The sequence below is a fragment of the Acidimicrobiia bacterium genome (assembly GCA_012959995.1).
Taxonomy (GTDB): domain Bacteria; phylum Actinomycetota; class Acidimicrobiia; order Acidimicrobiales; family MedAcidi-G1; genus MedAcidi-G2B.
In genome coordinates this window covers 1-55049 of sequence record DUCC01000022.1, presented here as the reverse complement: position 1 = coordinate 55049, position 55049 = coordinate 1, and the positions used below count along the sequence as shown (strand labels likewise).

61 protein-coding genes and 1 tRNA gene (1 of these 62 running past the window's edge) are annotated in these 55049 nt (G+C 55.7%); 36 read left to right on the top strand and 26 right to left on the bottom strand.

Annotation, left to right across the window (positions count from 1 at the left end):
* Both EYQ49_06535 and EYQ49_06530 read left to right on the top strand, forming a co-directional pair.
* Positions 1-636: the 3' end of a citramalate synthase gene (locus EYQ49_06535; protein HIG25528.1), read on the top strand. 984 nt of this gene lie to the left of the window's left edge; only the last 636 of its 1620 coding nucleotides appear in the window; its start codon lies beyond the left edge, outside the window; its stop codon occupies positions 634-636.
* Positions 633-1301, top strand: a complete 669-nt coding sequence (locus EYQ49_06530; GenBank protein HIG25527.1) for an aquaporin family protein — start codon at positions 633-635, stop codon at positions 1299-1301. The genes EYQ49_06535 and EYQ49_06530 overlap by 4 nt, the downstream gene beginning before the upstream one ends.
* On the opposite strand, the gene EYQ49_06525 is transcribed toward EYQ49_06530, so the two are convergent.
* Positions 1298-2611, bottom strand: coding sequence for an alpha/beta fold hydrolase (locus EYQ49_06525; GenBank protein HIG25526.1), 1314 nt, complete (start codon positions 2609-2611; stop codon positions 1298-1300). The two genes, EYQ49_06530 and EYQ49_06525, sit on opposite strands and share 4 nt — an antisense overlap.
* A gap of 58 nt (positions 2612-2669) precedes the next feature.
* Here EYQ49_06525 and EYQ49_06520 point away from each other — a divergent pair, with 58 nt between their 5' ends.
* Positions 2670-3563 (top strand): DMT family transporter, encoded by an 894-nt coding sequence (locus tag EYQ49_06520; protein ID HIG25525.1) that lies wholly within the window; start codon positions 2670-2672, stop codon positions 3561-3563.
* Between the two features lie 24 nt (positions 3564-3587).
* A complete protein-coding gene (locus EYQ49_06515; GenBank protein HIG25524.1) occupies positions 3588-4292 on the top strand; it encodes a hypothetical protein in 705 nt (234 codons plus the stop codon).
* On the opposite strand, the gene EYQ49_06510 is transcribed toward EYQ49_06515, so the two are convergent.
* The gene (locus EYQ49_06510; protein HIG25523.1) at positions 4285-5187 is read right to left on the bottom strand and encodes a cation diffusion facilitator family transporter; all 903 of its coding nucleotides are present in this window, start codon (positions 5185-5187) and stop codon (positions 4285-4287) included. The two genes, EYQ49_06515 and EYQ49_06510, sit on opposite strands and share 8 nt — an antisense overlap.
* Before the next feature lie 85 nt (positions 5188-5272).
* On the opposite strand from EYQ49_06510, the gene map reads away from it, so the two are divergent.
* Positions 5273-6205 carry a type I methionyl aminopeptidase gene (gene map, locus EYQ49_06505; protein ID HIG25522.1) on the top strand — a complete coding sequence of 311 codons (933 nt, stop codon included), beginning with the start codon at positions 5273-5275 and terminating at the stop codon, positions 6203-6205.
* Here the strand turns inward: map and EYQ49_06500 are convergent.
* Complete coding sequence (locus tag EYQ49_06500) at positions 6202-7776, bottom strand: DUF3048 domain-containing protein (GenBank protein ID HIG25521.1); 1575 nt, start codon at positions 7774-7776, stop codon at positions 6202-6204. The genes map and EYQ49_06500 overlap by 4 nt on opposite strands.
* 117 nt (positions 7777-7893) lie before the next feature.
* Here EYQ49_06500 and EYQ49_06495 point away from each other — a divergent pair, with 117 nt between their 5' ends.
* Both EYQ49_06495 and EYQ49_06490 read left to right on the top strand, forming a co-directional pair.
* On the top strand, positions 7894-8685 hold the full coding sequence (locus EYQ49_06495; GenBank protein ID HIG25520.1) for a ParA family protein: 792 nt from the start codon (positions 7894-7896) through the stop codon (positions 8683-8685).
* Positions 8682-8972 (top strand): hypothetical protein, encoded by a 291-nt coding sequence (locus EYQ49_06490; protein HIG25519.1) that lies wholly within the window; start codon positions 8682-8684, stop codon positions 8970-8972. The genes EYQ49_06495 and EYQ49_06490 overlap by 4 nt, the downstream gene beginning before the upstream one ends.
* Before the next feature lies 1 nt (position 8973).
* On the opposite strand, the gene EYQ49_06485 is transcribed toward EYQ49_06490, so the two are convergent.
* From EYQ49_06485 to EYQ49_06465, 5 genes are all read right to left on the bottom strand, one after another.
* Positions 8974-9795, bottom strand: coding sequence for a PD-(D/E)XK nuclease family protein (locus tag EYQ49_06485; GenBank protein HIG25518.1), 822 nt, complete (start codon positions 9793-9795; stop codon positions 8974-8976).
* On the bottom strand, positions 9795-11855 hold the full coding sequence (locus EYQ49_06480; GenBank protein HIG25517.1) for a DNA topoisomerase IV subunit B: 2061 nt from the start codon (positions 11853-11855) through the stop codon (positions 9795-9797). Before EYQ49_06480 ends, EYQ49_06485 begins: the two co-directional genes overlap by 1 nt.
* Before the next feature lie 2 nt (positions 11856-11857).
* Positions 11858-14275, bottom strand: a complete 2418-nt coding sequence (locus EYQ49_06475) for a DNA topoisomerase 4 subunit A (GenBank protein ID HIG25516.1) — start codon at positions 14273-14275, stop codon at positions 11858-11860.
* 193 nt (positions 14276-14468) lie between these two features.
* Entirely contained in the window at positions 14469-15482 is a 1014-nt protein-coding gene (locus EYQ49_06470; protein ID HIG25515.1) for a ferrochelatase, read from the bottom strand.
* A 3-nt stretch (positions 15483-15485) separates the two neighbouring features.
* Entirely contained in the window at positions 15486-16190 is a 705-nt protein-coding gene (locus EYQ49_06465; protein ID HIG25514.1) for a crotonase/enoyl-CoA hydratase family protein, read from the bottom strand.
* Positions 16191-16246: 56 nt separating this feature from the next.
* On the opposite strand from EYQ49_06465, the gene EYQ49_06460 reads away from it, so the two are divergent.
* Positions 16247-16891 (top strand): hypothetical protein, encoded by a 645-nt coding sequence (locus tag EYQ49_06460; GenBank protein ID HIG25513.1) that lies wholly within the window; start codon positions 16247-16249, stop codon positions 16889-16891.
* 9 nt (positions 16892-16900) lie between these two features.
* Here the strand turns inward: EYQ49_06460 and dxs are convergent, their stop codons facing one another.
* Genes dxs through EYQ49_06445 form a run of 3 tightly spaced genes read right to left on the bottom strand, consistent with a single transcriptional unit; the run spans position 16901 to position 20004 of the window.
* Positions 16901-18733 (bottom strand): 1-deoxy-D-xylulose-5-phosphate synthase, encoded by a 1833-nt coding sequence (gene dxs, locus EYQ49_06455; protein HIG25512.1) that lies wholly within the window; start codon positions 18731-18733, stop codon positions 16901-16903.
* Positions 18734-18771: 38 nt separating this feature from the next.
* Entirely contained in the window at positions 18772-19590 is an 819-nt protein-coding gene (locus EYQ49_06450; protein ID HIG25511.1) for a phosphatase PAP2 family protein, read from the bottom strand.
* Between the two features lie 12 nt (positions 19591-19602).
* Positions 19603-20004 (bottom strand): thioesterase, encoded by a 402-nt coding sequence (locus tag EYQ49_06445; protein ID HIG25510.1) that lies wholly within the window; start codon positions 20002-20004, stop codon positions 19603-19605.
* Positions 20005-20118: 114 nt separating this feature from the next.
* Between EYQ49_06445 and EYQ49_06440 the strand changes: the two genes are divergently transcribed.
* Genes EYQ49_06440 through EYQ49_06430 form a run of 3 tightly spaced genes read left to right on the top strand, consistent with a single transcriptional unit; the run spans position 20119 to position 23678 of the window.
* The gene (locus tag EYQ49_06440; protein HIG25509.1) at positions 20119-21510 is read left to right on the top strand and encodes a TldD/PmbA family protein; all 1392 of its coding nucleotides are present in this window, start codon (positions 20119-20121) and stop codon (positions 21508-21510) included.
* Entirely contained in the window at positions 21507-22847 is a 1341-nt protein-coding gene (locus EYQ49_06435) for a TldD/PmbA family protein (GenBank protein HIG25508.1), read from the top strand. The genes EYQ49_06440 and EYQ49_06435 overlap by 4 nt, the downstream gene beginning before the upstream one ends.
* A 6-nt stretch (positions 22848-22853) precedes the next feature.
* The gene (locus EYQ49_06430; protein ID HIG25507.1) at positions 22854-23678 is read left to right on the top strand and encodes an undecaprenyl-diphosphate phosphatase; all 825 of its coding nucleotides are present in this window, start codon (positions 22854-22856) and stop codon (positions 23676-23678) included.
* Here the strand turns inward: EYQ49_06430 and EYQ49_06425 are convergent.
* Both EYQ49_06425 and EYQ49_06420 read right to left on the bottom strand, forming a co-directional pair.
* Positions 23675-24097 (bottom strand): hypothetical protein, encoded by a 423-nt coding sequence (locus EYQ49_06425; protein ID HIG25506.1) that lies wholly within the window; start codon positions 24095-24097, stop codon positions 23675-23677. The two genes, EYQ49_06430 and EYQ49_06425, sit on opposite strands and share 4 nt — an antisense overlap.
* A gap of 59 nt (positions 24098-24156) precedes the next feature.
* On the bottom strand, positions 24157-24471 hold the full coding sequence (locus tag EYQ49_06420) for an FmdB family transcriptional regulator (GenBank protein HIG25505.1): 315 nt from the start codon (positions 24469-24471) through the stop codon (positions 24157-24159).
* 114 nt (positions 24472-24585) lie between these two features.
* Here EYQ49_06420 and EYQ49_06415 point away from each other — a divergent pair, with 114 nt between their 5' ends.
* From EYQ49_06415 to EYQ49_06375, 9 genes are all read left to right on the top strand, one after another.
* Entirely contained in the window at positions 24586-25182 is a 597-nt protein-coding gene (locus tag EYQ49_06415) for a glycerol-3-phosphate acyltransferase (GenBank protein HIG25504.1), read from the top strand.
* Between the two features lie 34 nt (positions 25183-25216).
* On the top strand, positions 25217-26419 hold the full coding sequence (locus EYQ49_06410) for a molybdopterin molybdotransferase MoeA (GenBank protein ID HIG25503.1): 1203 nt from the start codon (positions 25217-25219) through the stop codon (positions 26417-26419).
* Between the two features lie 43 nt (positions 26420-26462).
* Positions 26463-27446: a GTP 3',8-cyclase MoaA gene (gene moaA, locus EYQ49_06405; GenBank protein ID HIG25502.1), complete on the top strand. Its 984-nt coding sequence runs from the start codon at positions 26463-26465 to the stop codon at positions 27444-27446.
* Position 27447: 1 nt separating this feature from the next.
* Positions 27448-27921: a cyclic pyranopterin monophosphate synthase MoaC gene (gene moaC, locus EYQ49_06400; GenBank protein ID HIG25501.1), complete on the top strand. Its 474-nt coding sequence runs from the start codon at positions 27448-27450 to the stop codon at positions 27919-27921.
* A gap of 127 nt (positions 27922-28048) precedes the next feature.
* Positions 28049-28507, top strand: coding sequence for a hypothetical protein (locus tag EYQ49_06395; protein ID HIG25500.1), 459 nt, complete (start codon positions 28049-28051; stop codon positions 28505-28507).
* Positions 28508-28540: 33 nt separating this feature from the next.
* Positions 28541-28616: transfer RNA gene (locus EYQ49_06390), tRNA-Ala, on the top strand.
* A gap of 125 nt (positions 28617-28741) precedes the next feature.
* A complete protein-coding gene (locus EYQ49_06385) occupies positions 28742-29506 on the top strand; it encodes a hypothetical protein (protein HIG25499.1) in 765 nt (254 codons plus the stop codon).
* Positions 29507-29518: 12 nt separating this feature from the next.
* On the top strand, positions 29519-30280 hold the full coding sequence (locus tag EYQ49_06380; GenBank protein ID HIG25498.1) for a hypothetical protein: 762 nt from the start codon (positions 29519-29521) through the stop codon (positions 30278-30280).
* Positions 30267-30959: a hypothetical protein gene (locus EYQ49_06375; GenBank protein ID HIG25497.1), complete on the top strand. Its 693-nt coding sequence runs from the start codon at positions 30267-30269 to the stop codon at positions 30957-30959. The genes EYQ49_06380 and EYQ49_06375 overlap by 14 nt, the downstream gene beginning before the upstream one ends.
* A gap of 258 nt (positions 30960-31217) precedes the next feature.
* Here EYQ49_06375 and EYQ49_06370 read toward each other — a convergent pair whose 3' ends face one another.
* Entirely contained in the window at positions 31218-32444 is a 1227-nt protein-coding gene (locus EYQ49_06370) for a glycosyl transferase (GenBank protein HIG25496.1), read from the bottom strand.
* Between the two features lie 50 nt (positions 32445-32494).
* Here EYQ49_06370 and rsgA point away from each other — a divergent pair, with 50 nt between their 5' ends.
* The gene (gene rsgA / locus EYQ49_06365; protein HIG25495.1) at positions 32495-33493 is read left to right on the top strand and encodes a ribosome small subunit-dependent GTPase A; all 999 of its coding nucleotides are present in this window, start codon (positions 32495-32497) and stop codon (positions 33491-33493) included.
* A 3-nt stretch (positions 33494-33496) separates the two neighbouring features.
* Here rsgA and EYQ49_06360 read toward each other — a convergent pair whose 3' ends face one another.
* Positions 33497-33775 carry an arsenate reductase gene (locus tag EYQ49_06360; GenBank protein ID HIG25494.1) on the bottom strand — a complete coding sequence of 93 codons (279 nt, stop codon included), beginning with the start codon at positions 33773-33775 and terminating at the stop codon, positions 33497-33499.
* A gap of 126 nt (positions 33776-33901) precedes the next feature.
* Between EYQ49_06360 and EYQ49_06355 the strand changes: the two genes are divergently transcribed.
* A complete protein-coding gene (locus EYQ49_06355) occupies positions 33902-34126 on the top strand; it encodes a hypothetical protein (GenBank protein ID HIG25493.1) in 225 nt (74 codons plus the stop codon).
* Positions 34123-35073 carry an asparaginase gene (locus tag EYQ49_06350; GenBank protein ID HIG25492.1) on the top strand — a complete coding sequence of 317 codons (951 nt, stop codon included), beginning with the start codon at positions 34123-34125 and terminating at the stop codon, positions 35071-35073. Before EYQ49_06355 ends, EYQ49_06350 begins: the two co-directional genes overlap by 4 nt.
* Here the strand turns inward: EYQ49_06350 and EYQ49_06345 are convergent.
* On the bottom strand, positions 35070-35516 hold the full coding sequence (locus EYQ49_06345) for a GntR family transcriptional regulator (GenBank protein HIG25491.1): 447 nt from the start codon (positions 35514-35516) through the stop codon (positions 35070-35072). The genes EYQ49_06350 and EYQ49_06345 overlap by 4 nt on opposite strands.
* A 117-nt stretch (positions 35517-35633) precedes the next feature.
* Between EYQ49_06345 and EYQ49_06340 the strand changes: the two genes are divergently transcribed.
* The 3 genes from EYQ49_06340 (at position 35634) to rraA (ending at position 36861) form a co-directional block, all read left to right on the top strand.
* Positions 35634-35972 carry a P-II family nitrogen regulator gene (locus EYQ49_06340; protein ID HIG25490.1) on the top strand — a complete coding sequence of 113 codons (339 nt, stop codon included), beginning with the start codon at positions 35634-35636 and terminating at the stop codon, positions 35970-35972.
* Positions 35973-36085: 113 nt separating this feature from the next.
* On the top strand, positions 36086-36367 hold the full coding sequence (locus tag EYQ49_06335) for an arsenate reductase (GenBank protein ID HIG25489.1): 282 nt from the start codon (positions 36086-36088) through the stop codon (positions 36365-36367).
* A 2-nt stretch (positions 36368-36369) separates the two neighbouring features.
* Entirely contained in the window at positions 36370-36861 is a 492-nt protein-coding gene (rraA, locus tag EYQ49_06330; protein ID HIG25488.1) for a ribonuclease E activity regulator RraA, read from the top strand.
* A gap of 3 nt (positions 36862-36864) precedes the next feature.
* Here rraA and EYQ49_06325 read toward each other — a convergent pair whose 3' ends face one another.
* Positions 36865-37686 carry an enoyl-CoA hydratase gene (locus EYQ49_06325; protein ID HIG25487.1) on the bottom strand — a complete coding sequence of 274 codons (822 nt, stop codon included), beginning with the start codon at positions 37684-37686 and terminating at the stop codon, positions 36865-36867.
* A gap of 106 nt (positions 37687-37792) precedes the next feature.
* On the opposite strand from EYQ49_06325, the gene EYQ49_06320 reads away from it, so the two are divergent.
* From EYQ49_06320 to EYQ49_06300, 5 genes are all read left to right on the top strand, one after another.
* Positions 37793-38878 (top strand): Zn-dependent alcohol dehydrogenase, encoded by a 1086-nt coding sequence (locus EYQ49_06320; GenBank protein HIG25486.1) that lies wholly within the window; start codon positions 37793-37795, stop codon positions 38876-38878.
* A 58-nt stretch (positions 38879-38936) separates the two neighbouring features.
* Positions 38937-39128 (top strand): ferredoxin, encoded by a 192-nt coding sequence (locus tag EYQ49_06315; protein ID HIG25485.1) that lies wholly within the window; start codon positions 38937-38939, stop codon positions 39126-39128.
* 14 nt (positions 39129-39142) lie between these two features.
* Positions 39143-40345, top strand: coding sequence for an FAD-dependent oxidoreductase (locus EYQ49_06310; protein HIG25484.1), 1203 nt, complete (start codon positions 39143-39145; stop codon positions 40343-40345).
* Positions 40336-40827 carry a hypothetical protein gene (locus tag EYQ49_06305; protein HIG25483.1) on the top strand — a complete coding sequence of 164 codons (492 nt, stop codon included), beginning with the start codon at positions 40336-40338 and terminating at the stop codon, positions 40825-40827. The genes EYQ49_06310 and EYQ49_06305 overlap by 10 nt, the downstream gene beginning before the upstream one ends.
* 70 nt (positions 40828-40897) lie before the next feature.
* Positions 40898-41302 carry a thioredoxin gene (locus EYQ49_06300; protein ID HIG25482.1) on the top strand — a complete coding sequence of 135 codons (405 nt, stop codon included), beginning with the start codon at positions 40898-40900 and terminating at the stop codon, positions 41300-41302.
* A gap of 7 nt (positions 41303-41309) precedes the next feature.
* Here the strand turns inward: EYQ49_06300 and EYQ49_06295 are convergent, their stop codons facing one another.
* Positions 41310-43733 carry a M1 family peptidase gene (locus EYQ49_06295; protein ID HIG25481.1) on the bottom strand — a complete coding sequence of 808 codons (2424 nt, stop codon included), beginning with the start codon at positions 43731-43733 and terminating at the stop codon, positions 41310-41312.
* Positions 43734-43808: 75 nt separating this feature from the next.
* On the opposite strand from EYQ49_06295, the gene EYQ49_06290 reads away from it, so the two are divergent.
* Genes EYQ49_06290 through EYQ49_06280 form a run of 3 tightly spaced genes read left to right on the top strand, consistent with a single transcriptional unit; the run spans position 43809 to position 46953 of the window.
* Positions 43809-44816, top strand: a complete 1008-nt coding sequence (locus EYQ49_06290; GenBank protein ID HIG25480.1) for an adenosine kinase — start codon at positions 43809-43811, stop codon at positions 44814-44816.
* Positions 44817-44859: 43 nt separating this feature from the next.
* Positions 44860-45720, top strand: coding sequence for a crotonase/enoyl-CoA hydratase family protein (locus EYQ49_06285; GenBank protein HIG25479.1), 861 nt, complete (start codon positions 44860-44862; stop codon positions 45718-45720).
* 36 nt (positions 45721-45756) lie between these two features.
* Positions 45757-46953: a winged helix-turn-helix domain-containing protein gene (locus tag EYQ49_06280; GenBank protein HIG25478.1), complete on the top strand. Its 1197-nt coding sequence runs from the start codon at positions 45757-45759 to the stop codon at positions 46951-46953.
* Here EYQ49_06280 and EYQ49_06275 read toward each other — a convergent pair whose 3' ends face one another.
* Both EYQ49_06275 and EYQ49_06270 read right to left on the bottom strand, forming a co-directional pair.
* Complete coding sequence (locus tag EYQ49_06275) at positions 46954-48414, bottom strand: hypothetical protein (GenBank protein HIG25477.1); 1461 nt, start codon at positions 48412-48414, stop codon at positions 46954-46956.
* A complete protein-coding gene (locus EYQ49_06270; GenBank protein ID HIG25476.1) occupies positions 48411-49109 on the bottom strand; it encodes a carboxylate--amine ligase in 699 nt (232 codons plus the stop codon). Before EYQ49_06270 ends, EYQ49_06275 begins: the two co-directional genes overlap by 4 nt.
* 17 nt (positions 49110-49126) lie before the next feature.
* On the opposite strand from EYQ49_06270, the gene EYQ49_06265 reads away from it, so the two are divergent.
* Complete coding sequence (locus EYQ49_06265) at positions 49127-49378, top strand: hypothetical protein (GenBank protein HIG25475.1); 252 nt, start codon at positions 49127-49129, stop codon at positions 49376-49378.
* Positions 49379-49681, top strand: coding sequence for a peroxidase (locus tag EYQ49_06260; GenBank protein ID HIG25474.1), 303 nt, complete (start codon positions 49379-49381; stop codon positions 49679-49681).
* On the opposite strand, the gene EYQ49_06255 is transcribed toward EYQ49_06260, so the two are convergent.
* From EYQ49_06255 to EYQ49_06230, 6 genes are read right to left on the bottom strand one after another with little or no spacing between them, the layout of a single operon-like run.
* Entirely contained in the window at positions 49678-50061 is a 384-nt protein-coding gene (locus EYQ49_06255) for a DUF126 domain-containing protein (GenBank protein ID HIG25473.1), read from the bottom strand. The genes EYQ49_06260 and EYQ49_06255 overlap by 4 nt on opposite strands.
* Entirely contained in the window at positions 50054-51322 is a 1269-nt protein-coding gene (locus EYQ49_06250; GenBank protein ID HIG25472.1) for a DUF521 domain-containing protein, read from the bottom strand. The genes EYQ49_06255 and EYQ49_06250 overlap by 8 nt, the downstream gene beginning before the upstream one ends.
* 2 nt (positions 51323-51324) lie before the next feature.
* Positions 51325-52398, bottom strand: a complete 1074-nt coding sequence (locus EYQ49_06245) for an adenosine deaminase (GenBank protein HIG25471.1) — start codon at positions 52396-52398, stop codon at positions 51325-51327.
* 32 nt (positions 52399-52430) lie between these two features.
* Positions 52431-53282 carry a phytanoyl-CoA dioxygenase family protein gene (locus EYQ49_06240; GenBank protein HIG25470.1) on the bottom strand — a complete coding sequence of 284 codons (852 nt, stop codon included), beginning with the start codon at positions 53280-53282 and terminating at the stop codon, positions 52431-52433.
* Entirely contained in the window at positions 53282-54010 is a 729-nt protein-coding gene (locus EYQ49_06235) for an amino acid ABC transporter ATP-binding protein (protein HIG25469.1), read from the bottom strand. Before EYQ49_06235 ends, EYQ49_06240 begins: the two co-directional genes overlap by 1 nt.
* 1 nt (position 54011) lies before the next feature.
* A complete protein-coding gene (locus EYQ49_06230) occupies positions 54012-54851 on the bottom strand; it encodes an amino acid ABC transporter permease (GenBank protein ID HIG25468.1) in 840 nt (279 codons plus the stop codon).
* Between the last annotated feature and the right edge of the window lie 198 nt (positions 54852-55049).

The window sequence follows — 55049 nt, the reverse complement described above, 5'->3', positions numbered from 1 at the left end:
GTTGGAAACGGCACCCGGTTCTTGGTTTCCGAAATGGCCGGACGAGCCACCATTGCCCTACGGGCCGAACAACTGGGCCTCAACTTAGAAACCGAAGTCCTGGGCGAAGTAGTAGAAACGCTTAAAGACCTCGAATATCGGGGCTACCACTTCGAAGCAGCCGACGCCTCGTTAGAACTTTTGATGCGGGCCGCTGGCGGTTGGGAACAAGAGTTCTTTCAACTGGAATCTTTCTCCGTGCAGGTTGGTCATCATTCAGGAAGCGGAAGCCGAGCATGGAACGACGTAGCGGTAGAAGTAGAAACCGAAGCCACCGTGACCATAACTTTAGATCAACAATCGGTGACCGCTACCGGAAGCGGCAACGGTCCAGTAAATGCTCTCGATGCGGCTTTACGCAGTGCCCTCGGTGACCGCTACTCGGCCATAGACACTTTGCGGCTCACCGACTTCAAAGTACGGGTGCTAGAAACCGGGCGAGGCACCGGCGCCGTCACCCGAGTGCTGCTCGATACCACCAACGGCGAAGACACCTGGACCACCATCGGCGTGTCAGAAAACATTATTGAAGCCTCCTGGCAAGCCTTGGCCGACTCCATGGTTTACGGACTCTTGAAGGAAGAAAACAAACTATGAACACTTCCGCCTTTCGGCGCACCCTGCTCGCCGAGGGCGTCGGCACTATGTTTTTGCTCATCGGCGTGGTCGGTTCGGGCATTATGGCCCAACGACTCTCACCCAACGACGTAGGGCTGCAACTCTTTCAAAACGCCGCCGCTACCGCCGGGGTACTGGTGGCCATCATCTCAATATTTGGCACCATCTCCGCTGACTTCAACCCAGCAGTCACCCTTGGCGCATGGGCGCTCGGCCATCGAGAAGGGCGCCAAGTGGCTCCCATGGTGGTCGCCCAAGTAGTGGGCGGAGCCATCGGCTCAATGCTGGCCAACCTTATGTTCGACCTGCCCGCCGTAGTGTGGTCAACCACCGAACGCACCGGCAGCAACCTTTGGCTTTCTGAAGTAGTAGCCACCGTAGGGCTCTTGCTGGTGGTGTTTAGTTTGGTGCGAACCGCTCGTTTGTCGGCCATTCCATATGTGGTCGGCGCCTACATCGGTGGGGCGTATTACTTCACCTCATCTACCAGTTTCGCCAACCCCGCCGTCACCGTGGCCCGTACCTTGTCTGACACCTTTGCCGGGATCGCCTGCAGTTCGGCCCCCATGTTTATTGCTATGCAACTGGTAGGGGTAGCGATAGCAATAGCGTTAATCCGCCAACTGTTTCCGCAACAAGACTAAGCCGGGCACTGGTCAGTAGCCGGCTGGCCAGCAATGCGCTGGTCAAGCCATTCAATCAGTTCTGACCAGTAAGCGCCCACCGCAGCGGAATGCCCAAACCCTGGGTAAACCCGTCGTTCTAAAGCTTGGTGACCATCAAGAGCGCAGAGCTGGTCAAGGAGCCACTCGCTGCTAATAACTGGGATCTGTTCGTCGGCATCGCCGTGCAAGATAAGGACCGGGGTTTGGTTGGGGAGTTGATTGGTGTCGTTCTCAATGAGGCGAGCGTTCCATTCGGGGAGAGCAAAAATGTCGTCTACAGCAACAAAATCGTCGTAAGCGATCGGGTTAAAGACTTCAAAAATATGGCCCGTGCAGCCCTTTTCGAGTTCGTCAAGGAGGCCAAAGTAGTCAGCGCTGATGACCGTGGAGAGGTCAAGATCTGGGTAAGCGGTGGCCAAACCAGCAGCCACCATGACTAAATATCCTTGAAAATCGCTACCAGTAAGGAAGTCTTTCAAGAGACCCATTTGGCTGGGGGGAGCACCAGCGCCCACCCCTACTAAGTCAAGTTCGGGGGCAATCTCTTGCCACCGTTCTGCCACGTGCATCGCCGCATGACCGCCTTGCGAGTGGCCCCATACCACCAACGGGCCGGTGGCGTTAAGTTCCGGAATGGTTTGTGCCGCACGCACAATGTCAAAAGCGCCTTGGGCTTCGCTTTCACCCACCATGTAAGGGTGGAGCCCCGGCCCGCCCATCCCTTCGTAGTCGGTGGCTACCAGTATCCACCCTTTGGCTAAAAGCGGGTTCAGCAGTTCAAGAAAGTACGAGTCAACCTCTGCGTCCGCAAACGATAAAGAAGGAGCGCACTGATCGGCCATGCCGGTGGTTCCGTGCGTAATGGAAAGCACCGGGCGAGGTCCATCGGCAGCTTCGGCAGAGGCTAAAATAGTCCCAGTAACCTCAATAGGTTCACCGGTCACTGACTGCGAACGGTAAGTGATGTTCCAACCGAGGGTGTCATCTGACCCAAAATTGATTTCTTCAGATGCCAAGATGGCGCCCAAAACTGCCTCATCGTCAGAAGCCTGAATTTGAACACTGCGAGGAGCGGCAGTGGTCGTAGGGGCGACGGTCGTAGTGGCTGGAGCGGCAGTGGTCGTAGGGGCGACGGTCGTAGTGGTTGGAGCGGCAGTGGTCGTAGGGGCGACGGTCGTAGTGGTTGGAGCGGCAGTGGTCGTAGGGGCGACGGAAACTTCTGTATTCCCACACGCACCCGCCACTAAGGCAAAGGCTAAAAAGATAGATGGGTAAGTAATTTTTTTCATCACCTAGTGTGCCAGATAAATAGCCTGAGTTAGTTATTGGGTAGATAGCGTTCGGACAATGGCGAGCGCTCCGGTAAAAGATTCTGCAGAAAATCAACCATTTGCTGGGTTCGACTGGCTGCTCCTTTTAGCCGCCGCGGGCATTTGGGGTTCCTCGTTTTATTTCACCGATATTGCTCTAAGGGCAGAACACCCCGGACTGATTACCTGGCTGCGGGTGCTCTTTGGCTTTTGCACCATCATGGTGTTCCCCGCCTCACGGCGCCCAGTAGAAGCCACAGACCACAAAAAACTGTTGCTCCTCGGCGTAACCTGGATGGCTTTCCCGCTCACTTTGTTTCCGATAGCACAACAATGGATTAACTCGTCGCTGACCGGCATGCTCAACAGCGCGATGCCGGTCATGGCGGTAATGGTCGGGGCCACCGTGTTCAACACCCCCACCCATCGAAAACAATTAACCGGCGTAGCGGTGGGGATTCTTGGCATTCTCATGATCGGCTTACCCGCCGCCTCAGGAGACACCACCACCGCTTTGGGAGTTATTTTAGTGGTGGTAGCTGTTTCGTCTTACGGGGTAGCGGTACACATCGCTGGGCCCCTGCAAAGAAAGTACGGGTCGCTGGCCGTGTTGTCTCGTGCCTTGGCGGTAGCGGTTGTGGCGGTCACTCCCTATGGAATCGTTGGCCTGCTGGATTCAACGTGGGCGGTAGATGCCGTGGTCAGCAACCTTATTTTGGGAGTAGGAGGCACGGGTTTTGCTTTTGTAGCGGCGGCCACCTTGACCGGTCGAGTAGGAGCGGTTCGCATGTCAATCGTCACCTACCTCGTTCCGGTGGTAGCCATAGTCTTGGGTCTTTTTCTGTTAGATGAGACCCTGCAAACCTGGCAACTGGTGGGGTCCGGCACGCTAATAGTTGGCGCTTGGATGACCACACGGCCCGCTGAGTAACGCTCGCTCCGCTAGATTTACCTTATGAGTTCATCAATGGTCCATCGTCACCGCAACGTACAAGGCGGCATTGAACGTGCTGCCGTGTTTGGGGTAAGTGACGGATTGGTCTCCAACGTGGCGCTTATCCTCGGCATCGCCGGAGCCAGCGCAGACCCCTCCATGGTGCGGGTCGCTGGAGTATCGGGGCTACTCGCCGGGGCTATTTCTATGGCCGCCGGAGAATACGTTTCGCTCAAAGCCCAAGCGGAATTAGTAGAACGCGAATTAGCCATCGAACGAGTTTCCTTGGCCGAAAACCCAGAATTTGAGATCGCTGAACTGGCCGCCATCTATCAAGAAAGAGGACTGAGCGCAGAGCACGCCGAAACAGTGGCTCGAGAGTTGATGACCGACCCCGAAGTGGCGTTAGAAATCCACGCTCGAGAAGAACTCGGCGTTGACCCTTCCCAAGTAGGTGACCCCATCGGAGCAGCCCTGACGAGCTTCGCCGCTTTTGTAATCGGAGCGTTTATCCCGCTTGCCCCCTGGATATTTGGCGCAGGGTCTTGGGCCGTTGAAGCCTCCGTGGGCTTGGGAATAGGGGCTTCGGCAGGGGTAGGAGGGCTCTTGGCGTGGCTTACCGAACGCTCCATGTGGCGTACCGTGTTACGCCAAGTTTTGGTAACCAGTGGGGCCTGTGGCGCTACTTACCTGGTCGGCAGTTTGTTAGGCATCGCGGTTAGCTAACTGGCTCAACGTAAATAGGGTGAGCGCTGGGCACCACAAGACGAATGTCTTGCTCAATGCGGTCAATGGTCTCGGCGATGCCTACTCCGTCAAGGGTGGCATCGAAAACAACTTTTGCGCCAACCAAAATATCGTCAGGTCCCAGGTGCTGGGTTCGCAAATGGATCAACTGCTCAACTCCAGTGGTTTCGGTGATGGCTTTCGTTATGGCTTGCTGGTCGGGGTCAGAAACCGCTTCGCCAATAAGCAGGCTTTGCATTTCACGAGCTAGCACAGTGGCAATAGCAAATAGCAACAAACCAATGATCAGGGTGCCGGCGCCGTCCCAACGAGGCTGGCCGGTTATTTCGCTTAAAACCACCGCACTTAAGGCAATAAGTAACCCCAGCAGCGCACCGACATCTTCAAGCAGCACCACCGGGAGTTCTGGTTTTTTGGCTTGGATCACGTACCTCCACCACGTTTGGTCTCCCCGTTCATGGTTGGCTTCCTTCACCGCAGTGCGTAAAGAAAAGCTCTCTAACAACAAACCCAGTAACAAAATACCGATAGCCCACTGCACGTTTTCCAGGGCATGAGGATTACGAAGTTTCGCTACCCCCTCGTAAATAGCGAAAGCAGCTCCGGCGGTAAACAACACCACGGCCACCACAAACGACCAAAAGTATCTTTCTCGACCATAACCAAAAGGGTGGGCTTGTGTAGCAGGGCGAGCGGCCCGGCGCGCCCCAAACAGCAACAATGCCTGATTGGTGGAGTCCGCTACCGAGTGCACACTTTCGGCCAAGAGCGAAGATGAACGAGTAATCAGAAAGCCCACAAACTTGGCTACAGAAATCCCCAAGTTGGCCAGAAGCGCTGCCATGATGGCTCGTTTGCTACCAGAGGTAGACATAATAAAAAATCCTGCGTTAGGGAGATGACTAAATGCAGCGTAGTGCCCGGGCTGTCTTGTGGGGTGCGTCGGGTAGCCTCTCCAAATGGTTAAACGTAAACGTCGGCGCACCCCGCTCGCTCCTGTTTCTGAACCACCAGTGCGACCAGGGCTTTTAAGCCCCATGCGTACCGTTCCGGCAGAGATAGGCAGACCCCCCTACGCCGCTACCGGCGACCCCGGCCCGTCAACTTCGTCAAACGTGCGCACCGAAGAAGAAATTGAACGCATGCGCCTCGCTGGCCAAGCGGCCGCTGAAGTGCTGCTTGAAGTCTGCCCGCAGATAGTGCCCGGCATGACCACCGACCGTATAGACGAATTAGTTCATCAAGCCACCGTAGCCCGAGGGGGCTACCCCAGCCCACTGAACTATCGTGGCTACCCCAAATCAGTGTGCACCTCAGTAAACGAAGTGGTTTGCCACGGAATCCCCGACAGTCGCCCGTTAGCCGATGGCGACATCATAAATGTTGACGTCACCATCTATCTCAACGGGGTACATGGCGACACCTCGGTCACTCTTTTAGTGGGCGAGGTTGATGACGCTTCGCGGGCACTTGTTTTGCAAACCCGGACCGCTCTCGCTGAGGGCATCGCCGCCGCCGGACCAGGTGTTCCGGTGAACGCCATCGGTCGAGCCATTGAGCGTTTTGCCTTACGGAACGGGCTTGGGGTAGTGCAAGAATTTATCGGCCACGGCATCGGCACCGAGTTTCACTCCGGGCTGCAGGTCAAACATTATTACGCCCCATACCCGGACACTATTTTGGTGCCCGGAATGACCTTCACCATCGAACCCATGCTTACTTTGGGCGACCCCGCTTGCGCCATGTGGGACGATGACTGGACAGCGGTCACCCGTGACGGTCGCCGTACAGCACAGTTTGAACACACGCTGCTGGTCACCGAAGAAGGTATCGAAATACTCACCGCAGCCGCCGACGGAACAGTGCCCGCTGACGCTTTAGTGGCCGGTTAATTCCACGAAGCGGTTCCTGCCTCGGCTAGCGAAACCCAGGTACGGCCGGGAGACATGCGAATAGTTTCGCCATCAAGATGGTAAATGGCCGGAAGTTCTGGGTCGGTGCGGTCCCATTCGCCGACGATCATGTGCCCGTCGGTAAACACCCAAGCCACTCCGGTACCGGTGGTTATGGCTTCGGGTGATGTCGCTGCAGCAGGGCTGGTGCCGTAGCGCACAAACTGCACGATGACGTTGGCGGGAGCCACCCTTACCCCAGCAGCATCAACATGAGCCGACCCGTTTTGACGACGAGCCCAGCCGGAACCGGTCCACGAATAGTCCACGCTGGTCCATCCGTAGTCAACGGCGATTTCTGAAGCCGGGACGGCCGAGGGAGGTAACGCTTCGGCTTCGCCCCGGAAATCGAAAGGGGGCGGCGGCATTTCGGTGCGCTCGGGGCGCAAGTTCCAGAGCCGTGATGTTGAGGCATAAAGATTATGCGGGGCTCGCCGGGTTTCTGAACGCCAGTAAGCGCTCGATGAATTGTAGTAGTTGACTGATTCGACGTCGGAGGCCATAACGATGTCTAAGGTGATGTTGTTGGCCCCTGAATAAGCGAACAAGGGCCGGTCGAACCCTTCAAGCAAAATGGGGTCCGAGGTGCGTGCTGAACGAATTGGCCCTACTGTGCCGGGGCTTTGGGTTTGAAAAATAGCAATAAGACGGGTCAATCCAGACTCTACGACTTCTTCGTACACCACGTCGGCTTGGTTGATGCCGCTTTGCGGCCAGGCCGCAAAAACGTTGTCAATTTTTATAGCCAAAGCCGGCCGATCCATGTCTTGACCCAAAACAGCGGTCCATCGCATGGTGACTAAAAGTTCTTCCAAGCGGATTATTTCTGATTGGGCAGCAGCAATCGACGCTTCAACGATGGCAATGTTGGCCTGAGCGGTAGCTATTTCTTGGTCAACTCCAGGGATAATTGACCATGCCTGATCCGCATCACTTTGGGCGAGGCCCCAACGCACTTGGCTGCGTTCGGTCCTTGAATAGAGTGAATCTACTTGTACCCCTAAAGCCAGAAGTTCGTCGTAGATAGCCAGAAGTTGGTCGTTGGCGTCGTTAATGATCGCTTCGTAAAGCAGGCGAGCACGAATGCCTTGGAGCGCTTCTTCGGTCAGTTCGGTGGACTGGGTTAACACCGCGTTCATGTGCTCGTCGTTACGTACATAAGCGTCGATGGCCATTTCGTGACGTACCAACGTGGGTTGGTCCAAAGCCACAAAACGATTAAGCAGATCGTCGGCTACCAGCTCTAAATAGATCGGGAGCAGGGCGAGTTTTTCATCTTCCAACGTGCGACGTGTTTCGGCTTCGGCTATTTGGTCGGCAATGTTCACCAGCTTGTCTTCAGCAACGGCGATGGCCCCTTGAAGTACCACGATCTCTGCCCGATAGTCAACAATGCTTGTTTCTTCTCGAGCCATGGCTTCAACGTAAGTTTCTGCAGAAGCGGTAGCGCTGGCCAAAACCCCGCCAACCAAAATAAGAGAAACTAAAGAAAATAGAGAAGGTCGACGCACAAGGTTGAGCGTAGATGCCCGGAGGGGGGCAAGCGGGGCACCCCCCCATAAAGAGCAGACAGAAAGCCTTTCTTAACAAGGCCCGGGTTTGGTGTTGCCATGGGTTAAGTTGGGGCTATGACGTCAGTGGCTGTAGTAAATCAAAAAGGTGGAGTGGGTAAAACGACGGTCACCTTGGGTTTGGCCTCGGCCGCCGCCGCTCGAGGCATCGAAACGTTGGTCATCGACCTAGACCCGCAAGGAAACGCCACCACCGGTTTAGGCGTCTTTGAGCCCACGCGAAGCATTGATGCAGTGCTGGCCGAAGAAACACCGGGAGGCATCCATTCATCGGTGGAAACCACGGGATGGCCAGTGACCTGCGGGGCACGACCATTGGTGGCTCCTTCGACTGCTTCGTTAGCGGCTCGAGAACCTCAGTTGGCTACCGACCCTTTAGGGGCTCAAAACCGTTTACAAATCGCACTTTCTGGGGGAAGCGGAGCGTCGTGGCCGTTGGTGCTCATCGACTGCCCGCCTTCGCTTGGCCTATTGACCATCAACGCACTGTTTGCCGCCGACCGGGTGCTTTTGGTAACAGAACCCGGCGCTTGGGCGGTTGATGGCGTTGGCCGCATGCTGCAAACCATCGAACGAATCCAAACCCGTCGACCCAACGCCCAACCGGAGATCGCCGGTATAGCTATAAACCGGCTGGCTCGCACCCGAGACGCCCGGTACTGGCACGAACAACTCGCCGAGGCCTACCCAGAACACTGCTTGCCGCCGGTACATCAGCGTGCCGCAGTGTCCGAAGCCGCCGCACAATCTTTGCCGATCCACGGTTTAGGCAAACGCCCAGGAGCCACCGAGGCCGCGGGCGAATTTGATGTTCTTCTCGACCATGTTCTTTCTGGAGGTTCCTTATGAGTAGTTACAACCCACAATCACGCCGCCCTCGTTCTGGGCCACCCGAGGACAGCCCGGTAGATGATTTGTTGCCTGAGCCAGCAGACCAACCCGAACCGTCTCAAGAAGAGACGACGGCGGTTACTGAAGCGCCACTTGAAACATCCAGCGAGGACGAGGTTTTACCTTTTGAGACCCCACCGGTTGAAATGACCGACGAACGGGCAGATTTGCTTCACCGCATCGGGGTGTTTGCCGCGGTGGTTGCGATTGTCTTGTTGCTCGCCCTTCGCCGCCGGCGCCGCTGAACTAAATTAATTTAAGCGCCGGAGCGTCTTGGCGCATACGGCCCGCAGCTAAACGTCGTTTGATTTCTTTTGCCCCGTCTTCGCATCGGCCGGCATAAGGGCACCACCCGCAAAGTGGCCCCGGCGAGGCAGCAAAAGTATCGGCGGCGCAATCTTTGTTGAGTGAAGACCAAATGGAAGCAAGTTGCCCGGTGCAGTCGGCAAGACGGTCTGCCGTGACCTCCGTTTCGAGCGTTTCTTTCCCTAAGTAAAGAAGTTGCCCCCGAACCGGTCGTTCGCCGGTTTCGGCTTCCACAGCCGCCGCGTAAAGAAGGATCTGTTCTAAAGCATGGTCTCGGTCAGCTACCCGCGGTGGTTTTCCCGACTTGTAATCGGTCACCACCGTGCCATCTTGAGCCTGGTCGAGGCGGTCAATGATGCCCATAAAAGGCACACCAGAGAGTTCGGTGCGCATCTTTTTTTCGGTAGAAAGTACTTCCACCTCGCTGGGGTTTTCTAAATCCCAGAGACCTTCAATGGCTTTCCAGGAACGCCACCGAAAGTCATGTTGTTCTTCATCGGTTAAGAACAGGGCTTGAAAGTCTTTATGACCAGATATTTCTGGCCATACCTGACGGGCCAATTCTTTTGCCCGGGCACTCGTCCTTTGCGGGGCAGGCTCTTCGCAAAGAAGTTCCAATACCCGGTGGGCAAAAGTACCAACCAACGCTGGAACCCCCGGTGGGTCGGGGAGTTTGTCTACGTAGCGAAACTTCCAACGTAGAGGGCACTGCTGGTAGGTGTTAGAAGCCGAAGGAGAAAAAAACTTTGGCAGAGCAGCCATTAAATGTCCAATGCGTCGGGGTCAAGGAGAGAACTGTTAGCGATAAGGAAATCTCGGCGTTGGCCCACATCTGAGCCCATAAGCACATCGAAAAGGTTTGCCGCCTCTTTGGCCTCTTGGCCATCGTCCATAGAAAGTTGACGCAAGATTCGAGTATCGGAGTCAAGAGCACACTCGGCGAGTTCGTCCACGTTCATTTCGCCGAGGCCTTTAAAGCGGTTCCACCTAAGGTTTTCTACTTTACGTTTCCCCTTGCTGAGTTCCAGCGTCAAAGCATCGCGTTCTTCGTCGCTAAAAGCCCGATGAATAGTGTCACCCACTCGGCAAGTAAACAGCGGTGGTTGAGCGGCGAAAACTCGGCCCTCTTCAAGCATGGGGCGCATGTATTTATAGATCAAGGTAAGTAACAAGCAGCGAATATGGCTGCCATCAACATCGGCATCGCACAAAATAATGATGCGACCATAACGAGCATCGTCGATGTTGAAGTCTTTACCAGAACCTGCGCCGACCGCCGTAAACAACGCTTTTGCTTCTGCGTTGTCGAGTACCTGTTTCAAGGTCGCTTTTCCGGCGTTCACTACCTTGCCTCGTAAAGGCAAAATAGCCATAAATGAGGAATCTCGTCCCGCTTTAGCAGGGCCAGCGGCAGAGTCACCTTCTACGATGATTAGTTCGGAGTCCCGCCCATGGTTACGGCAATCCGCAAGTTTGTCGGGCATACCCGCCGAGCCTAAGTTGGCGGCGCGACGCTTGTTTTCCAGCATCTGTTTTGAGCTCACCCGGTTGATGACGGCCATAGCCATTTTGTCTCGCACGGCGTTTATGTGGCTCTTGGGCCCGCCCCCTTCGAACCATTCGGTGAGGCCTTGTTTAACTACGTTGTAAACAATTTTTTCTACCGCTGGGGTGCCGAGTTCTTGTTTGGTTTGACCACGAAACTGCGGTTCAGGAAACAGCACTTTTACCGCAGCCACCAAACCCTCGCCCACGTCGTCTTTGATGGCTCGGTGCTTGTTTTGTTTCGCCAATTTGGCCAACTTGCGAGTGTCTTTTAATAGGACATCGTTCACTGCTCGGGTCAGGGCCCGCTCAAAACCGGCAACGTGGGTTCCCCCTTGGCTGGTGGGGATGGTGTTAACGAAAGTTTGGGTCACCGTGTCGTAAGAACGCACCCACCGCAAAGCCACTTCGATCGTGCATTCTCGGTCTACGTCGGTCATTTTTCCTTCAACCGGTACCCGTTCGGTAAAGGTTTCAATGCCCGAAAGAGTAATTATTTCGCAAACGTTGTCGCCGTTTGAGAGGTGATCAACGAGGTCGGTCAAGCCGCCGCGAGAAACAAACTCAAATGGCTCATTGCTTTGCCCGGTGCGTTTATCAACGACTTTTATCTTTACCCCTGGCACCAAGAAACATGCTTGAGTAACCCGGTTGCATATTTCTTCAAAATCAAGCACAGCATCTTTGTCGAAAATGTCAAAGTCGGGCCAGAATCGAATACGGGTACCGGTTTTGGTTTTGGCAATGCGTTTAATGCGCTCGAGTTGGTGGCCTTTGGTGAACTTTGCCCCAGAAAACTGCCCGGCTTTTCGTTCTTTGAAAGCCAGTTCGTGCGTGTGGCCGTCTCTGTCTACCTGAGCGATCAGTTTGGTAGACAGTGCGTTCACCACCGAAGCCCCTACACCATGCAGGCCACCGGATGCTCCGTAAGCGCCGCCCCCGAACTTTCCCCCAGCGTGGAGTTCGGTGAGCACCACTTCGAGCGCAGAAACCTTTCGCTTAGCGTGAAGGTCAACAGGGATGCCACGGCCGTTGTCGGCGACTTCTACCGAACGATCTCGATGCAAGGTGACCTCAATACGTTTGGCGTAACCGGCGGCGGCTTCGTCTACGGAGTTGTCGATCAACTCCCACACCAGGTGGGTTAACCCGGGGCTTCCGGTGCCGCCGATGTACATGCCGGGGCGTTTACGCACCGCCTCAAGGCCTTCGAGGGTTTCAATAGCATCGGCGTCGTAGCCGATAGTTTTCTTTTTTGCTTTAGGTTTAGTTGCCATGGTCACCACCTCGCCGGGCCAAGAGCCAATATTTGTCGTTCGCTGGTACTTGGGGTGAGCTCTCGGCGCGTCGGTTCAATCATCAAAGGAACCGGGTTGGGGTCGGGTTTGCTGGGGTCTTCATCTTGCGTCATCACACAAAGCAAGCCGAAGGGTTGCCCTAAATAAGCGGTGGTTATTTGGGCCGAGTCGATGAGTTTGCCAACCCGAACGCCCACCCCGTTGCGTCCCTTGGTATCGAACTCAGTTACCGAAGTTGCTTTAATAAGCCCGTCGTCGCTGATGGTAAAGAGCACGTCGTCGCCCAAAATGACTCCACCGTAAATTACTTGGGCATCACCCCGCACCTTCATGCCGGCGACACCAGATGCGCCCCGGCCTTGAATGCTGATTTCGTCGCCGGTAGTGCGCAATACCTGTCCATCAGAGGTCACAAACAAAATGTCTGCTTTTTCCGGAACACAAAAAGCGGCAGCAACCCGGTCGCCGTTTTTAAGGTTAATAAGCGTTTTCCCCGCTTTGGTGTCTCGTACCTCGTCGAGGGCGAGTTGTTTGACCACGCCCTTGGCGGTGACCAACATGAGGTGTTCGCTTCCTTCAGCCACCACGGTATGCAGCGTTTCTCCTCGGTTGGCGCCAAAGATTTGTGCGGCGCTCGCTCCCCGGGCCCGACCGGTTGCGTCGGAAAGTTCAGCGGCTTTTACTTGCAGGGCACGCCCTTCTGAGGTGACAGCAGTAACGGTTGAGGTAGTGCGAGCCAAAATGGCGGCCGTCAAAATATCGTGGCGGCCGGGACTGGCCTGGCGAGCACCATCCACTGAGGTGCGGCCGATCTGCCCTGAGGTAGACAAAGTTACCGCACAAGGCTCGTCAGCTACCTTTTCTACCTCTTCGGTTGCTTCAAAGACCGGCACATCATCAGGGTGGATAATCTCGGTGCGGCGTGGGCGGCCGAAGCGTTTCACTGCCTCTTGGAGTTCGGTAAGCACCAAGGTGCGTTGACGGGTTTCTGACTTAAGTAACTGTTCAAAACCAGAAATATCAGAAGTCAGCTCGTCACGTTCGTCTTCGAGCCGGAGTTTCTCTAAAGCGGTAAGGCGCTTGAGAGGCATATCCAAAATGTGGTCGGTTTGTATGCGGCTCAGGTTGAACCGCTCCATTAAAGAACTGCGGGCTTCAGCAGTATTTTGCGACCCTCGGATGATGGCCACCACCTCGTCGATGGCGTCCAAAGCAATGAGCAAACCCTCCACAATGTGCAGACGATCTAACGCTTTTTGCCGGCGATAAGTGGTGCGACGTACCACCACATCGAGACGGTGGTCAATGTAGTGCTGGCAAAGGGCCAACAAACCTAAGGTTTGCGGCTCGCCGTTAACCAACACCACGTTGTTTACGCCGAAAGATTCTTCCAACGGGGTGGTGCGGTAAAGATCGTTCAACACCGCTTGAGGGTTGTGGCCCGACCGGACGGTGAGTTGCAAACGAAGCCCGGTGCTGCGGTCGGAAAGATTTTTGAAGTCGCTAATGCCCGGAATGTTGCCTTTTTCGTTGAGGTCTTTGAGCTTGGCGACCACTCGTTCGGGGCCCACCATGTAAGGGAGTTCGGTAACCACGATGGCTTGGCGACCTCGACTCAGCGATTCGATATGGGCCTTGGCGCGGATACGCACCGACCCTCGACCGGTTTGGTAGGCGGTGCGAAGATCCTCGTCAATGATGATGCCGCCACTAGGAAAATCTGGCCCAGGAAGTACCGCTAAAAGTTCATCAACGGTGGGTTTGGGGCGACGCTTTTTCATGACGATTTCTATGGCCGCTGCTACTTCAGCCAAATTGTGGGTGGGCATGTTGGTGGCCATACCCACAGCAATGCCGGTGGTTCCGTTAACCAGCAACCCGGGGATAAGGCCCGGCAAACTAATGGGCTCTAAAGATTCGCCGTCATAAGTAGGGCGAAAATCAACGGTGTCTTCATCTATCTCGCCCACCATGGCCATAGCCGCTTCGGTTAGGCGGCATTCGGTATAACGAGGAGCAGCCGGTGGATCGTCAAGCGAACCGAAGTTGCCTTGCGGGTCAATAAACGTGATCCCTCGAGCGAAGTCTTGGCCCAAACGAACTAAAGCATCGTAAATGGCGGCATCACCGTGGGGGTGATAACGCCCCATGGTTTCGCCTACCACCCGGGCGCTTTTGCGGTGCGGGGTGTCGGCCCGTATACCCATGCGCAACATGGCGTAAAGAATGCGGCGCTGTACGGGTTTGAGCCCATCGCGTACATCGGGGATAGCTCGAGCAGTAATGACCGAAAGCGAGTAAGCCAGAAAAGATTCACGCATTTCTTCGCCCACCGTGATGCGCACGATGTCTTTAGCGAAGTTTTGTTCGTCAGGAATTAGTTTTTGTTGCTCGGTCACTTTTGTAATCTCAATGGTTCGTTTGGTGTGTTCTCCATAATGACAGCAACCTGTGACAGTTAGCGGTCATTACGCGGCTTTTGCCGACATTTGACCGTAGTCCACCCCCGACCAAGAAACGGGGACAGCAAAAATAAAAAAATCCGTTACCTGGGGACTGTCCCCATGTAACGGATTTTTAGGTTGGGGGGCGCTAGGGCGGGGGAGGGCAGCAGTGGCTGGGGCACGCTGCGGGGGCCACTCCTAAGTTTCCCAAAGCAGCGGGGGTGGCTCCCGAAGTACAATGTTCCACCAAAAGGTCCACAATCATGGCGGCAAACCGGGGGTCCTGGTCAATGGTGTCGGCTCGGGCAAAACTCATGCCATGGGCTGCTGCTCGCTGAGCCGCTTCTACGTCGAGGTCCCATTCCACCTCAAAGTTCCCCACCGGGAAACCCACCGGCGAAACGGCGACCGCCTGAACCCCGAGGCCAGCCAGCTCGTCAATGCGATCACCCACATCGGGGACCAGCCACGGCACGTGCGGCGAACCGCTACGCGATTGCCACACCACTTCCCAGCGGTGTTGGCCTTGGGGGCTGACCCGTTCGGCAATCAAGCGAGCCGCCTCGTTGATCTCGTCAACATAAGCGCAAGTGTCGGCCGAAGCCAAAGGAAGACTGTGGGCCGAAAACAAGAGGCAAGTCTCGTCTCGAAGATCGGCCGGCAAGGTAAGCAAAGCCTCCCGAAGCCGATCAGCAGCCGGCTCGATGCAACCCGGGTGATCAAAATAAGGGCGCAGGCGTTCCACCGACACCGAGCAACCCTCGGTAGCGGCAGAAATCTGTTCAAGGTATTGGCGACAAGTGGAATACGACCGGTAAGGCGAAGAAAACCAAGCCATCACCCGCTGGTGACCTTGCCGCTCCAGTTCCTCAACAGTTTCTTCAATAAAAGGATGCCAATTACGGTTTCCCCACACCACCGGCACCACCAAGTCACGGCTTCTCAACTCGGTTTGAACAGCAGCCAACAAAGCACGCATGCGGTCATTGCCCGGCGACTTGCCGCCCCGACTCAAATAACGCTGCGCAACCTCGGCCAGCCGATCGGCAGGAACATCACGCCCCGCCGTAACATTTTGTAAAAATGGTTCGACATCTACGGGGCCTTCGGGGCCACCAAAAGCCACTAAAAGCAGCGCATCAGGAAGGTTCGAAACGGTCAAGAGTTAGTTAGTGGTGTCAAAGTTGGCCAAGTCGGCAGCCAGCCCGGCCTTGATCTCACCAGCAATAACTGCCCGGGTGGTTTGACGAGTGGCCACCAAGCCGCCTCGACTAATGCCGGTCAGCCCATGCGCTTGCTCAACAGCGGTAGCCAAAACCTGGTCTGCTGCCACCACTTCATCGAGGTACCCCACGTCAACGGCCTGGTCGGGGGAATACAAGTAACCCAAAGCAGTAGCTCGGGTGTAATGCCGCTTAGACAAACGATCACGAGCCAACTCGGTAGCAAAAAACGGAAGGCTCATGCCGATAGTGACTTCTGGTAAACCGATCTTGAACTTCCCCTGCGCCCCAACCCGCAAGTCGGTGCACATCAACATGATGGCCCCGGCAGCAATGGCATGACCGGTGCAGGCCGAAACTACCGGGCGAGGGAACAAATAAAGACGCATGAATAAATCCACCCCACGAGCCAACATGCCGCGGGCCGCTTCGTTGCCTTCTTTCATTACCGCTAAATCAAAACCGGCGCAGTACTTGCCGGCTTGACCAGACAAGACCACGGCGTCCGCTCCGGCAGCTTCCACCTCGTCAAGCGCTTCGAGTAAAGCAGCAATACCGTCATAGCCCAAAACATTGGCCTTGCCGTCATCCCAATGCAATATGGCGATGTTGTCATCGTTTTCTATGGTTACTAAATTTTTACTCATGGTAAGAACCTAGCCTCTAAACACACTCAACAAATAAGTCAGCAGTAAGATGCCTCATGAGCGAAACGGCAACCGAACAAATTGTGCACCACCCCGACAGTGCAGTGATCGGAGTCAGCGCAGAAGCCCTGGCCATGGTTATTGAAGTGCGGGCCAACGAAGACCACGCCGACACCCTTGGTTTGCGTATCTCCATCACTGGCACCGCAGGCGTTGATTACGCCTACGACTTAGCATTTGTTGGCCCCGATGAGTTTGCCGACGACGACCGCCAGTGGGAAATCGAAGGGTTGACCATGCTGGTCCCCGAAGAAAGCGCCGACCGTTTAACCGGAGCGACCCTCGACATGCCAGCCAACGCTTCCCAAGGCGGACTGGTTATCCGCAACCCCAACCGACCCAACCCATTAGGGGACATCACCGACCTGGAACTCACCGGTGAAATACCAGAACGCATTGAACAACTACTCGAACAACGCATCAACCCGGCGTTGGCCTCTCACGGCGGGTTCGCCACCTTGGTTGGAATAAAAGAAAGCACCGCCTACGTGACCATGGGCGGCGGGTGCCAAGGCTGCTCCATGAGCCAAGCCACCCTCACCGAAGGTATTCAAAAAGCCATCGTTGAAGCAATCCCTGAAATCACCGAAGTAGTTGACAGCACCGACCACAGTTCAGGCGATAACCCTTTTTATAGTTGATTCTGCGCCCTATCGGCGAGCCAGGATCGTATCGGCCACGCCTTGCGGATCTAAACCAAACGAAGCCAACAAAGCGTCGGCGTCGTTATGGGGGTGATGGTCTACCGGTACACCGAGCACCACCACGGGGGGAGCGTCAAGATTTTCGGCCAACGCATCACGTACCAGCGTGCCGAAGCCGCCTTGGCGAAAACCGTCTTCAACGGTAACCACCAGTGGGTGACTGGCAGCATTTTCTAACATGGCCGGGTCTAACGGCGAAATTAAACGAGGGTCCCAGACGGTGGTAGTGACCCCAGATTGGGCCAACAACTCGGCGGCTTGGGTAGCGACGGCAAACATTTTGCCGGCCCCCAGCAAACACACATCAGCCGGGCCGTCAGCGGGGCCGCTGGCCAAACGAGCCGAAAGTCCTTGACCGATTTCTTCTTCACCGACATGCGGGGCAGCCGTTTTGGCCCAACGAATGGCCGACGGGCCACCGGTTATCTCTAAAGCATCGTGAAGCATTTGTTGAAGTTCCTGGTACGACGAGGGGGCAAAAACAGTCATCCCGGGCACTTTGGTAAGCAACACCATGTCTAAAACCCCGTGATGAGAGGGCCCATCGTCGCCGGTAATGCCGGCCCGATCAAGGCAAAAAACCACCGGGAGTTTGTGCAAAGCCACATCCAAGTTGATTTGGTCAATGGCTCGAGTCAAGAACGTGGCGTACAAAGCCACCACCGGGTGTAAACCGCCCAAGGCCATCCCCGCAGCGGCGGTAACGGCATGTTGTTCGGCAATGCCAACATCGAAACAGCGATCGGTGAAACGTTCTTTAAAAGAAAGTAACCCGGTGGAGTCCGGCATGGCCGCCGTAATAGCCACCAACTCGGGGCGAGATTCCGCTTCTTTAATAAGGGCTTCGGTGAAAGCTTCGGTATAACTGCCTGGTTTGATGCCCGAAGTGTCGTGCATGTGTTTGATGGAGTCTTCTTCAGCAGGCTGATAGCCACGGCCTTTTTGGGTCAACACGTGAACCACCACCGGCCCATCAAATTCGGCGGCGTTCGCTAAAGCATCTTCAATTTCGGCAATATCATGGCCGTCGAAAGGCCCGAGGTAGTGCACGCCGAGGGCTTCAAAAAAGGCGGTGGGTTCTAAAAACTCCCGTATAGCCGCCTTGGTGGCGTTAATACCTCGTTCAACTATTTCACCCACCCAGGGCAGTTGCTCAGCGAGTTCCTCTAAACGGCGCTGGCGCCGCATGTAGGTGGGGTTAGAGCGAATACGGATAAGGCTCTCCGACAACTTGCCCACCGTAGGGGCGTAAGAACGGCCGTTGTCGTTTAAAACAATGGTCACCCCAAGCTCGCTGTGGCCAAGGTTGTTCAACCCTTCGAAGGCCATGCCGCCCGTCATTGAACCATCACCAATCACCGCGACCACCCGACGGTCTTCGCCAGTGGCGGCAAAAGCCGTGGCTAAACCATGGGCGTAAGAAAGCACCGGCGAAGCGTGAGAGTTTTCTATCCAGTCGTGGGGAGATTCTTTTTGCGCCGGGTAGCCAGAAAGGCCGCCGGGTTGCCGCAAAGAGGCAAACTCGTTGGCTCGCCCAGTCAAGAGTTTGTGTACGTAAGTTTGATGCCCCACGTCCCACAAGATGACATCGTGCGGGCTTTCAAAGGTGCGATGTAAAGCCATGGTGAGCTCCACTACCCCCAAGTTGGAGCCCAAATGCCCGCCGGTACGGTCAACAACCGCCACGATTTCTTGACGAATCTCGGCAGCCAGCGCGGTCAACTGGTCAACGGTAAGGCCACGAAGATCTTGAGGCGAATGGATTTCTTTAAGTAACACCGGGGGTCCTGACGAGCGATTAAAGTCAACGTTACCGGTCAACGGTGAAGGTTCCAGTTATGCCAACTATCGGCCAGAAAACGGCCCAAAACAATACCGATGGCCAGAACAACCAGCCCACCCAAAGCATCTACCCAATAGTGGTTGCCGGTAACGATTACCGCAAACAAAGTACCGACCGGGTAAAAGGCAATGAGTCGGCGAGCCCAACGGTTTTCTAACACCGGCCACAGAGCCAAAGCAGACCACAGGGCCCAAGCAAAATGCAAACTGGGCATGGCGGCGTATTGGTTAGAAACTTGCTGCATGGTGCCCGAATCAAACGACCACAGGCCGCCGACCTCGCGCACCGTGTCCACAAAAGGCCAAGTGGTAAGACAAGCCCCGTATTGGCCGCAATCAGTAAGCAGACGAGGGGGCATGAGTGGAAACAAACTAAACCCGATGAGCGCTAACCCGGTGGTGCACAAAAATGAGGTGCGCCAACGAGGGTAAAGCATGGGGAAGCGGCGGTAAAGCCACATCAAAGCAAAAATGGTGACCGCAAAATGAAAGGTCCCGTAAAAAAGGTTCCAAAACTGAATAAACCAACGCCAATCAATAAAGAAGTCTTGAATGCGTAGTTCTTGAAAAAGGCCCAGAGAGCGTTCAAAATCAATGATGCTTTCGGCATTTTCCAGCGCCTGCTGAGGGCTCACCGAGACGGAACCAAATTGGTTTCGCGTGGTGGTGTAGGTGGCATAGAAAGCCAACACCAGCAGCACCTCAGCCCACCAACGCAGCCCGGTACCTACCCCCTCGGCCGAAAGGCGTCGAAGACGTTTACTCAGCGTGGGCTTTGAATCAGCAGACAACATTAAACCTTAAAACTACTGCAGTCGTTGAAGGAAGCGTTCGGCGTCTACCACCACTCGTACAATAACCGCTGAGCCAATCACCGTGCCGGCTTCGCCTTCAAGGCAACGAGAGCCACACACCGCTTGAGCGTTAAAGGTGATGCGACGCCCACTGATTTGCTCCACCTCGGCAGAAGCCACAATCTGGTCGCCTACCGCTGACGGAGCAAAATGATCAAGGTGGATGCGCATGCCGACGGTGGTTTTACCCGGCTCAAGATGGTCGGCAAGAGCCGCCACGGTGGCCTCTTCCAAAAGGGCCGCCAAACGTGGGGTACCGAGAACTGGTACATTGCCCGACCGCCACGCCAAGGCAGTGTCTTCGTCGGACACCGTGAGTTCAAGAGAAGCCTGAAGACCAATGCGTAAAGCCATAGGGTTACCATACGCATTCAGAGAGGTTCTTGCCAGACCAGCGGACCTTAAAGATCCAAAACCTTAAAGCGGAGAGAAGATAAATCGGTGAGTACTCAACATGATGCACGGCCTTTGCTTGACCCAGCATTGCTGCAAGAAACCATAGAAACAGCGCTTCAGTCGGGAGCGACCTTTGCGGAAGTGTTCGTAGAGGACAAACGCTCTACTTCGGCGGTGCTCGACGACAGCAAAATTGAAGAGCTAACCAGCGGCCGTCGCCGAGGGGCCGGCATACGAGTGATTTTAGGAGAAACCACCGGGTTTGCCCATACCGCTGACCTTTCGCCTGAAGGCCTACAAACGGCAGCCCGAGCGGCCGCCGCCGCCGCACAAAGCGCAGGCAACAGCAACAAGTCGGTGGCTTTTACCTCTGACGGATCCCTGCCCGCTCCGGCTGCTGCGGTTATGCCCGACCAGGTTTCCGGCAGTCAAAAAGTAGCGTTGTTGCAAAAAGCTGACCAGGCAGCACGAGGCTTTCAAGCAGCCATCACCCAAGTATCAGCGCACTACGCAGACAGCCGTCGCCGCATTCAAATAGCGAACAGCGAAGGCTTGTTGGCCGGTGATGATCAGGTACGCACCTTATTTGCTGTTTCTTGCGTGGCCCAAGGAGACCTCGGGCGACAAACGGGGCGGCAATTCATGGGCCACACCGTGGGTTTCGAAATCTTTGACTCCGTCGACGTCGAATCTATGGCCCTCCAAGCAGCGCAACGGGCTTACACCAAATTGTCTGCCGTGCCCGCCCCCAGTGGCGAAATGCCAGTAGTGGTGGGCCCCGGCGGCGGGGGCGTGCTTTTTCACGAGGCCTGCGGCCACGGGCTCGAAGCCGACATTATTGCCAAGTCGGCTTCGGTGTTTGCCGGCCGGCGAGGCGAAATGGTCGCCAACCCTATGGTGACTTTGGTCGACGACGGCACCATGGCCGGCGAATGGGGGCGTTACGGCGTAGACGACGAAGGCCACCTCGCTCAACGCAATGTGCTCATTGAAAACGGAGTGCTTACTGACTACATGTGGGATTATCTACGGGCCACCAAAGAAGGCCGGCCGTGTTCAGGCAACGGGCGCCGCGAGAGTTACCAGCATCTTCCTATGGTCCGCATGACCAACACGTTTCTTGAACCAGGGCCCAATGACCCGGCAGAAATTATTGCTTCGACCGACCATGGGGTTTATGTGGCGCAGTTGGGCGGCGGGCAAGTCAACACGGTGACCGGAGATTTTGTGTTCGGCATGACCGAGGCTTACCTCATAGAAAACGGTGAGTTGACGTCGCCTATCCGTGACGGCAACTTGATTGGCAACGGCCCGCAAACCCTGCAAGACATTGACGCCATTGCCGGCGACTTTGCTATGGGGTCCCCGGGTACCTGCGGCAAAGATGGCCAAGGAGTTCCAGTCGGCGACGGCACCCCCACCTTGCGGGTGGCCCGTTTAACCGTTGGGGGGACCGCAGCATGAGCGACCTTTTATCTCTTTGTGATCGTTTGGTAGCCCAGGCCCAACCCGGGGAACAAGTTGAAGTGGTGGCTGTCCATGAGCGTGAAACCGAAGTGCGGGCCTACGAGGGCCAAGTTGAGTCGCTAACTGCTGCCGAATCGCAAGGGGTCGGGGTGCGAGTCATACGTGATGGTCGTCAGGGTTTTGCTTCTGCAGGCACGCTCGATCTGGCCATTTTGGACGAGACGCTGGCCGAAGCACGAGAAAACCTTGCTTTTGCTACTCCCGACGAGTTTTGTGCCTTGGCTACTCCCGATGCTTTAGACCCTGCAGTGTTAGATATTTACCGCCAAGAACTGGTGGACTTTCCCGTCGAAAGCAAAGTGGCGTTAGCCCTCGAGTTGGAACGCCGAACCAGGCAAGGCGACCCTCGCATCATTGGGGTGGAATCAGCTGATTATTCAGATTCGGTGACCCAAACTGCGGTAGCCACCACAACCGGCATACGTACCACGGCCGCCGAAACCGGCTGCTTTCTTTCTGCGTATTCGTTGGCCGAAGAAAACGGCGACACCCAAGCCGGGTTCGGCTTTTCGGTAGGGCGCCAGCCCAGCGACCTTGAGGTAAGCCAGGCTGCTACCGATGCGGTAGAACGCTCCACCCGCATGTTGGGTGCGGTGAAACCTCCTTCGGGCCGCATGATGGTGGTACTTGATCCGTGGGTGAGCGCACAGTTTTTGGGCATCGTGGGGGGCACCTTGAGCGGCGAAGCGGTACAAAAGGGCCGCTCTTTGTTTGCCGAACGTTTAGGTGACCAAGTGGCCGCGGCGTCTTTGACGTTGATTGATGACCCCACCAACCCGGCGGCATTTACCGCTACCGCTACCGACGGCGAGGGCCTCGCTACCCGCCGCAACGTGTTGATGCAAGACGGCCGATTAGAGAAATTTGTGCATAACAGTTACACCGCTCGTCGGGTCGGTACCGCTTCTACCGGGTCAGCGGTACGGGGTTATTCCTCGACCCCTGGCGTAGGAGTGCAAGCAGTGTCGGTGCAACCGGGCCAACTCAGTCCGGATGCTTTGATTGCTGGTATTACCGACGGCTTGTTAGTGCAAGGAGTGAGTGGTCTGCACTCTGGGGTGAACCCGGTCAGCGGGGATTTCTCCACCGGGGCCGAAGGTTTGCGTATTCGTAACGGAGAGTTGGCTGAACCGGTGCGGGAGTTCACCATTGCTTCGACGTTGCAGAAAATGTTGTTGGAGGTCACTGCGGTAGGCGACGACTTGGTTTGGTTGCCGATGAAGGCAGCTGGGGTGACTTTGGTGATTGCCGAACTTACGGTTTCTGGGGCTTAGGGGTTTATTTTGCCGCTTCTTCATGCGTTTTTTTTAGGGTTGTTGCAGGGGGTTACCGAGTTTTTACCGGTGTCTTCTAGCGGACATTTGGCGTTGGCTCCTTGGCTGTTTGGGTGGGATGATTTTGCCGGAAAACCCGAGTTGGAAAATGCTTTCGATGTGGCTTTACATTTAGGGACCTTGGCCGGGGCGGTGGTGTATTTGCGGTCCGACATTGTTCGGTACGCCACGGCGGGCTTTGGTTGGTTGCGTAAACGGGACCGTTTAGCGGGTGATGCCGCTACGGCAATGTTTTTGCTGGTTACGGCGGTGCCCACCGGGCTTTTGGGTGTGGGGGTGTTGGCGGTGACCGAAGACTTGGGTGACCGTATTTGGTTGGTGGCGCTTTGTTTGATTCTTTTTGGTTTGTTGCTGGGTTGGGCTGATCGCCGGCCTGCGGAGCGTTCTTTAAGCGATTTGGGAATGGGCCACGCAGTGTTGTTGGGGGTAGCGCAAGGTTTGGCTTTTCAGCCGGGGGTTTCTCGTTCGGGGGTCACCTTGACGGTGGCTAGGTTTTTTGGTTTAGCTCGTGAAGAAGCCGCCCGCTTAGTATTTTTGATGAGCTTGCCAGTTATTGCCGGGGCGGGGCTGATTAAAGCCTCCGACCTGCAGGTGCCGTCGGGCTGGCGGGCCGCTTTTGTGGTGGGCACGTTGGCTGCAGCGCTCAGTGGATGGCTGGCTGTGTCGGGCATGATCCGTTTGGTCGCCCATCGAAACTTTGACAGTTTTGTTGTTTACCGGGTGTTGCTAGGTAGCGGGGTGTTGTTGCTGTTGGCCAGCGGGGTGCGTTAGCCCGGGGTTAAGGCCAAAGCGATTTCTCCCCAATGGCGAGCCGCTGCTAAATCGGCCACTTGAGTCATGGGCACGGCCACGGTTATGCCTTGTTCGGTTTGGTCGAGTACTCGTGCGTTTTCAACCAGCAACCGTCCGGTGGGGGCGTAGTCGTCTACGGCGTAGAGATCTACCCGGTCGCCGGCGGTTAACGAAAGCCGGTCGGTGTCTTGTGTGAGAGCGATGGCCCGTTCGCCGATTTGTGGTCGGTGCTCATCGGGGGGTGCCACGGTGACGATTTGTTCTGCTGGGCAGGTGCTTTGGGCAAGAGCAGCGTCGACGGCCCGGCCGGTAATTAAAGCCAGCGAGGCGGCGATGAGCCACCACATAAGGCGGCGATGAGCGGCCCAGAGCCGGATGCGAGCGAAGAAGAATCCCATTTATGTGTCTCCCACGTAGGGGGTTTAATGGGGGAAGTGGGTGGGGCATGGCCCGGCGATTAGTCCGACGAACTGGTGGTGCTGGTTTTGTTTTCGGCAGGCTTTTTGGTCGACTCAGTTTTGGTGGTTGAGGGCTCAGAGGTACTGGTCGAACCGCTGCTAGTTTTTTTAGGCGTCGTGGTTTTTTTGGAGGCCCCGTGGTCGTTGCGGTAAAAACCGTCGCCTTTAAAGGCGATGCCTACGCCGCTAAATACTTTGTTGACCGAACCGTGGCAATCGCTGGCGGGGCAGTCGGTGAGGGCATCGTCAGCAAAAGATTGACGGGCCTCAAATTCGTGGGCGCAGGTTTGGCAACGGTATTGGTAAGTGGGCATCGGTAAGCCTAAGAAAAAAGTGAGGGGGAAAGTTGATCTCTTTACGAGAGTCTGAGTGTACCGTCCTGAGAGGAAAGATCTTATGGATCCGCCCTTTTGGGCGCTGCAGAGGGGATGCTTACCTACATGTTGGTCAACGTGGTGCTGATAGCGGCGGCTTATTTATTGGGCACGTTCCCTTCGGCGCACTTGGTGGCGGGCCGGGTAGGTATGGACCCCACCAAAGAGGGTTCGGGTAACCCGGGGGCCACCAACGTTTACCGTATTGCTGGGCGTCGCCCTGGGGTGGTGGTGTTTTTTCTGGATTTTTTAAAGGGCTTGGTGGCGGCCACGGCGGGTTTAGCATTGGATGGTCGCCCTTTGGGGGTGGCGTGTTGGGTGGCGGCCACCGTGGGCCATGTGGTGCCGGTGACTCGTGGGTTAAAGGGCGGAAAAGGGGTAGCGACCAGTGCCGGAGGAGCGGTGGTTTTGTTTCCTTTGCCGGCCGCCGGGGGTTTTGCTTTGTTTTTCTTGTTGGCTCAGGTAACGAAAAAGGTTTCTTTGGGTTCGATTTCGGTGGCTCTGGCTATGCCGTTGCTGCTGGTGTTAACGGGCCGTCCGGCCAACGAGGTGTGGGGGACTGCTGCTTTGGGATTGCTGATTGTGGCTCGTCATCACCGCAATATTCGGCGGTTGCTTAATGGCACCGAGTCTTCTTGGTCTCCTCGGTAACCTTTAGGTCTTATGAGTTGTGGGGAGTAAAGCAATGATTCCGTTAGAAGAAGCCCAAAAATATGTGTTGGAGCGCTGCCCGGTGGTGGCCTCGGTGAAGCGACACCCCAATGATTCTTTGGGTTTGGTGTTGACGGCCGAGGTAATGACTACCGAAGCGGTGCCGCCTTTTGCTAATACCGCTATGGACGGGTTTGCGGTGCGGGCCTCCGATACGCAGGAGGCACCCAAACAACTTAAGGTTGTCGACACTTTGGCTGCGGGGGCGGTGCCTCAGGTGATGGTTCAGGCGGGTGAAGCGATTCGCATTATGACCGGCGCGCCGATGCCGCCGGGGGCCGATGCGGTGATCATGGTGGAGTTGACCTCGGTGGAGGGTGACCAAGTGATGGTGGAAGCTGAAGTGCCAGAGGGCAACCATGTGCGCAACGCTGGCGAAGATTTACAACCCGGTCAAATAGTTTTTGCGGCGGGCCAGGTCTTGACCCCGGGGCATCTTGGGGTGCTGGCCAGCATCGGCTGTGTTGAGGTTCTGGTGCGGGAGCCTTTGCGAGTGGGTGTGATGTCTACCGGCGACGAGTTGATCGATGGCCCTCAGGCGTTGGCTCCGGGGCAAATTCGTGACGCTAACCGGCATTCTCTGTTGGCTTTGTTAGCTGAAACGGGTTTTGTGGGCGTTGATTTGGGTTTGGTGCCCGACAACCAAGAGGCGCTTGAAGAAGCGTTTTCTGCGGCTTGTCTGGGTGAGCAGCGGTGCCATGCCGTGCTTTCGTCGGGTGGGGTAAGCATGGGGGATTTTGATTACGTCAAGGTGGTGCTTGATCGTTTGGGAGACATGCGCTGGATGCAGGTAGCGATTAAGCCAGCTAAGCCGTTGGCTTTTGGTGTGGTGGGCGAGGTGCCGGTGTTTGGTTTGCCCGGCAACCCGGTGTCGTCCATGGTGTCGTTTGAACTTTTTGCTCGCCCGGCTTTGCGGGCTATGGCCGGGCACGAAGAACTCAGCCGTCCTCGAGTTTTGGCTACTTTGGAGGGGGCGTTGCCGCGTCACCTTGATGGGAAAACGCATTTCAATCGGGTGGCGGCCACCTTGGTGGATGGCCGCTACCGGGTGCGTTCGGCGGGTGGTCAGGGCTCGCATCAGTTGTCGGCCATGGCGGCCGCCGATGCTTTGGCAGTGTTGCCTGACGGGCCGGGGGCCCAAGATGGTGACCAGGTTGAGGTTTTGTTGTTGCGCTAGAAACTAGTGGACGTAACGACTGAGGTGCCTCTAGCCTGAGGGGATGAGCCGGCAACTGATTGATTCTTTCGGGCGGGTGCATCGAGATCTGCGTATTTCGGTGACCGATCGTTGTAATTTTCGTTGTACTTATTGCATGCCAGCCGAGGGGTTGGATTGGGTGCCCCGAGACGAGCTTTTGACTTTTGAAGAGATAGAACGTGCGGCGCGTTTAATGGTGGAGCGTTACGGGGTGACCAGTATTCGCTTGACCGGCGGTGAGCCCACGGTGCGTGCCCATCTACCAGTTTTGGTTGACATGCTGGCGCAACTACCGGTGGATTTGTCTATGACTACCAATGCCACAAAATTGTCGACTTTGGCGGAAGATTTAAAGCGTGCAGGTTTGAGGCGGGTAAATGTTTCGTTGGATTCTTTGCGCCCGGAGCGTTTTGCCGAGTTGACCTTGCGCGAAGACCTCGGCAAGGTTCTCGATGGCATTGATGCTGCTTTGGCTGCTGGTTTTGACCCGGTGAAAATCAACATGGTGGTTATGACCGGAATAAACGATGACGAGATTGTGGACTTTGCTCGCTTTGGCCGAGACAAAGGGGCGACGGTGCGCTTTATTGAGTTCATGCCTTTGGATGCTTCTGAACAGTGGACTGAGGATTCGGTAGTTACCCAACAGCAAATTGTAGAACGCATTAATGAGGTCTTTCCCTTGGTGCCAAAGGAGCGCACTGCGGCACCGGCTACCCGTTTTGTTTACGAAGATGGCCGGGGTGAAATTGGGGTGGTGGCCAGCGTTACGCAAAAGTTCTGTGATTCTTGCGACCGGGTGCGGTTAACCGCTGATGGACAGTTTCGTAATTGTTTGTTTGCGGTTGACGAGTTCGATTTGCGGGCTTTGTTGCGTTCGGGCGCCGACGACGATGAGGTGGGGGAGTTTTTAGAAAAAGCGGTGGCCGGTAAATGGGCGGGCCACGGTATTGGCACGGTGAACTTTATTCGCCCGTCGCGGTCCATGTCGCAAATTGGGGGTTGAGATGACTGAGTTTACGCATTTAGACGCTGAAGGTAATGCTCGTATGGTCGATGTGGGCGACAAGCCGGCGACGCGTCGCCGGGCGGTGGCGCGAGGGCGGGTAACTATGAGCCCAGTCACGGCTACTGCGCTGTTGGAGGGCACGGTTCCTAAAGGTGATGTGTTGGCGGTGGCTCGGGTGGCGGGCATTCAGGCCGCGAAGCGCACTTGGGAGTTAATCCCGCTGTGTCACCCTTTGTCGTTGAGTGCTTTGTCGGTGGATTTAGTGGTGGGCGAAGATCACGTGGCTCTTGAGGCGGTGGCTGAAACGGTGGGCCCTACTGGGGTAGAGATGGAAGCTTTGACGGCTTGTTCGGTGGCTGCTTTGACTATTTATGACATGTGTAAGGCTTTGGATAAGCACATGGTGATCGAGGGCGTGGCCTTGTGGGAAAAAGACGGCGGTCGTTCTGGGTCGTGGCGCCGCAACGAATAACCCTCTTCGCGCGTTAGGCGCGAGGCTTCGCGCCCTGCGCGCGTAGAAGTCCACCAAATGACAGTGTTGTAGTACTAGCCTGCTCCAAAGTCGAACAAAAGGTTCGGACAGTCGAACGGAGAAGGCATTGTTAATCTTATTGGGACTCGGAGTGCTCTGGGCCACGGTGTTGCTTCCCCCGTTGGTTCGCCGTAGTGGTGCTGGGTCCAGCACCCGTCCGCTAATCGCTTTGCCATCAGTGGGAGCTCTTGACCCCTCGGGGTTTCATGCCTTAAAACGCACCGCTGCTGAAGCTCCAAACAGTGCTCGAGCGGCCCGCCGTCGCCGCCGTGACGTGTTGATCGCTTTGGGCGGGGTAGCCGTTATGACCTTCCTTTTTGGCTTGGCCGTGGGGAGCATCATGTGGATGGCGCATTTCCTCGCCGACGTGGCTTTGGTGGGCTACGCCACTTTGTTGACCATGCGCCACCAACGTTCCATGGAACGTCCTGACGTGGTTATCCCGTTTCGCCCCTCTTCGGCAATGGTGCCCGACTTGGGTATTGCTATGCGAGACGAAGCAGTGTTACGGCGACAAGCCAACTAAGGCTTCAAAACCGCTACGCTCCACTGCGCCCATGGGGGTGTAGCTCAGTTGGCAGAGCGCTACGTTCGCAACGTAGAGGCCGGCGGTTCAATTCCGCTCACCTCCACCATGGGAATCCTCGAATAGTTTGTAGTGTTTTCACGTCTAACTACTGGTGTTTTTCGCTAATAAAGGATTCAGTTCAGAGAAAATGGACTCGGTTGACATCTATATTTGCCTATGGTAAAACTAGTCATGAATAGGATAAGCGGCAAGCACTGGTCAAGCATCTTCCTGTTTTTTTCGATTGCCTTCCTTGCTGCTGCTTCAATAGTTCATTTTTCTTCTCCCGCAGAAGCAACTACCGGTTATTGGAACGGCAACTCGCCAAGGAATTACTACAGGGTTTATCTGTCGCCTGCTTGGCATTCTTCAACTGCCGGAGCCAGGGGAGAGTGCCTTAACAAGTCTGAAAGGTCGATGGCTAGGGTTACTGCATATCATGCTTCAGTTTATGATTGGGTGTCGGGGATGTTTACTTTACGCGAGCGTGGCTACGACGTAGCGGTTGGTATTGGCAGCCCGGTGGCCAATAAAAATGATTCGAATAGTTGGGGTGCGAATTACCATATCCCGATCCACTCAAATGCCGCCTGGGGTTGTTCTTCACCAATTTCTTCGTCAAATGCGGGCACGCGAGTAATTTATGTGTCTTCTGGGGGGAGCGGGCTAGCCAGTAAACTCGTTTACTATGTGGGGCAACGAAATTACACATCGTATGGGTCACCGTCTCCCGGGACGAATGATTATAGGGGGCATGTAAATACTGGTATTACCTCTTTTGATTGTATTAGTGGCAACGGGGTTCCTGCACTAACTGAGGTTTGTTATACAACGGCGGTAGCGGCTTATTTGGAAGCTGAATTCCATGACTGGAATACCGGTGCCTCGTGGTTAGACACTACAAATTGGCAATCGAGAATAGGTTGGTCGGTAGATGTTTATTTGGGTTATCCCTAAAGGAGGAAAGCTTTGAAAGTAAAAATTATTGTTTCCACACTTGCTGTTCTTTTGGGTACATTTTTATTGTTCTCCAACACTGCGGACGCCGACCGGGTTTCACCACTGGCCTCTTGGCGAGGGTTCGGCCATCATTATGAAGAAGATGAGCAGATATTTTCTCAAGAGTTCAAGCAACGAGAAGCACTCACCGCGGCTTGTATGCAACAACAAGGCCAGAACTACCAAACCCGCATTCTTGATAACACTTCAAGTCAACTAAATATTTCTGATCCAAACGGTGATCGTTCTGAGGCAAGAACCAGCAACGAAGCCTATTTTCTGGCTCTCTATGGAGAAGTTAACCCTGAAATTTCAACCGCGGATTTAGATACCAATGCGGATGGGGTGATTGATTATGCGGAAAGTTTCGGCGGGGGTTGTTCTGGTGATGCGCATCGAGAGGTTTTAGGAGTATTTGCCGCCAAGGCGATATTGACTGAGGAATATAATCAACTTCGCCTTGAGGCTCAGACTTCGCCCGTTGTTTTGGCGGCGGAGCAAGATTGGTTGGCCTGTGTTGCCAAAAACAAAGATTTTCAAGGCTCATCAAGAACACAGATATTGTCTCAACTAGATGCGCAGTTGGATCAATCAGAGACAAGGGCGTTGTTGGACGAGTGTGAGCCCGGCTACCACTTGGTGCGACAAGGAGAGGTGATACGTCAAGAAACTCTTTTTGTCTACCAGCACCAAAAAACTCTTGAAGAGTTTGGAGTGAGTGTTGAGGGTTAAATCGTTACTGGTCTTGGCGGGGTTTTCTTTGTTGCTCACGGCCTGCAGCAGCACAGAAACCTCTGTGCCCGGTGAATCCGGGACGACCACCACCGAGCCGATTCTTCAAACGACCACCACCGAGCCGATTCTTCAAACAACCACCCTTCCCGAAGTAAGCATTACTTTTGAGCAATACCAGCCAACAGAGGAAGACGAAAAAGAAAACCAAACCCTTGAAGATCGAGAGCGGGAAGCAAACGAAAACGAGCCTCCCCCGGTTTCAGCGACGCCTCTGACCCCTTGTGAACAGGTGGCTCCCCAGGTTGGCTCCGTGCTGGTTTATTTTCCCTGTGGCAATACCATGGCCGATGCGGCAAGTTTTCTTCGCCAGTTGCCCGAGGGCCAAGACCCCTTGTCGTACGCTTTTGAACAACTGGTGGCTGGCCCCACCGAAGTCGAGCGAGCCCAAGAGGCTTTTCGACTCGTTCTTTTTGATGCATGGCCTGACTTCGCAGTTTTTAAAGAAGGCCCCGTGGTGGTTATAGATTTTGTGGGCACCCCAGTTTTGATACAAAACTTGCTTGCTTTTCACTCAATAACCACCGCCATCATGCGCACCGGCCAGCAGTTCAGCGGCCAAGCCGAAATACGAGTAAACGGCACCCCGCTTTACGATTTTGCTGAACAGGGTCAATAACACAAACTGTTTGACTGCTTGGTGCGCCCAGAGAAGAGGGTGGGGTGGCCGTTACCTTTCAAAGCAGGGAGCTTTTAAGGTGCCTCAAAAACATCTCCATTGTTGGCTAGCACCTCGGTGGGCAAAGCATGGCTGGTTGAGTCGGCAAGCGTGAGTTCAATGCGCCCAGCACGGCCGTGGAGGGCGGTGGTTATAAAAAACTCACGCGACCATTAGGTGATGAGTTCATGAATCTTTGTTAAAGGATGACCAACGAACTCAACTAAAGTTTTGCTGGTCGTGCTCAACGGCCGCCACCAAAGCAGCGCCCACCCCCGGCAAATCAGCCTCCAACCGCCCCCAACTGGGGATAAACGGCGACTCCAAAGGGCTTTCTAAAAAGTCTTGACCGGCTTGGAGTGCAGCCTGACCAAAAAGGTCCACCGAGGCCTCTTCTTGACGGCGATCATAAACAAACCCATTAAAAGCGGCGTCGCTGTCGTAGTGCTCAATAAGTTCGTAGGCCTCCCGGGTGTAGGCCGCCTTTAAGGTACGAAAACTCTCCGTGGTTAAGACCACTCCAGAGATGGCCAGTTTTCGAAAAAACGCTTTAGCAATATCGCTGCTCATGCGATGCAACCCTGCAGTGGAGTCCTCAGAGGAGAGATCCTGATGCTTGTGGTCATAAAGGTCGGCGAGTTCCACCTGGCAAATACGGTTCACCGGGTAACTGCGGGCGATCTCCGAAAGCACCCCGATCTCTAAGCCCCAGTCAGCAGGTACCCGCAGTGAACGAGCCACACTGACCTCTAAAGCCCACTCACCAGCCAACGGGTAACGAAAACTCTCCAAATAATCCAAATAATCGCGTCGGCCAAAAGTAGCGGCCAAGGCCCGCACCAACGGGGTCACGTAAAGCCTGCTCACCCGACCATTTAATTGCTTAGGGTCCGATGAAGCCCGAGCGTAAAACCCTTTAGCAAAGGCGTAGTCGAAAGAAGGGTGAGCCACCGGGTAAAGCAAACGAGCCAGTAACGAACGATCATAAGTAGCAATGTCCGCATCGTGCAAAGCAATTATTTGTGCCTGGCCGTGGCCCAACACGTAGCCCAAACAACCCCACACATTGCGGCCCTTGCCCGGCTCGATAGGGGCCCCGAGATGCTCAAAAACTTGCTGGGTAACCGTTTGCAACCCCGGGCCATCGTTCCACAAAACACGGCAACGCTGCGGCAAAACAGAAAACACCTGTTGGGCCTGAACAAATTGTTGCCGATCGGCTTGATCAAGGCCCACCACCACCTCTTCGAGATAATGGGCGGTAGAGAGTTCTTCAACAATGTGGCTTAACGCCGGTGACCCCAACTCAGAAGCCAAGCAGGGAATAATCAACGTCATGGGACGCTCCTGGCCCCACATAGCGAGATCGGTTTCAAGCTCAGCCACCGGCCGATCGGCCAAATTATGCAAGGTAGCGATTACCCCGTTTTGAAAGAAGTCGGCCATAACAGCAGGCTAGGCGTCCTTGGAGCCCTTAGCCCATCTAACATCAGACCATGACAGTAGACCTCGCCGCTTACGGGTGGCACGGAAACCCCCCGTCTGGAGACGGAGTACTGGGACGCATCGTCCGGGTTGACCGCGGCGAATGCGATGCCATCACCGCCCACGGGTTGCTTCGCGTGCTTTCCGACTCGCAGCGGGCGCAAAGCGAAACCGCCCCGGCCACCGGCGACTGGGTACAAATAGACCAAGACGCCGAGTTGGGCCCGCTGATTGCTGAAGTGCTCCCCCGAGCCAACACGGTGTCGCGGCGCGACCCCTCCGAAGCGGTAATTGAACAAGTGCTGGTAGCCAACGTTGACCTCGTGCTCATTGTGCACGCCCTCGACCGGCCCTTGCCGCCGGGCCGTTTGGAGCGTTTTTTGATTGTGGCCGAAGACAGCGGCGCCGAAGTTGCGTTGGTGCTTACCAAAGCAGACCGCGTGGAACCATCTTCAGAAATGGAAGCCACCATTCGAGCGGTAGCTCCCGAGGTGGCAGTACTGGTGGTAGCTCTCGGCCGAGAAGAAACCCAAGGGCTAGACGCAGTAGAGGCCCTGCTGAGCCCCGGCCGCACCGTGGCTTTGCTGGGAGAATCAGGAGCCGGAAAGTCAACGTTAATCAACGCTTTTCTCGGCGAGGAACAACTCCCCACCGGCGATGTTCGCCAAGGCGATAACAAAGGGCGCCACACTACGGTCAGCCGAGAACTGGTACTGCGCCCCGCCGGCGGGCTACTAGTAGACACCCCGGGTATTCGAGCCGTAGGCATATGGGACGCCCAAGAAGCCCTAGACCGAGTGTTTGGCGACCTTGAAGAACTGGCGACCACTTGCCGCTTTAACGATTGCGCTCATGACGCCGAACCGGGTTGTGCAGTAACCGAAGCGGTAAAAGACGGTATTGCTGATGCTCGCCGGGTGGGGCGCTACCGAGCGCTTCACGCGGAACTAGCCGAGCAACGCCAACGCGAAGAAGAACGGCAACGCAAAAAACAAGGCCGCCGCCGTTAACGCTTAAGGCAACAAGTTAAGGATTAAATCTGAAGGCCGAGCAATGACCGCCTGGCCGCCAAGCACACCCACCGGGCGCTGCATCGCTTTGGGGTGCGCCAACAAAAGGTCGACGATTTGGTCGGCGTTTAAACCGGAGGGGTTAACACCGTTGGCCGGATCGGCACGCACCAAATCAGCCGGCGGGCCAGCGAGTAGGCGCAAAAACCTTTGCAAAGTGGGGCGATCTAACGGATCTTTGAGATAGTCAATGACGTCGAACTCGACGTTGCGCTCTTCCAAAAGGGTTAAGGCGCCACGAGACTTACCTCAACCAGGGTTGTGGTACAACAACAGTCGGTCGCTCATAGCCGAAGACTAGCGCAGTCATGTCGGGTTTCGGGACGCCGACTCTTTAAGGTAATGGCTATGTCAATTATTAAAGAATTTCGTGCCCATCCGGCCACCGTGGGAGAGAGTTATACCCAACATGGCGTTCGAGCGTTGGCTATAGCTTTTCGCCTCATAAAAATTGGTTTGGCGGCTTTCGTGCACGCTTTAGTGCCTGGATTATTCAAGACCACGGCCAGCGACGAGATTCTTGTACTGAACGAAGAAATCGTGGCCTTGCGACAAAAAGCGGCTCAGCAATGAGCAATCCGCCACTCCAGGTAGAACTCACCCGGGCAGGCATTGGAGAAAGCGTCCACCTGGTAGATGCCGTGGTGGTAGATGTCGAGGGCCGGGTGCAACAAACTTGGGGGGATTTTTCTCGCCTCACCTTGCCCCGGTCGGCTACCAAACCTTTACAAGCCTTACCGCTGGTAGAAACCGGGGCCGCCGACGCCTTCAACCTCAGCACCGTGGAACTCTCCATGGCCTGCGCCAGCCACAACGGAGAAGCAGCCCACGTGTCCACCGTAGAAGCCTGGCTAGCCAAAGTCGGGTCGGGTCAACAAGACCTGGCCTGCGCCAGCCACTCGCATAGCGAACCTCGGTTAAAAGCCGACGACTACTGCAGCGGTTTGCCCACTCCGGTGTCAAACAACTGCTCGGGCAAACACAGCGGCTTCATCACCCTGATGCGTCACGAAGGTGTTGAGATTGACGGCTACCTGGATCCCGAGCACCCTCTGCACCGGGACTACATCACCCCCATGCTGGCCGAAATGTGCCACTTCGACCCGGCAGCTCAAGCACCAGGCATCGATGGTTGCGGAGTCCCGGTGTGGGCTATACCGCTCACCGGGCTAGCCACCGGATGGGCCAACCTGCCCGGCCGGCCCGCCGGACGCCGGTTACTGGATGCCATGATTGCTGAGCCCTTTTATATGGCCGGCACCGGCCGATCCTGTACCCGCATCAACACCGAGGGGCAAGGACGAGCCGTAGTAAAAACAGGGGCCGAAGGGGTGTTCTGCGGAACCCTGCCTGATCAAGGCTTAGGGATGGCGCTCAAAGTGCACGATGGTGGTTCACGAGCTTCAGGGGCGGCCGCCGCCTGGCTGTTGCATCAACTCGGAGCACTCGATTTTGACGGCACCGACGAGGTAACCAACCACGCCGGCCGGGTGGTCGGGGAGATACGGGTACGGGCCTAACCCTCGGCAGTTTCCTCAGCGGAAAGTGCTTGTTCAAAAGCGGCAATGGCCTGGTGAAGTTCAATGCCAAGTTGGCGCACCTCAAAAGCGAAGCGCTGAGCAGATTGTTTGAGGCGCTGGCGGCGCTCTTCCATGGGTTCAGAGTGCGGCGGCTCGTCAGCAACGAAGGTTCCAGAACGGCCTTGCCCCCTAGTGATGCCATCGCTCTCCAGTTCACGATAAGTACGAGCCACCGTGCCCGGAGCGAGACGCAACTGTTCGGCCAATTGACGTACGGTGGGAAGACGGCAACCGGGCTCAAGCCGGCCGACTGCCACCATGACAGAGATTTGGGCTCGGAGTTGCTCAAAGAGCGGAACGCTGGTGTGGGAGTTCAAGCGTAAAACGAGACGGCGGGATTGGCCATGGTGATCGGTGAACTGTGCGACAAGAGGAGCGGCCATTTGTTCATTGTACTAATACAATAAACAAATAGAAGCTATTTTGTCCTTTACTCTTGCCATGTCCACTAGTACAAAGCATAGTTGTAGCAATTGTTCACCAAAAAATAGGAGATCTCAATGCAACTAGTAACCGCAGTAATCAAACCCTTTAAACTCGACGATGTAAAAGACGGCCTTGCCGCAATGGGCATTCAAGGCATGACGGTTAGTGAAGTTCAAGGCTTCGGTCGACAAGGCGGCCACAGCGAAACCTACCGAGGTACCGAATACAAGGTGCTCTTCACCCCCAAAACACGGGTCGAAGTAGTCGTAGATGACGATCAAGCCGACGCCGTAGTTGAAGCAATCGTAGACGCCGCCCGCACCGAAAAAATCGGCGACGGCAAAGTATGGGTCACCGAAGTAAGCAACCTGGTGCGCATCCGCACCGGTGAACGCGGCTCCAGCGCCGTTTAAGGGATCAACTCATGACCAACCTCACTGTTTTTCATAACCCTCATTGACACGCCTCAAAAAATGCCTTAGCGGTCGCTGAGGAACTCGGAGTAGAAATCAATGTGGTGCTCTACATGAAAGAGCCCCCCACCGCAGAACTGCTGACCCGCATCGCTGCGGGCTTAGACGGACCAGTAGAAGACCTAGTGCGCAAAGACTCACAGTTCAAAAAACGTGAACTCAACGCTGACCACTATGTAGGCAACCCCGAAGCCGTGGTGGCTTTGTTGGCCGACCGAAAAGCTTTGCTCCAACGCCCGGTATTAGTGCGCGGCGACCTTGAAGGCACCGGGCCGTTAGAAGCCTGCGTAGGCCGCCCCAAAGACAAGCTTTACCAGTTCATTGGCCAAAAATAGCCATGACCGAACAAGCCCCTTGGGCCACCGCCGACCTTTGCGACGCCCACGGCGAAGATGTGCAAGTGCTTGACGGCGGGTTCGCCAACTATGGCGGGGTAGCGAGTTTCTCTGGGCCACTTACCACCTTGGCTGTAGAAAACGACAACACCTTGGTACGCACTGCTTTAGAAGAACCCGGCCAAGGACGAGTATTGGTGGTGGCCGGCCACGGCTCAACAACCTGTGCCTTATTGGGCGGCAACCTCGGAGCATTAGCCGCCGCAAATAACTGGGCCGGCGTAGTGGTTGACGGCTGCGTGCGCGACCTCGACGAGTTGGCGACCCACGCCGTAGGAGTACGAGCCCGCGGTGCTTGCCCCCGACGCAGCGTAAAAGCCGGAAAAGGCCAGCGAGATGTTGCGGTAAAAATAGGCGAAATAACCCTAACCCCCGGCATGTTTCTCTACGCCGACGCCGACGGCCTGGTGGCAGCCCAAAAAGCTTTGCTCTGACCCCTAAGGAAAGTTCGGCGGCCGTTTTTCACCCAATGCCGCCACTCCTTCAGAAAAATCAGGCCCCGCCATGTGTTCGTTCAAGCGGTCTAATGAATCCTCAACCGAGGTAGCAACGTCGCGATGCAAATCTAAATAAATCTGATGCCGGGTGGCCGCCAAACTTGACCGCGCCACCGGGCCCAAAAACTCGTCAATCCACCGGTGGACCTGACCCATAAAATCTTCCGCCTCAAAAACCGCAGTCACCAAGCCCAGAGTGTGCGCCTCTTCGGCCAGCACCACCCGACTAGTCAACAACAAGTCATTGGCCCGCCCCAAACCAATCAGGCGAGGCAACAACCAAGACAATCCATATTCGGCCGGCAACCCCAACTTGCCGTGCGAAGTAGTGAGTTTGGCCCCCGGCACAGCAAAACGCAGATCAGCAAAACACGCCAGCACCAAACTAATGCCCGCCGTTGCCCCATTAAGCGCCGCAATAACCGGTTTAGTCAAACCAAAATGGTAAGCAAAATCGGCATCAAAAACCGAGTCAACCCCGTAGCCCGGAAGCGCAATATCATCAGCGACCCCCGAGGCGTAACCACCGCGGTCAACGTGGCCATCTAAAGCCCCAGCATCGGCCCCTACCCCAAAAGCTTTTCCCTCTGGGTCGCCGGTAACCACAATGACCTTGACCGTTGGGTCCTCTTCGACCTGTTGCAGCAACCACCGGTACTCGGTGTGCATACGGCCCGTCCACGCATTACGGCGCGGCGGACGCGACAACACGATGACCGCCGTGGAATGGTGGCGTTCTAAACGGGTGACCTTTAACTCCATAGGCAAAAGGTAGCCCGCAAAAGGCGAAAGAATGCTGTTGGCCACCTTCACCTCAAGGAACAAAACCCACTACGGTACAGAAACAACCATTTACAGGGAGAACCACATGCTGGCCGCAATAATGACCAAAGTCCCCACCGACGAACTCGTCATCGCCGACGACGTCACCCTCCGGGACATGGGCCCCGGCGACGTCAAGATAAAGATCGCCCACAGCGGGGTCTGCCACTCTGACCTCTCGGCCATGAACGGCACCATTCCTCAAGCCCCACCCGCCGTGTTGGGCCACGAAGGAGCCGGGGTAGTCACCGAAGTAGGAAGCGCCATAACCCACGTGGTGCCCGGCGATCACGTCATCATTGCCTTCTCCCCACCCTGCGGCACCTGCGCCTATTGCACCGGCCGCGGCCAGCCCAACCTGTGCCTCACCGGTTACTTCACCATGAACTCCAACCCCCAATTTCGCCAAGGAGACAACGTGGTGGGCTCCATGACCGGTTGCGGAACCTTCGCCGAAGAAACCATTGTGGCCGGCATTGCCGCTATCAAAATTGACAACGACGTACCCCTTGACGTGGCCGCCTTGGTGGGCTGTGGGGTAACCACTGGGGTAGGCGCAGCATTGAACACGGCCAAGGTAACCCCCGGATCATCGGTCATGGTTATCGGTGCCGGCGGCGTAGGGATTGCGGCCATTCAAGGAGCGGCTATCGCCGGAGCGGCGGTCATCGTGGCCGTGGACCTTCACGAAGGAAAACTTGACCGAGCCAAAGCCTTTGGCGCCACCCACGCTGTGGTGCCCGACGATGTACCGGCGGTAATGGCCGAGATCACCGGGGGCGAAGGGTTTGACTTCACCTTGGAATGCATTGGCTTGCCTACCACCATGCGTCAAGCCTTTGACCTGACCCGTCGGGGCGGCACCGCTTGCATCGTCGGCGTGGGTCGGGCCGAAGAAACTTTTGAACTTTCGGCTTTCGAAATGTTCTTTTCAGAAAAAATCTTGGTTGGCTCCATGTACGGCGGAGCCGACGTGCGCACCGATTTCAACCGTTTCTTACGGCTTTACAAAGCCGGGCGCCTAGACCTTGAGGGCATGATCTCTCGCCGTATCAAGCTCGACGAGGTCAACGATGCCTTGTCCTGCATGGGCGACGCTGATGTGATTCGTCAAGTTATTGACTTTGACTGATCCCCAAGAGCTTTATGATCTAGGGTGACCAAAGTACACAATAACCGAAAGGCTCATCATGCGAATTGTGGTTGATTACGACCTCTGCGAAAGCAACGCCACCTGCATGGACCTCGCCCCGGATGTATTTGAAGTACGAGACGACGACTTTCTCTATGTGCTGAACGAGACCCCGAGCGACGACCGTCGAGAAGTAATGGAAGATGCAGTGCGCCGTTGCCCCAAACAAGCAATAGCACTTAAAGACTGACGCCGGTTAAACCCGTGCGAAAATCTATAACCATCGTCGGGGCTTCGCTGGCCGGCTTACGCGGTGCCGAAGCGCTACGCCGAGACGGGTTTAACGGCCCCATTTCGTTAATAGGCGACGAACCCCACGCTCCCTACGACCGGCCACCGTTGTCAAAAAAAATATTGGCGGGCGACTGGGAAGCCGACCGAGCGGCCCTCACCCCGGCAGAACGTTTCGCAGACCTCAACCTTGACCTCCGCTTAGGTAGCCGAGCCACCAAACTCAATGTAGACAGCCAAACCCTGTGGGTAGACGGTGAACCGGAGGCTTACCAGGGGTTGCTAATAGCCACCGGCGCCCGCTGTCGAACCTTGCCCGGCACCGAAGGTATGAACGGGGTGCACACCCTGCGCAGCCTCAACGATTGCTTAGCGATTCGCACCGCACTGGAAGCCGGCCCCCGCCGACTGGTGGTGGTCGGTGCCGGTTTCATTGGCGCCGAAGTAGCAGCGACTGCGGTAGGGAGGGGCGTACCCACCACCCTGATCGAATCATTAGCAGCACCCTTAGAACGAGTAGTGGGGAACATGGTGGGGGAGGTGGTGGCCGAAGTGCACCGGTCAAACGGGGTGGATTTGCGGTGCGGGGTCGGGGTGACTGCAGTGCACGGCCGAGAGCAAATAGAAGCCGTAGAACTCACCGACGGCACAATCATTGAAACCGACTTGTTGGTGGTGGGCATTGGCGTGTTACCCAACACCGAATGGCTAGAGGGCTCGGGCCTGACCATTGAAAACGGTGTGGTCTGTGACGAAACCTGCTTAGCAGCACCAGGGGTGACGGCCGCCGGCGATGTGGCCCGCTGGCTAAACCAGCGTTACGGCGAACTCATGCGAGTAGAGCACTGGGACAACGCGGTGGAACAAGGCCCCTACGCTGCTCGGCGTTTACTCGTTGATCAACCGGCCGACCCATTCACCCCCGTGCCGTGGTTTTGGAGCGACCAGTTTGACCGCAAAATCCAGTTAGCGGGCCGCCCCAGCCCCGACGATGAGGTGCAGATCGTGAACGGCTCAATTGAGGAGCATCGCTTCGCGGCTTTTTACGGCAGCCACGGAAAACTCCGAGCAGTTTTTGGTATGAACCGGCCGCGCCAAGTCATGCAAGGTAAAAACTTGTTAGCCCAAGGAGCCAGTTGGCAAGAAGCTCTCGCGGTAGCCGCAGCATGGGAATAAAGCATGGGGTCTGGGCGGTGGGCTTATTGCTGGTTGTTTCCTGCGGATCAGAAACCGTAGAAAGTTTTGATGTACCAGCGTTAGAAGAAAGTATTCCTGAGGTGCTGGCCCCTGGTTTTCCGGGCGTGGTGGGCGAGGTGGAATGCCAAGAAGTAAACGATTCGTTGACCTGCACCGCAGAAATAGCTGGAGAAAAAGTTTCTCTCGACGTTGAGGGCCCCAACGGCGACGGCGAAGTTGCGGTGTCTTTCGCCGGAACCCTCATTTGGGGCGCCGAGGTAGCCCAACAGGTTAAGCAACAACTTGACGCTGACTTGGGGTTGGATCACACCGTTTCTTGTTCCCCAGAAGTCCAGATAGCCCGAGCGGACCAAGAGTTTGCTTGTCTGGTAGAGGAACCCGCAGGACGCCAGTACAAATTCATGGCGCAGTTACTTGACGCTGAAGGTTCTTTCCGACTTTCTTTGGTGGTGGACGGTTGATGAGGCTTGGGTGGTATTCGCCAGCCAAGATAATTTTGTATAGTTCTCTTTGTTAGAAGTAAGGAAAAATATGGGCAAAAGATTTTTCGCACGAAATGATAAAAACAAACCAGAGGCAAAGGTTGCGGCGCCACAAGAGCCAGCGCCCATTACCGACCTTGGTGAAAGTGACTTCTTTGACTCACTAGATGGCCACGCCACTGTGGTGGACTTTTGGGCCCCCTGGTGTAACCCATGTAAAACACTGCACCCAGTATTTGAAGAAATCGCTCGTAACCAGGCCACGGAAAACGTTCATTTTGTTCGAGTGAATATTGATGAGTCTCCGGGCCTGGCCTCTGCCTTGGGTATTATGAGTATCCCGACGCTGATGCTTTGTGATCTTGGCGGTAACGAAGTAGACCGCATCACGGGCATGCCCAACCGTCAGCGGTTAGATGCGTTCGTAGCCCAAGCCGGCTCTTTGACGACTTAACTGTTTTTTACTTACTAGCCAAACGTTGGGCCAAGCGCACGTTTACTCGGCGGCGCTCTCGGTGTTGAGCCACCACTAATGCTCCCTGGGGCACCGGATGCTGATCTAAAAACTGGTCCACATCGGGGTGAAGATTTGGGTCGATCAAAGCCCGGACACCTTCTAACAAACGGGCGATACTGTTGGAAGGCAGCTGGCTGGAGAGGGTGCCCCAATGCTCGGTCACCGTAGCCCACACCAAGTTGCGGTGTTCGGGGTGCATAAGCGCTTGGCGAAGAATAAACGGGGCGTCCTGGGAGCGGATGCCTCCGGCGACGATTTCTTCAAGCAAGACCAGGAGCTCTTGTTGTCCAGGAAAAAGCGCCAAAGCTCGCAAGAAACGCTGCTCTTCTTGAGCAGTGGTTGCTTGGTCGGCTCGTTGGCGAAAAAGACCGAAGGTAGCAGCATCACCAAAACGGGCGGTGACGCTCACGGCGGCCGCCGTTACCGCCGGGTCAACAGCCCCAGAAGACCAAAGTTCCCGGCACCGGTCAATAGTGGGCTGGTGATGGCCCAGTTGACCCAAAGCACCCAAAAGAAGGCCCCGGAGTTGTTGAGTGCGTTGATCCTCGTGGAGCGGGCCTGACCAACTCAAGGTTTCGGCCAAAGGAAGCAGCAAGTCAACTACCCCGGCAACCGGTCGGCCCGGCGAAAACAAGTCAAGGGTGGTGAGTCCACCCAAAATGGCTTGCCACACCGCTAAATCGCCGTCAAGGGCGTAAGGCTCCATAGCAGCCACAAACTGGTGAGGGTCTTGACGCCCCGCCAGCGTTTGAGCCCACCGGTCGCCAATCAGATTAGCTCGTTCGGCTGCAGTGGTGGCCTGAGCCTCCGGCAAAGAGGAGCGATAAAACCCAGAAGCATCAGCATTGAGGTTGCACAGCGGTGCATCAAGTTGCACCGTGACCGGTTGGTCGCCGGCCAGCAAAACTGCTTGCGTTCCCTCGGTGGTACGCAAACGCACCGGAATCGACCAGTGCTGGTCGGCCCCTCCGGGGTTGTAGCGAAAGGGCTGTTGACGCAACGTCAATGTCTCGCCGGTTACCTCGCCGGTTACTTCGGGGTGGCCGCCTTGAAAAATCCAATCCTGCATTAAATCACCCACCGGTTGCCCCGAAACCTCCTCAAGGGCTTGCCACAAATCTTCATTGTCGGTGTTGCCGTAAAGATGGTTAGCCAAATAACGGCGCACCCCGTTGCGGAAAACCTCTTGGCCTAAAAACTGTTCCAACATGCGCACCACGGCGGCGCCTTTTTCATAAGTCAACAAATCAAACATGCCTTCGGCGTCGGCCGGGGTTTCCACCGGATACTCAATGGGCCGGGTAGCGGCCAAAGAATCAACGTCCAAAGCGGCCGCTCGAGAGGTGCCAAAACCCGTCCAGATGTCCCACTGAGGGCGAAAAGTCTCCACCGCTTTCATCTCCATGAAAGTGGCGAACGCTTCGTTGAGCCAAATGCCGTTCCACCAACGCATGGTGACCAAATCGCCGAACCAAAGGTGGGCTAGTTCGTGGCTAAGCACCGCAGCGACCGCTTCAAGTTCTTGTTGGGTGGCTTGCTCAGGGTCTACCAACAACAACACTTCTCGAAAAGTGATACAACCCAAGTTTTCCATGGCCCCAAAAGCAAAATCGGGCAAAGCCACCAAGTCGACCTTGCCGCCCGGTACGGGCAGGTCATACCACTCGGCAAACCAGCGGAGTGAATGGGCTGCCACCTCTAAAGCAAATTGAGTGAGGTGCCCTTTGCCCGGAGGATGAATGACCCGTACCGGAATACCTCCCACATCAATGGGGTCGGTAGCGGCCAAAGGGCCCACTACAAAAGCCACCAAGTACGTAGAAAGCGCAATGGTGTCGGCAAAAACCACCCGATCTACCTGCGGAGTCAACGAAGTACGAGAAACCTCTGCGCCATTAGAAATAGCTAGCAAACCCGAGGGGGCATCCAAAGTAATACCAAAAGTGGCTTTGAAATCCGGCTCATCAAAACAAGGAAAACACCGTCGGGCATCGGTGGATTGAAACTGAGTGGTAGCCACCGTGTGGTCTTGGCCTTCGATGTTCAAGGTACTGCGGTAGAAGCCCCGCAACCGGTCATTGAGGATGCCGGAAAATTCAAGATCGATAGTCAACGGCCCGGCAGCCACTAACCCCGAAAGGGTAAGTTGCTCAAGGTCAGTATCAAGGGAGAAACCTACCGCTTGGCCATTTACCTGAGCCGAAGAAACATTGAGTTCAATGGCGTTGAGCGTCAACTCCTTTAAGGCTTGGTCGGCGGTGGCCTCAATGCGCACCGAACCGGTGAAGGTGTGATTTTCAAGATCCGGCACCAAATGCAAGGCGTAATGCTGGGGGAGTACGGTGCGGCTTAAACGATGTGACGGCATAAAGACAGATGCTAGTGGTGGCGAAGCAGAGACTTCGTGCCACAATGGGTTTCTAATAATTTTGACCGGAGGTCAATGGTGGGTACAACAGAAAACACGGCGACTTTTGACGTGGTCGGTGTCGGTAACGCCATTGTTGATGTGCTGGCCGAAGTAGACGACGCTTTCATTAACCAGCACTCGCTGGCTAAAGGCGGCATGACCCTCATCGACGCCGACCGAGCGCTACAACTCTACGAAGCCATGCCGCCCGGGTTGGAAATCAGCGGAGGTTCGGCGGCCAATACTATGGTTGGGGTGGCCGGTTTTGGCGGGCGAGCGGCTTATATCGGCAAAGTCAGTGCCGATAGCCTCGGTGATCATTTTGGCCGAGACCTCGCCGAAGCCGGGGTTAACTTTTCGGTTCCGGGATCCCCCGAAGGCTTACCCACGGCCCGCTGCTTGATTCAAGTGACCCCCGATGCGCAGCGCACCATGAATACTTTTCTGGGGGTTTCGTCGCACCTCACCCGAGACGATGTTGACCCCGAACTGGTGGCTTCGGGAGCCACGTTGTATTGCGAGGGTTACCTCTGGGATCGTGAAGTAGCCAAAGATGCTATTCGGTACGCCATGGATGCCGCTCGAGAAGCTAACCGTCGAGTGGCCCTCACCATGTCGGACCAAATGTGCGTTGATCGCCACCGCCAAGAATGGCAAACCCTGCTTGATGACCGGGTAGATGTGGTGTTTGCCAACCGATCAGAACTCTGCGCCTTTTATCAAGTTGACGATCTAGATCAGGCGGTAGATGCAGTAGCTAGTCACGTGGAGTTGGCTTTCATCACCTTGGGGCCACGAGGTTCGCTTGTCGTCAACGGATCGCAACGCATTGAGGTGCCAGCTGACGAACTCGACGGGGTAGTGGATACCACCGGAGCCGGCGACCTTTATGCTTCCGGAGTGCTTTACGGCCTTAGCCGTGGGGTAGCGCTTGAACAAGCGGGCCGCTTGGGGAGCATCGCCGCCGCCGAAGTAATCAGCCACCTCGGAGCCCGTCCGGGTGATAATCTGACCGAGGTAGCGCAACGTATTATCGGGTGACCCAATCAGGCACAAGAGGTCCCGGGGTATTAGCGTTACCGCTATGACTGACCAAATGATTTGTTTTGATGTAGAAGTTACTGACGGCGTGGCCACGGTAACCATGAAACGCCCCGAGCGTTTAAACACCATGATCCCCGAGTTCTGGGATGAACTGCCGGCCTTGGTGCGCGACCTTGATGCCCGGGGCGATGTACGAGCGGTGGTCATTGTCTCCACTGGTAAGCATTTCAGCGCCGGCATGGACCTGGCGGTCTTTGGTGGTGGAGCAGGCGGCAGCACCAAAGAGCGAGGCCGTACCGCAGCCAACACCCGACTCAACGTGCTGCACCTGCAAGAAACTTTTTCTGCTCTAGAAAAAGCTCGTATGCCAGTGCTGGTGGCCATTCAAGGCGGCTGCATCGGCGGAGCAGTAGACATGGTGACGGCCGCGGATATGCGCTACGCCACCGAAGACGCCTTCTTTTGCATTCAAGAAATAAACATTGGTATGACGGCCGATGTCGGTACCTTGCAGCGCTTACCGAAACTGATTCCCGAAGGAGTATGCCGAGAGTTGGCCTACACCGGTCGCCGTATGCCGGCCGCCGAAGCCAAAGCGGTGGGCTTAGTAAACGAAGTGTTCCCCGACCACGAAACCATGTTGGAAGCAGTACAACTGGTGGCCGCCGAAATAGCCAGCAAGTCACCGCTGGCTATTTGGGGCACCAAACAAATGATTAACTACACCCGTGATCACAGCACCGCCGACTCGCTGGATCACATCGCTACCTGGCAAGCCGGCATGTTTGTAGCCGTCGACATGAAAGAAGCTTTTGAGTCGCAAGCCGAAGGACGAGACAGCGATTTTGAAGACCTGTTTCCGTTTCAAGGCGGCGTGGGAGCACTCACCAAAGACGATTAGGCAACATCAAGAGTAAAAATAGGCCAGACTAGGGCCATGAGATCTTTGTCTGGCACCGAAGCACGCCGCGTCGCTTTGCGGGCTCAAGGGTTTGCCGACCCTGCCCCAAAGGGCCCGGTAACGGCGCAGCACTTCAAACGCGTGATAAAACGCCTCGGACTGTTACAACTCGATTCGGTACAAGCGGTATGCCGGTCGCACTATTTGCCGGTCTACAGTCGCCTCGGGGTATACGACCAAACCACTTTAGATAAATGGCTATGGCATTCAGGAAAAATGTTCGAAACTTGGTCGCACGAAGCCTCGGTAGTGCCGGTCGAAATTGAGCCCTTGCTGCGATGGACAAAACGTGAAGCCCGCCACGGCGCTACCTGGGACGGCTTGCACAAAATGGCTACCCAACGATCGGGCTACGTCGCGGGAGTGCTGGCCGAAGTTCAGCAAAACGGGCCACTCAGCGCCGCCGACCTCAACGACCCTCGGCCCCGCAAAGGGGACTGGTGGAACGGTCGTTCAGAAGGCACCCGCTCATTGGACTGGTTGTACCGAGTGGGTGAGGTAGGTATTCGCCGCACCGATAATTTCAAAAGGCGATACGAATCTTTTGCCGAGGTCATCCCGGAACACATTCGTCACCAAACCACCCCCACTGACGAAGAAGCTCAACGACAACTTTTACTCATAGCGGCTCGCTGCCTCGGGGTAGCTACGGCCAGCGATCTGGCTGACTATTTTCGGATGAAACTCCGGGTGGCGCGCCCTCGCCTGGCCGAGTTGTTAGAAGAACGGTTGCTGCTTCCCGCAGAAGTAGAGGGCTGGGATGAGCTAGCGATGGTGGTTCCTCGGGGGCCAAAGGCCGACCCGGTAAAGGCTCGGGCTTTGTTGTCGCCGTTTGACCCTGTGGTGTGGTGTCGGCCTCGCGCCGAGCGACTGTTTGGCTTTCATTACCGCATAGAAATCTATGTGCCGGAAGCCAAACGAAAATACGGTTACTACGTGTTGCCCTTTCTTCTTGGTGATCAGTTAGTGGCTCGGGTAGACCTTAAAGCCGAGCGAACCACCGGCCGGTTGTTAGTAAAAGGCGTTTATGCAGAAACCGGCGTAGCGAAAGAAAAAGTTGCTCGGGAACTTTCGAAAGAACTCAAGCGGCTGCAAAAGTTTCTTGGGTTGCAAGAAACCGTGGTGAAGCGCCGCGGCAACTTGGCCAGTGCCCTCCGGTCTTTTAGTAAATAGCTAGCGGCGAGCGTTGCGCCACTGAGCGTAAGAAACCAAGTGACCGAGGGCTTCTACCGCACGATCGGCGGAGGCGTAACACAACCGGCCTGAGTCTTTGACGGCCTGCACCATCGGGTTTCGCGGATCTGTTGCGGCGATTTCTGAAGCCACCAACACTGGGGTGTGGTGTTTGCTTGATGCCTCGGCCGCTGCTTCGGCGTAGCGGCGTTCTTGACGCTCATGAAAATCCACAATGCGCTCAAGGCCGTGATCGGGGTAAAAAGGGCCCAACCGGGTAAGCGCTGCGGTGTTGCCTTGAATGCCTAGACCCAGTTGCACAATGGCATCAATGTCGGGGTGGGTGGCCGCCAGGTTAAGTATTTCCGGAATGGTGTCCCGAGTTTCTCCGCCGGCAAAATCCACCGGGTTGTTACGGCTCCAACGTGGGGGAAGGAGTTGGTCAATGCTGGCCTGGAGATCTTTAGGTAGAGGCGCCAAGTTGAGTCGGCGGTGGCGGGTAATGGCATCAGCGGTAATGACCCCCCAGCCCCCTGCCGTGGTCAGCACCAAGGTTTGACCACCCGAAGGGAGGGGTTGGGTAGCCAAGGTAGCGGCCGCTTCGAAAGCGCTTTCAATGGTGGCGGCCCGAACCAAGCCGGCTTGGCGGGCCACCCCGTCAAAAACCCGATCGTTGGTGGCTAGCGAGCCGGTGTGTGAAGCGGCCGCTTTTTGCCCGCCACTGGTGGCACCGCCTTTAACCACCACCACCGGCAGGTGGGGGGTGATTTGTCGAACCCGTTCGGCAAACGCTCGGCCATCTTTGAGGCCTTCGATATAGCAAAGAGCGACATCGGTTTCGGGGTCGTCGGCAAACCATTCGAGATAATCGGCCAACGAAGTGGCTGCTGCGTTACCAGCCGAAACGGCGCGACTAATACCGATACCGGTTTGGGTGGCGTAGTTTTCGAACGCCGAAACAAAGTTGCCGGATTGCGAGGCCACACCGATGCGACCACGGGGCGGGTAAGGAGCAACGATTTGTGCACAAAGGCCTATCGGGGGAGAAACCAGGCCTTGCCCATTGGGGCCCGCCAGCACAAGGCCCAAATCGTTAGCTAAAGCCACCAAACGAGCTTCGGCCTTGGCGCCTTCGGGGCCGGCCTCGGAATACCCGCCGGTTACCATGAACACCGCTTTGATGCCGCGAGCGGCGGCGGCCCTTAGGAGTTCTTCGTTGGCGTCGGGTGGCGTGCAGACCACCAAAAGTTCGGCGGCGTCTTGCGGTACTTCATCCAAAGAAGCAATGACCGGTTGGTCGAGCAAAGTGCCAGACGAACGGCCCAAAGCAAAAATCTGACCCTGGTAGCCGCAAGACAAAAGGTTGTGGAGAACCACAAAACCGAACTTGCCGGGATGGCTCGAAACACCGGCCACCACCACACCCGAGGGTTCAAAAAGAGGGGAGAGGTTACGGGTCATGATTGAGCCTCGGCCACCTCAACGAGAGCATCAACGGCTACCGGTTGGCCGTCGGTCACGATGAGCGGGTTCAAGTCAACAGAAACAATGTTGGGGTCCTGAGCGAGGGTGCTTAAGGCGCAAAGAATGCTGACCAGCGTGGAACGGTCCACCGCAGGTTCGCCGCGAAAAGCACCCAACAACGTTTGTGACGCCAGGTCATCAATGAGTTCCTGGGCATCAAGGGGGCTTAACGGGGCCAAGCGAAAGGCCACGTCGCCGATGGCTTCGGCTAATACCCCACCCACGCCCAGCATGACGCAGGCCCCGAACTGCTCATCGCGTACCAAGCCGGCAATCAACTCTCGATTGCCGGTCACCATAGGAGAGATAAGTAAATTCACTGGTCCATCTTCGGGAAGGGCAGCGGCCAACAACTCGGCGGCGGCCGCCTCAACCGATGCAGCATCGGTCAATTTTAAGCGCACCAAGCCACGTTCGGTTTTGTGCGCAATAGCATCACCGCACAATTTTACGGCAACGGGAAAGCCCAAAGTTTGAGCGGCCTGGGCTGCTTGTTGGGCGGTCTCAGCACTGGCCCACGAAGAAACCAATACTCCGGCGTCCGCTACCAAAGTGCGGGAGTGGGCTTCAGAAAGAGTAGGCACGAATAGTTTTTCTAGCAGGCCAGAGCGGTTGGGTTCTACATGGGCCAATGTGCGAGACTACAGGCATGCCCTGGATTGAGACCGTACCCGATGACGAATGGACCGAAGGCGCCTTGGCGGAAATGTTCCCTCAGGTCGTTGACCAGCAGTCTGGCCGGGTGGATCACATCATGGCCGTGCATTCATTGAACCCGCAAGGCATGCAAGCCCATCAGTATCTTTATGCCTCGGCCATGTCCGGCACCAAAACTTTACGCAAGGTAGAACGCGAGTTGGTGGCCTTGATAGTGAGTTTGGAAAACCACTGCCACTATTGAATTGTTCACCATCGACGCGGTCTGCGTCGCTTGCTTAAAGATGATGAGTTGCTGGTGGCCGTTGAAAGCGATTGGGCAACGGCTGGCCTTTCGCCGCAACGCCAAGCCATGCTGGCTTTTGCCCTCAAGTTGACGGTGACCCCCGGTCAAATGACCAAAACTGATGCCGAAATGCTCACGGCGGTTGGTTTTACTGATCGAGACATTCTTGACATTGTTGAAGTAACGGCTTACTTCGCTTACGTCAACCGCCTCGCCGATGGTCTCGGTGTCGAACCCAACGAATCCTGGTACGAGAGCTAGAGCGACAAAGAATCACCGGTGATGTAGGTGGCCAAGGTTTGGGGAGACACCACCACCACAGGGAGGGCCACGTCATAGAGTTCGGCGGCCACGATGGCCCCTAAAGCCACAATGGCATCGGGGTGTTCCATAATGATGGCTGCCGGAGCAGTGCCGCAACGAATGGCCTCTAAAAGCACCGCACTGGCAGAACTAGAACCTCGGCCCGAGGGCATAACCAACATGGTGCCGCTTATCGACATCCCAACTTGAGGGTGATGTTGATCAATGATGCGTCCGGTAGTCGCATCTAAGCCACCCCACAGACTCAACGGCTCATCAAGACGCAGCACCAAACCCTCGGCTTGGCCCGGGCAAAGAAAATGCGGGAAGTCAGCCATTAGCCCACAGGCTTTCATCCACGGTCACCACGCCGTTTATTGCAGAGTTAACGCATTCTGCGGTACTGGCCAAGGTCACCTCCACCCCAAGGTTGCTAGGGGCGTAATAAGCCCACTTGGCCGAGTCGGTCATGGCCGGGCCAGTACCGCCGGTCAACGCCGGAGACAAATAAGTGCAGGTATCGACCACCACGGTCACCCCTGCTGCTTCCAGCGTGCCCAACCAACCTCGCAGTTGCAGTTCGTGATAAATGCCTCGCCCAGTAGAAACTAAAAAATTCACCGAAGGATGTACCTGGCGGCCGGACAACAACGGAACCAAAACAGCAAACTCGTCAAGCGAATAGTGCGGCGTCCCCAAACACACCGAGCTCAAAGAAAGACCCGTAGCAGTAGAAAGCGAAGCCCGGGCCTGGTTTAAGTCAGTCAGCGAAACCTGCATGGTACTTAGCGGATCAACACCACCCAAGGCCTCAGAGAGCGTAGGGGCCTCTGGGGTGCTACCTACCATATGGAACATCCCGATGCCCCCTGAGGAAGCCGCCGCCGCCCCCAAAGACTTCAAACGATGCTCCGGCTGGCCACCGGGCACCCCAGTAACCACCGGAACCTGCACGCCAGTAGTCGCCCCCACCAGCGCCCCCAACACCGGAAACAACCAATCGGAATCCAACAAAGCAGAAGGAAGACCAGACACATCAAAGACTCGTCTGGCCCGACGGTTTTCTTGCAAATGCAAACCAGCAGCAGGAGCGCGCCCCGTGATAGACGCACAAATATCAATGAAATCGCCGTAACGGTCGGTTCGCGCCCCCAACACCGAGTTAGCGAAAATAATGGCGTTGGACTCCGCCCAAGCCACATGCTGCCCAAAACCCGGCCGCTCATCAAGTTGGTAAGGGGCGCAAGTCCAAGTGGGCTGACCACCCAAACCTTTGTAGCACTCAGTCAAAAGCCGACTCTGCTCAGCCTCTTTGGGGTCACCGGTAAAAAGATCCGGATGTAATAAATCCAGCGAAGAAACATTAAGTGTGGTGGGCACCTTTACCGAAGCACCCAAAGCCAGCAAACGTTCGGCGAACGCCAAAGTGGAAGGCCCGTGGTAGAGGCAAGAATCCACGTGCGCACCCGAAATAGTTAGGAGTTGTTCGGCTTCTAAGGCCTCGGCCAAACGCACCACAATGCGCATAGCCATTTGCGCACCCGGCCCAGAGCCACCGTCAAGTAACTGCTGGTCTTCGGCAGTGAGGCGCAACGGCATGACTACCCTTGGTCAATAAGCGCGTCGTAGCCCGGTTTGATGACCTCATTGATGAGATCAAGCCGCTGATCAAAGGGCAAAAAAGCGCTCTTCATGGCGTTGATGGCGAGCCAACGAAAATCTGGTAAACCCCAATTAAAAGATTCGTGAAGAGCCATCATCTCGGAAGTCATAGAAACGTCGCTCATCAAGCGATTGTCGGTATTTAAGGTGACACGAAAACCCAACGACCGCAACAAACCAATGGGATGGTGAGCGATACTTTCAACCGCACCAGTGTGCACATTAGAAGTAGGACAGAGCTCTAAAGGAATACGGCGGTTGCGCACAAAGTTCGCTAAACGCCCCAATTGGGGTTGACCATCACGATCAAAGGTGATGTCATCAACAATGCGCACCCCGTGGCCCAAACGTTCCGCTCCACAAAACTGCACCGCCTCCCAAATGGAGGCCGGGCCAAAAGCTTCCCCGGCATGAATGGTGAAATGAAAGTTCTCTCGCTGCAAATATTGAAAAGCCTCCAGATGCAAAGTTGGGGGGTAGCCCGCTTCTCGACCAGCAATATCAAAACCCACCACACCTTGGTCACGGTGACGAACCGCCGCCTCGGCCACCGCTAAAGAATCTTGCGAAGTTCGCATGGCCGTAACGAGCGTGCCAATAATGATCCCCGACTCTGCGCTGGCTTGATTAAAACCTTCGGTGGTGGCTTCAATGACCTCATCAAGCGATAAGCCTTCCGCGGTCATCAACGACGGTGCGTAACGGATTTCGGCATAAACCACTCCATCGGCTGCTAAATCTTGTCCGCATTCGTAAGCCACCCGTCGACAAGCGTCGGCCGTTTGCATCACCCCCACGGTGTGTTCAAAAGTTTCCAAGTACAGGCCAAGGTCTCGACGGTCTGCGCCTAAATGAAACCATTGGGCAAGTTCTGCAACGTCAGTAGAAGGAAGCCCTTGGTAGCCGTATTGGTCGGCTAACTCAATAACGGTGGCGGGGCGAAGACCGCCATCGAGGTGATCATGAAGCACCACTTTGGGTGTTTGGCGCAGAATTTCTAAATCAAGGTCCATGGTTCAGCCTAGCCACAACCAGCGAAGAGGAATCACGAAAAACCGCGAAGCGGGAGGTCGCGAGGCCTTTGTAGCCAATTGTCAGCGGCGTATTGAGTAGTTCCGTCAATAATGTGCAAGGTATAAGCCCGCCGGGCCGTCGTTGACGTATTGGGTGCGCTCCAGTGGGGGAGAAGCCCCGAAAAGGCCACCAAAGTACCAGCTTTTACCTCCACCGGAACCAGTTGCTTCATGTCGTAAGGAGTGGGGTCAAGCACCTCAGTGACCGTGCCCGAAGCGGTTAAACGAGAACGACTCCGTACCGGTTTGGTATGGCCACTAGGAAGCACCCACAAACACCCGTTGTCTACCGTGGCATCATCTAAAGCAAACCAAAGGCCAATCACCGACGGTGGATCGGTCCATAAAAAAGTGTGATCAGTATGGCAAGCCACCTCGCCGCCAATACGCGGGGGCTTAAAAATGACCATGGACTGTAGAAGCAAAGGGTCAGCCACCCCCAGTTGACTCACCAAATTGGCGAGGTCTGGGGTTCGAGAAAAATGGTCAAAGGTTGGGTCAAGATCGTGCATTGCGTGACCAATTTTGTTCAGCGCTTCTGCAAAAGGAACACAGAGTTTTCCGCCCGCATCAAAAGCGCCATCTTCAAAAAAAGGCCGGATGGTGGCCCCCGAAGAAAGAAACCACTCATCTTGTGCATGGCTTTGTTCGGTGGTAGAAAAAATTGTGGTGGCCTGCGGCGAGAGATGGTTGGCGAAGCCGGCAACCAAGGCATCGATTTGAGTGTTCAGGCACGCCAACGATTGCTGATCCACGAACTCAGGAAAAACTAAAAAGCCATTGTTGTTCCATGAAGATCGGTGTTCTTCGGTCAACCCGCCCATTAGTAAAGAATCTTGGCGAAGAAGTCCTTAGTGCGTTGCTGCACAGGGTTGGTGAAAACCTCTTCCGGGGGGCCCACCTCAACGATTACCCCTTCGTCAATAAACACCAAGCGGTCAGCGGCAGCACGAGCGAAACCCATCTCATGGGTAACTACCACCATGGTCATGCCCTCAGCGGCCAAACCCAGCATGACATCAAGCACCTCTTTAACCATCTCGGGGTCCAAAGCAGAGGTTGGTTCATCAAAAAGCATTACTTTGGGTTCCATGGCTAACGAGCGAGCAATAGCTACCCGTTGTTGCTGGCCACCAGAAAGTTGGCGAGGGTAAGCATCAGCTTTTTCTGGGATATCTACTCGGGTGAGTTGCCGTAAAGCGATTTCGTTTGCCTCATCTTTGCTGTACTTGCGTACTTTTCGCAAAGCCAAGGCCACATTTTCGAGCACCGTGAGATGAGGAAAAAGGTTGAACTGTTGAAAAACCATGCCCACTTCGGCGCGCACCGCATCAATATCGGTTGCTGGGTCAGTTAACTCGTGGCCATCAACGACTACCGAACCCTCGGTGGGGATTTCCAATAAGTTGATGCAGCGCAACACCGTGGATTTTCCAGACCCACTAGGCCCCACAATGACCACTACTTCGCCTTCGTTGATCTGAAGGTCAACGTTACGCACGGCATGAATTGTCTTGTCGAAAGTTTTAGAAAGCCCAGTCAAAGTGATCATCTCAGCGCTGCCCCTTCCGGTCGCGGCTCATTCGCCGCTCAAGGACACCCAACAACAAAGAGAGGCTGAGGGTCAAAATTAGATAGATGAAGGCCACCACAAAGTAACCCTCGCGAAACTTAAAGGTGCTGGCCGAAAATTGGCGGGCTCGTTGAGTGATCTCAAGTACCCCCAACACAGAAAGAAGCGAGGTGTCTTTCAAAATAGCAATGAAATCATTGCCCAACGGAGGGATGATGGCTCGCATGGCTTGAGGAAGCACTACCGAGTTCATGGACTGCCGGCGAGTCAGCCCCAGCGAGCGGCCGGCTTCGGTTTGGCCAGGAGGAACCGACTGAATGCCTCCACGAAAGATTTCAGCCATGTAAGCCCCATAAATAAGGGCCAAGGTTACGGTGGCCCGCATTTGGAAAGAAAGGTCAAAAGTCCATCCAAACCAAGCATCTAAACGGCTATTAATGGCTTCGCTGGTTTCAGGAACCACAATTAAAGCCACGGTAAAAATAAGCGGCAAAATAGGTATACCGCGAATGAACTCAACGTAAGTGCGGGCCACGTTGCGGAGCACCACGTTGCGTGAAAGTTGCCCCATGCCGGCCAACAGTCCGATTATCAGGGCAATGGCGAAGGCCTGCAAAGTCGAAATAATGGTGATGCGCAAACCGGGGATAATGCGGTCCCAAGCCAAGTCGTAGTTTTCATTGGTGGCGATTTGCCACCCCATCCAAAGTAAAATGGCAAAGATCAAGGCACCCCACCAAGGGAAGGTATCCCACCAAGGGCGCTCGTCGCTCAGCTGTTTTTTGCGTGCCGGAGCTTTTGCCGGTGCTTCGGATGTCACGAAATTTTCTCCCGATATTCAGAATCAGAGTGTTAGAGAAGCACCCTACTTGCTGGGTTAAACACAAAGGGCCGGGGAGCGACTGTTGTCTGCTCCCCGGCCCTGTTGTTTACTTAATGTTTATTCGTCGCCGAATGAGTATCCGGTGGATTGTGAACCGTCCATAAGGGCGGCATCAAGCGCAATAATCATGTCTTG

What these genes read in the sequence shown, in the direction of transcription:
- EYQ49_06465 (HIG25514.1), bottom strand. Translation starts at nt 16,190, where the DNA reads ATGAGTAAAAATTTAGTAACCATAGAAAACGATGACAACATCGCCATA.
- EYQ49_06480 (HIG25517.1), bottom strand. Translation starts at nt 11,855, where the DNA reads ATGGCAACTAAACCTAAAGCAAAAAAGAAAACTATCGGCTACGACGCC.
- EYQ49_06335 (HIG25489.1), top strand. Translation starts at nt 36,086, where the DNA reads ATGAAAGAGCCCCCCACCGCAGAACTGCTGACCCGCATCGCTGCGGGC.
- EYQ49_06415 (HIG25504.1), top strand. Translation starts at nt 24,586, where the DNA reads ATGCTTACCTACATGTTGGTCAACGTGGTGCTGATAGCGGCGGCTTAT.
- EYQ49_06355 (HIG25493.1), top strand. Translation starts at nt 33,902, where the DNA reads ATGTCAATTATTAAAGAATTTCGTGCCCATCCGGCCACCGTGGGAGAG.
- EYQ49_06235 (HIG25469.1), bottom strand. Translation starts at nt 54,010, where the DNA reads ATGATCACTTTGACTGGGCTTTCTAAAACTTTCGACAAGACAATTCAT.
- EYQ49_06315 (HIG25485.1), top strand. Translation starts at nt 38,937, where the DNA reads ATGCGAATTGTGGTTGATTACGACCTCTGCGAAAGCAACGCCACCTGC.
- EYQ49_06385 (HIG25499.1), top strand. Translation starts at nt 28,742, where the DNA reads ATGAATAGGATAAGCGGCAAGCACTGGTCAAGCATCTTCCTGTTTTTT.
- EYQ49_06345 (HIG25491.1), bottom strand. Translation starts at nt 35,516, where the DNA reads ATGGCCGCTCCTCTTGTCGCACAGTTCACCGATCACCATGGCCAATCC.
- EYQ49_06255 (HIG25473.1), bottom strand. Translation starts at nt 50,061, where the DNA reads ATGGCTGACTTCCCGCATTTTCTTTGCCCGGGCCAAGCCGAGGGTTTG.
- EYQ49_06250 (HIG25472.1), bottom strand. Translation starts at nt 51,322, where the DNA reads ATGCCGTTGCGCCTCACTGCCGAAGACCAGCAGTTACTTGACGGTGGC.
- EYQ49_06275 (HIG25477.1), bottom strand. Translation starts at nt 48,414, where the DNA reads ATGACCCGTAACCTCTCCCCTCTTTTTGAACCCTCGGGTGTGGTGGTG.
- EYQ49_06295 (HIG25481.1), bottom strand. Translation starts at nt 43,733, where the DNA reads ATGCCGTCACATCGTTTAAGCCGCACCGTACTCCCCCAGCATTACGCC.
- EYQ49_06425 (HIG25506.1), bottom strand. Translation starts at nt 24,097, where the DNA reads ATGGGATTCTTCTTCGCTCGCATCCGGCTCTGGGCCGCTCATCGCCGC.
- EYQ49_06495 (HIG25520.1), top strand. Translation starts at nt 7,894, where the DNA reads ATGACGTCAGTGGCTGTAGTAAATCAAAAAGGTGGAGTGGGTAAAACG.
- EYQ49_06420 (HIG25505.1), bottom strand. Translation starts at nt 24,471, where the DNA reads ATGCCCACTTACCAATACCGTTGCCAAACCTGCGCCCACGAATTTGAG.
- EYQ49_06520 (HIG25525.1), top strand. Translation starts at nt 2,670, where the DNA reads ATGGCGAGCGCTCCGGTAAAAGATTCTGCAGAAAATCAACCATTTGCT.
- EYQ49_06240 (HIG25470.1), bottom strand. Translation starts at nt 53,282, where the DNA reads ATGGGCGGGTTGACCGAAGAACACCGATCTTCATGGAACAACAATGGC.
- EYQ49_06490 (HIG25519.1), top strand. Translation starts at nt 8,682, where the DNA reads ATGAGTAGTTACAACCCACAATCACGCCGCCCTCGTTCTGGGCCACCC.
- EYQ49_06530 (HIG25527.1), top strand. Translation starts at nt 633, where the DNA reads ATGAACACTTCCGCCTTTCGGCGCACCCTGCTCGCCGAGGGCGTCGGC.
- EYQ49_06325 (HIG25487.1), bottom strand. Translation starts at nt 37,686, where the DNA reads ATGGAGTTAAAGGTCACCCGTTTAGAACGCCACCATTCCACGGCGGTC.
- EYQ49_06410 (HIG25503.1), top strand. Translation starts at nt 25,217, where the DNA reads ATGATTCCGTTAGAAGAAGCCCAAAAATATGTGTTGGAGCGCTGCCCG.
- EYQ49_06370 (HIG25496.1), bottom strand. Translation starts at nt 32,444, where the DNA reads ATGGCCGACTTCTTTCAAAACGGGGTAATCGCTACCTTGCATAATTTG.
- rsgA (HIG25495.1), top strand. Translation starts at nt 32,495, where the DNA reads ATGACAGTAGACCTCGCCGCTTACGGGTGGCACGGAAACCCCCCGTCT.
- EYQ49_06485 (HIG25518.1), bottom strand. Translation starts at nt 9,795, where the DNA reads ATGGCTGCTCTGCCAAAGTTTTTTTCTCCTTCGGCTTCTAACACCTAC.
- moaC (HIG25501.1), top strand. Translation starts at nt 27,448, where the DNA reads ATGACTGAGTTTACGCATTTAGACGCTGAAGGTAATGCTCGTATGGTC.
- EYQ49_06350 (HIG25492.1), top strand. Translation starts at nt 34,123, where the DNA reads ATGAGCAATCCGCCACTCCAGGTAGAACTCACCCGGGCAGGCATTGGA.
- EYQ49_06435 (HIG25508.1), top strand. Translation starts at nt 21,507, where the DNA reads ATGAGCGACCTTTTATCTCTTTGTGATCGTTTGGTAGCCCAGGCCCAA.
- moaA (HIG25502.1), top strand. Translation starts at nt 26,463, where the DNA reads ATGAGCCGGCAACTGATTGATTCTTTCGGGCGGGTGCATCGAGATCTG.
- EYQ49_06340 (HIG25490.1), top strand. Translation starts at nt 35,634, where the DNA reads ATGCAACTAGTAACCGCAGTAATCAAACCCTTTAAACTCGACGATGTA.
- EYQ49_06265 (HIG25475.1), top strand. Translation starts at nt 49,127, where the DNA reads ATGCCCTGGATTGAGACCGTACCCGATGACGAATGGACCGAAGGCGCC.
- map (HIG25522.1), top strand. Translation starts at nt 5,273, where the DNA reads ATGGTTAAACGTAAACGTCGGCGCACCCCGCTCGCTCCTGTTTCTGAA.
- EYQ49_06285 (HIG25479.1), top strand. Translation starts at nt 44,860, where the DNA reads ATGACTGACCAAATGATTTGTTTTGATGTAGAAGTTACTGACGGCGTG.
- EYQ49_06280 (HIG25478.1), top strand. Translation starts at nt 45,757, where the DNA reads ATGAGATCTTTGTCTGGCACCGAAGCACGCCGCGTCGCTTTGCGGGCT.
- EYQ49_06460 (HIG25513.1), top strand. Translation starts at nt 16,247, where the DNA reads ATGAGCGAAACGGCAACCGAACAAATTGTGCACCACCCCGACAGTGCA.
- EYQ49_06290 (HIG25480.1), top strand. Translation starts at nt 43,809, where the DNA reads ATGGTGGGTACAACAGAAAACACGGCGACTTTTGACGTGGTCGGTGTC.
- EYQ49_06300 (HIG25482.1), top strand. Translation starts at nt 40,898, where the DNA reads ATGGGCAAAAGATTTTTCGCACGAAATGATAAAAACAAACCAGAGGCA.
- EYQ49_06510 (HIG25523.1), bottom strand. Translation starts at nt 5,187, where the DNA reads ATGTCTACCTCTGGTAGCAAACGAGCCATCATGGCAGCGCTTCTGGCC.
- rraA (HIG25488.1), top strand. Translation starts at nt 36,370, where the DNA reads ATGACCGAACAAGCCCCTTGGGCCACCGCCGACCTTTGCGACGCCCAC.
- EYQ49_06525 (HIG25526.1), bottom strand. Translation starts at nt 2,611, where the DNA reads ATGAAAAAAATTACTTACCCATCTATCTTTTTAGCCTTTGCCTTAGTG.
- EYQ49_06320 (HIG25486.1), top strand. Translation starts at nt 37,793, where the DNA reads ATGCTGGCCGCAATAATGACCAAAGTCCCCACCGACGAACTCGTCATC.
- EYQ49_06445 (HIG25510.1), bottom strand. Translation starts at nt 20,004, where the DNA reads ATGGCTTTACGCATTGGTCTTCAGGCTTCTCTTGAACTCACGGTGTCC.
- EYQ49_06305 (HIG25483.1), top strand. Translation starts at nt 40,336, where the DNA reads ATGGGAATAAAGCATGGGGTCTGGGCGGTGGGCTTATTGCTGGTTGTT.
- EYQ49_06515 (HIG25524.1), top strand. Translation starts at nt 3,588, where the DNA reads ATGAGTTCATCAATGGTCCATCGTCACCGCAACGTACAAGGCGGCATT.
- EYQ49_06245 (HIG25471.1), bottom strand. Translation starts at nt 52,398, where the DNA reads ATGGACCTTGATTTAGAAATTCTGCGCCAAACACCCAAAGTGGTGCTT.
- EYQ49_06450 (HIG25511.1), bottom strand. Translation starts at nt 19,590, where the DNA reads ATGTTGTCTGCTGATTCAAAGCCCACGCTGAGTAAACGTCTTCGACGC.